We start from the raw sequence: 57,671 nt of genomic DNA, 5'->3' as shown, positions 1-57,671 counted from the left end.
AGCCGTTGTCGGCGCGGGCGCTGGCGTACCGCAGGGTCCAGAAGAGACCGGCGAGCGCCGAGATCGCGCCGGTGAGGACGAAGAGCCAGAATTTGGTCCGGGCGACCGAGATGCCGGCGAAGATCGCCGCCTGTTCGCTGTTGCCCATGGCGTACAGGCTTCGGCCGACGGGGGTGGCGTGCAGCACCAGGCCGAAGACGAGCGCCAGGCCGCCGACGACCAGGGACACCCACGGTACGGTCGTGCCAGGCAGCGCCGCGACGGCGTTGCCGGTCCAGCCGTACGGGAAGTCAGCCACCGCCCGGTCCCCGAGCACCACGTAGGCCAGTCCCCGGTACAGCGCGAGCGTGCCGATCGTCACGGCCAGCGACGGCAGGCCGAAGCCGGCGACAAAGAGGCCGTTCACCGCTCCGAGGAACGCGCCGAGGAGCACCACCAGCGGGAGGATCAGCGGCAGCGGAAGGCCGAGGAACCACAGTTGGCCCATGACCGCGCTGGAGAGGCCGAGCATGCTCGCCACCGAGAGGTCGATCTCGCCGGTGACGACCACCAGGGTCATCGGCAGCGCGATCAGCGCGATGGGAATGACGTCGAGCAGCAGGAATCCCCAGAACCGTGGGCTGGCGAATCCCTCGACCAGCACCGACGAGCCGATGATCACGGCGATCAGGACGACGATCACCAGGACGTCCCAGCTACCGAAGGCGGAGAGCCGGCCGACGGGCCGGTCCGTCTGGTCAGGCGTCACGGGCTTTCCTTCCTCGTAGCCGCCGAGCCACCCGCGCGGCGAGTGCCCGGTCCAGGCCGATCGCGGCGAGGATCAGCGCACCGACCACCGTCTGCTGCCAGAACGGCGCCACCCGCAGCACCGGCAGCGCGCCGCCGATGGTGCTGAGCAGCAGTGCGCCCAGTGCCGCGCCGTACACCGATCCGCTGCCGCCGAAGATGGCCACCCCGCCGACCACCACCGCCGCGACCACCTGCAGTTCGATGCCGGTGCCGGCGGCGGCGTCGAGGGTGCCGAACCGGGCCGCGTAGAGCACACCGGCGAGCCCGGCCAGCGCACCGCTGACCACCAGCGCGCCGAAGACCCGGCGGCCGACCGGGATGCCGTGCAGCCGGGCCGCCCCGGGATCCGACCCGATCGCATAAAGCTCCCGACCGCTCCGGTACGAGCGCAGGTAGAAGCCAGCCAGCAGCAGCACCGCCACGGCGAACAGGGCGAGCACCGGTACGGTCAGCACGGTCGCCGTACCCATGTCCTTGAAGCCGGCCGGCAGGTCGGCGGCGTTGATCTGCTGACCTGCCGCCCAGGAGAAGTCGAGCCCCCGGAAGACGTAGAGGGTGCCGAGGGTGACAACGAGCGCCGGAACCCGGGCGACCGCGATCAGCGCGCCGTTGACGATGCCGCAGAGCGCGCCCAGCGCGATCCCGGCGAGCAGCGCCAGCGCGATCGGCGCTGCTGGTACGGCCAGGAACAGCTTGCCGGTGGCGAAGGCGGCCAGGCCGAGGATCGACCCGACGGAGAGGTCGACGTTGCGGGTGATGACGACGATCGTCTGCCCGACGGCGAGGACGACCAGGATGGTCGCGCCGAGCATCAGATCCTTGCGGCTCTGCCCGGACAGGAAGCGCGGGTTCACCACGGTGGTGATCGCGATCAACAGCACCAGCGCGAGCCCGATGCCCAGTTCACGTACGGCGAACAGGCGGTTGGCCCCGCGTGCCGGGTCCCCGCCGCCGTGCGGGACCCCGCCCGTCGCCCGACTGGTGCTGACGGTCGTCGTCATCGGGCCGGCTCCGATCCGGCCGGTGCCTGACCGGTAGGCGCCTGACCGGTGGCGGCGAGCATCACGGACTCCTCGTCGGCGTCCGCGCGGGAGATCTCCCGTACCAGCCGACCCTCGTGCATGACCAGCACCCGGTCTGCCATGCCCAACACCTCCGGGAGTTCGCTGGAGACCATCACCACGGCCACACCCTCGGCGGCGAGTTGCGACATGAGCCGATGCACCTCCGCCTTGGTGCCGACGTCGATGCCCCGGGTCGGCTCGTCGACGATCAGCAGTTTCGGTGTGGTGGAGAGCCACTTGGCCAGGACCACCTTCTGCTGGTTTCCGCCGGAGAGGGTGGAGACCGGGTCGGTGGAGCGGCCGGCCTTGACCTGGAGCCGCCGCAGCCACTGCGCGGCGGCCCGCCGCTCGACGCCGGGGCCGAGCAGGCCGTAGCGGGACAGCGACCAGCGTCGGGTCAGGGTGGCGTTCCGCTCGATCGACAGCTCCATCACCAGGCCCTGCTGGCGTCGGTCCTCGGGAACCAGTGCCATCCCTGCGGCGATGGCCGCCGAGGGGCGGCCTCCCGGCACCCGTACGCCACCGACGGACACACCACCCGCGTCGTACCGGTCGACGCCGAACACCGCCCGGACCACCTCGCTGCGCCCGGCGCCGACCAGCCCGGCCAGGGCGACGATCTCGCCGGCCCGGACCTGGAAGCTGACCTCGTCGAAGACGCCGTGCCGGGTGAGGCCGCGCACGTCGAGGACAACCTCGCCGGGTGGCGATGCGATCTTCGGGAAGAGTTGGGAGATCTCCCGTCCGACCATCCGCCGGACCAGTTCCGCGACGTCGAGTTCTCCGACCGGGTCGGTGGAGACTCGACGACCGTCCCGCATCACCGTAATCCGCTGGCAGAGCGCGAACACCTCGTCGAAGCGGTGGGAGATGAACAGGATCGCGGTGCCGGAGTCGCGCAGCGATCGGACCACGCCGAACAGGCGCTCGACCTCCACCCCGGACAGTGCCGCCGTCGGCTCGTCCATCACCAGCACCCGGGCATCGAACGAGAGGGCCTTGGCGATCTCCACGAGCTGCTGGTCGGCGATGGATAGTCCGCGCGCGGGGCGGTCCGGGTCGAGGTGTACGCCGAGCCGGGCGAAGACCTCCTCCGCCTGTTGCCGCATCAACCCGCCGTCGATCCGGCCCAGCGAACGCAGGGGTTGGCGGCCCATGAAGATGTTCTCGGCCACGGAGAGGTCGGGGAAGAGCGTCGGTTCCTGGTAGATGACCGCGATGCCGGCGGTGCGCGCGTCCGCCGGGCCGCTCAGCGAGAGCCGCTCACCGTCGAGGGTGAGTACGCCCTCGTCCGGCGGGTGCACCCCGGCGAGGATCCTCACGAGGGTGGACTTTCCCGCGCCGTTCTCCCCCACCAGTGCGTGGACCTCGCCCGGGTAGAGGTTCAGCGAGACGTCCCGCAGGGCGTCGACCGCGCCGAAAGACTTGCTCGCTCCGGTCAGTGCCAGCAACGGCCGACCTGGGCGATCGTGTTCGGGCACGGCACCACCCCCACGCTGAAACGTTTCATCGACGTCTGTGAGATAGACGTTAAGCGGACGTTTCACCTGTGGTCAAGGGCTACGACGGCGCGGGCCACGGTCGAAGTACCTCGACGCGAGGCGAGTTCGGCCGGACCACGAGACTCCACGGTTGTCGATACGCTGTCGTGACGTCGGTGGGGCCGCGTGCGTCGGGCACCCGCAATCGCCGGGCCGAGGGGATCTCGATGATGCAGACCAGGATGTTCGGCAACACCGGCCTACGGGTCAGCGCGATCGGGCTGGGCGCATGGCAGCTCGGCCGGTCGGCGCAGTGGCCCGACGGACCCGACCCGGACGAAGCGGTCCAGATCGTCCACACCGCACTCGACGCGGGCGTCAACCTGATCGACACGGCTCCGGGTTACGCGGACGGGACCAGCGAACGCAACATCGGTCGGGCCCTGACCGGACGCCGCCGCGACGAGACCGTCATCTGCACCAAGGTCGGCTACCTCCCCGACGGCAGCCCCAACTGGGCCTCCGACGCCATCGAGGAGTCGATCGAACAGAGCGCCCGCCGGATGAACGTCGACCACGTCGACATCGTCGTCCTGCACAACCCGCCACCGGAGATCCTCGACGGCACCCGCAGCGACCACTACCAGGTCCTGCAGCGACTCCAGGACAAGGGCACCATCCGCGCGTACGGGACTTCGGTGGACTGGGGCGCCGACATCGACACCGTCCTGACCACGAGCGACTCGAACGCGCTCGAAGTGCGCCTCTCCGCGCTCTACCAGGAACCGTGGGCGGCGATGGGACGGGCACACGAGCGCGGCGTCGGGACGATCATCAAGGTGCCGTTGGAGTCCGGCTGGCTCTCCGGCCGGTACGACGCGCAGAGCGTCTTCACCGACGTACGGGACCGCTGGTCACGCGAGGACGTGGCACTGCGCGCGGCACTCGTCGACGAACTGCGCGCACTACTGCCCGAGGGGGTGAGCCTCTTCGAGGGCGCACTGCGCTTCCTACTCGGCTACGAGGCGGTCTCCACCGTCATCCCGGGTAGCAAGTCCGTGGCACAACTGCGGGCGAGCATCGTCGCCGCACAGGTGCCACTGCCCACCCAGACGTACGATGCGATCCGCTCCTGGTACGCCGCCCGCCTCGCCGACCGCCCCCTGGACTGGTAGCGAACCTTCTCCGCCCCTCGCCACTCGAAGATGACGTGGGGCGGAGAAGGTGCCGCACCGGGCCTGGCCGGCTCCACGCCTTCAGCCACCCGGCCGTACGCCGACCCACCGGACCCGCCTCTGTTGTAGAGGGTGCTCGGCGAGTCACGCCGACGCGGCCGGATTGGTCAACTAGAACGGTGTGGGATGAGGTATCCCGATGGTGGTGGCCACGGCAACAGCCAGACGTCAGCTATCGGTCGTACTCTCGGATCGCTCTCGTTGAGGACGCGGCACAGGAGCTGACGTGAAGATCATCAGGCGAGTCATCGTGTTCGACGCCAGCGACATCGAAGTCGAGAGCAGGTTCTGGGCCGGCCTCCTGGGCGGCACGGTGCACCGGGATGAGCACTGGCACAGCATCGTCGTCGACGGCGAGTGGGTCATCGGCGTGCAACTTGCCCCGAACCATGTGACACCGGATTGGCCGAGCGGTCCGCAGCAGCAACAGGTGCACATCGACCTGCATGTGGACGACCTGGAAACGGCGGGGCAGCTCGCCGTCCGGCTCGGAGGACGTCAACTTCAGGCCGCGATGAGGCCATCCGACAACCGCGACGGCGAGGAGATGTTCGCCGTGTACGCCAGTCCGGCTGGTCACCCACTTTGCTTCGGGGTCCACCAAGGTGTGCCTCTGGATTCGCACATCTGTGGCACAGAGTTCAGAAGTACGTGTGCAGCACGTCCACGATGGTCTGGCTGTCGCCGACGACCGGAATGGACCGCCACTTGTCGAAAGCGGTGCACGGGTGGGAAATGCCGAAGCAGACCAGGTCGCCCGGTCCCAGCTCCACATCGGACGGCACGTCGAGGAAGGTGTGGTGGTCGTTGAGCCGGGTCACCCTCATCCCACCGGCGGGGTCAAGCGCGCCGGAGGCTCGGCGGATCCGCAACGGCACCGGCAGGCCCTCGTCGTACGGCGCGTCGCGCTTGCCCATGCCGACGATCGCCAGCCCGGGTTCCGGGGTGGAGGTGACCTGCGCCCAGAGTTCGAGTGCGCCTTCGAGGCAGTCACCTTCGGGTAGCCGGTCGAACGGGGTCCGGTCGGCGTAGAAGCCGTGGTCGTGGGTGACGTAGGCGCCGCTGCGCAGGACCACCCGGAGTTGGCGGCCGGGGAGCCAGTCGCCACCGAGCCGGTCGGCCACCACGTCGAACCAGGCGCTGCCGCCGGCACTGACGATCACCTCCGTCCCGAGCAGACCCCGGCTGGCCAGTTCCAGCACGGCGGTACGAGCACGGTCCAGGTAGGTCGCGACCGCGTCGGCGGTGGAGAGGCCACCCTCGTACGCGGTGACGCCGTCGAGTCGTACCCGGGGTGCGGCTGCCGCAGCCTCCGCGACCTCGACCAACTGCTCGACGCTGCGGCAGCCTGTGCGTCCTGCGGGGTGGCCGAGTTCGACGAGGACTGGGATGGACGAGTGGCCCGGCTGGTCCTTGAGCGCTTCGGAGATCGCCTCGACCCCGGCGACCGAGTCGACAAAGATCAGTGCCTCGAAGCCCTGGTCAAGTTCGCCGGCGAGCCAGCGCAGCGGCACCGGGTCCAGCATCTGGTTGGCCACGAGGACACGCGGCACACCGAAGGCGCGGGCGACGAGTAGCTGGTTGGCGGTGGCCACCGTAATGGCCCAGGCGCCGGCGGCCAGCTGCGCGTCGAAGAGCGACGGCACCATGGTGGTCTTGCCGTGGGGCGCGAACGAGAAGCCGTGCCGGGAGCAGAAGGCAGCCATGGTCGCGATGTTGTGCGCGAGGGCGGATTCGCGGGCGACCAGCACCGGCCAGGTGACCGCACCGCCGAAGAGGTGGTGACCGGCGGCGGCGAAGTCGGTGTCCGACACCGGTGGGCCGGGCTGCCAGAAGCCCTTCGCCCGCCAGTCGAGAACATGCTCGTCGAGCCGGTCGTGGAGCATCGGCCCTCCCACGTTGGTTCGGATATGGCGCGCTGTCGGAGGCAGAGCCTTGTCGATCCCTCATCCGGGCCAACGTCTTGACGGGACCGAGTCGAAGATATCAGGCTGTCGGGACCCCCGTTCTACGGACCACTTCCGAACCTGGAGTGCCGATGGTGATCGGTCTCGTCATCCATGGCAGTCATCGTGCGGCGTTCGAGGACGCGGCACGCACGCTGGCCGGGGTGAACCTGGAGTGGGTGGTCTACGCGCACGAGGACGAGGTGGACGTACGGGTCGACGACCTGTTGGCCCGGCGACGGGTCGACGGTCTGTTGCTCGGCCCGGTGCCGTACGCGAAGTGCCGCCACCTGCTGCCGGCGGACCTGCCGGTGGCGGTCCTGCGATCGGCCGGTCTGGACTTGGCGTTGGCCCTCTTCCGGGCATCCGCACAGGGCTGGCGGCCGATCCCGGTCAGCATCGACACCTATGACGCGCAGACGGTGGACGAGGTCGTTCGGGCGCTGGACCTCGACCCGTCCCAGGTCAGTTGCCTGCCGTACGACCGGGAGCAGAGCGTGGCGGAAACCGTCGCGTTCCACCGCGAGGCGCTGGCCCGCACCGGCGGCGAGTACGTGATCAGCCTGCGTACGGCGGTCGCCGCTCAACTGCGCGACGAGACCCGGGTACTCGGCGGCCTGCCCGGCCCGGCGACGCTCCGGGCCCAGTTGCACGAGCTGGCGCTGCGGGTGCAGTCGAAGCGGGCCAGCGCGCTCCGCTTTGCCGCCGGGGTTTTCCTGGTCGGGCGGACGGCCGGACCGTCGGGGCCCCGGCTCGATCTGGACCGGGCCCGGGTGGGGCTGTTGAACCTGCTGCTGAACACACCGGAGTTCGGCGACGCGTGGATCGAGAACCGCGATCGACGTGGCGTGGTCGTCCTCGCCCACCAGGCGCTTTTCGAGCAGGCTACCGGTAGCTGGGTCGGCCTGCCGGCGCTGCGCCAGGCGCACGAGACGCTCGGCATCAAGGTGGCCGCCGGCTTCGGGGTGGGCGCCTCCGCCCGTAGCTGTGTCCATCTCGCCGAACGGGCGGCCACCCGGGCCGAGCAGGAGGAGTCGCCGAGTGCGTACCTGATCGAGGACGGTGGCGTCATCATCGGTCCGATGAGCGCCGCTGGCGCCTCGGTGGCGTTCACCTACCGGGAGCACGGCGCCGAGTTGGAGCGGCTGGCCGGGGAGGTCGGGCTGAGCGCCGCGACCCTGTCCCGGCTGGCGGCGATCGAACGGGCCCAGATGGGTCGGGCAATCTCTCCCAGCGACCTTGCCCGGCAGCTCGGCATCACCGACCCGAGTGGGCGGCGGCTGATCCGCAAGTTGGGCGACTCCGGACTGGTCGAGGTGGAGGGGAGCACGCAGGTGCATCGCCGGGGTCGCCCGGCCCGGTTGTACCGGCTGCGCATCGGCCCGGCGATCGGCCGGTCATGAACGGCTATCCGCAGGCGGTGACAGGCGATCCACCGGCCGGGACCGGAGACCCGGGGGCCACGGGGGGCGACCAGCGGACGGGAGCGTGGGATCTGCTGCTCACCGGTGGCGAGGTGTTGGACCCGGGCACCGGACGGGCCGGACGGTACGACGTCGCCGTACGGGGCGGACGGATCGCTGAGGTCGACGCGTCGCTGCCGACCGGGCACGCCACCGAGGTCGTCGACGTACGCGGCCGGCTGGTCACGCCGGGCCTGGTCGACCTGCACACGCACGTGTACGGGGGCGCGACGTACTGGGGCATCGACCCGGACCCGGTCGCCTGGCGCAGCGGGGTGACCACCTGGGTGGATGCCGGTTCAGCCGGCGCGTACTCGTTTCCCGCCTTCGCGACGGCCGCCGCCGGTTACCGGGTCCGGGTGCCGGCGTTGTTGAACATCTCCGCGGTGGGGCTGGTCGCGCCGGTGGGCGAGTCACGCGAGTTGGCCCACTGCGACGTGGATCTCGCCGTGACGACGGCGCGTGCGTACCCGGAGACGATTGTCGGCTTCAAGGTGCGGATGGACCGGCACAACGTCGGCGACCACGGCACCGAGCCACTGCGCCGGGCGGTCGAGGCGGCACGGGCGTGTGGACTGCCGGTGATGGTGCACATCGGAGCGGCACCGCCCTCGGTCGCGCAACTGCTGCCGCTGCTGCGACCGGGAGACGTCATCACGCACTGCGCGAGCGGGATAGCCGCCGGCCCGACCGGGTTCGACTCGGCCGCCCGGGAGGCATACCAGGCCGGGATCCTGTTCGACATCGGGCACGGGTCCGGCGGCTTCGCCTTCGACGTCCTCGAAGCGCAGTTGGCCGCCGGCATGCCACCGCACACCGTCTCGACCGACCTGCACAGCCGGTCGCTGCACGGTCCGGCGTTCGACCTGCCCACCACGATGGCGAAGATGCTGGCGGTCGGTATGGGCCTGCACCAGGTGGTGGCGGCGGCGACCGTCGGTCCGGCGCGGGTGCTCGGGCTGGGCGGTGGCATCGGCACGCTCGCGCCGGGCGCACCTGCGGACATCGCGGTGTTCGCCGTCGACCGTCAGCCGTTCGAGGTGGTCGACGTGCACGGGCAGCGCCGGACGTCGCCGCTGCGGCTGGTCAACGAGCGGACGTACCGGGCCGGTCGGGCGTTGCCGGCGCGTCTGGCGGCACCCGTACCACCGTGGATTCCGCTCACCGCCGCCCAGCGCGAGGCCCTGCTCCGACGTGAGCGGGCGGTACGTGACCTGCTGACCTCACCCCTGGTGGGCCCGGACGGGCTCGCCGAACAGTTTCCCCGACACGGAGGTTGACCGATGCCCAAGAAGATCATCGTCGCGGATCAGGCGGCGCCGCCCGGTGGCCCGTATTCACACGCCGTGGTCGCCGGTGACCACGCGTACCTGGCCGGTGCGTGCCCGGTGCTGCCGGACGGGACCTGGGTCACCGGCGACTTCGCCGCGCAGGCCCGCGCCGCGTTCACCAACCTGGCCCGGGTCGCCGAGGCCGCCGGCGGCGACCTCGGCAAGGCCGTACGGGTCGGCGTCTACCTGCGCGATTTCGCCGACTTCCCGGCCATGAACGAAATTTACGTGGAGTTCTTCGGCACCGAGAACCTGCCGGCCCGCACCACCCTGCCGGTGGCGTTGCCGGGGTTCGACATCGAGATCGACGCGGTGCTGTATCTGGGCGAGTAACGCCCACTCCCCCGCCGAAGCCAGCCGCCACCTGAACCGCCGGCGGTGGGCGTCGGCGTGCCCAGAAATCGGCTCTCACCTGCGGAAACGTGGCTTGACGGAACACCTTCCACAGCCCAACCTGGAGGGCATCGATACCGACCTAATTATGAACCTGGCTCGTTATTGGAGGGGAGAGAAGCTGTGCGGAAACCCCTGGCCCTCGCCGTGCTGCTCGCGCTGGCCCTGAGCGCCGGCGCCTGCGCACCGTCGACCGGCACACCCACGGAGAGCGGCGACGAGAAGACCGGCACGCTGCGGGTCTGGCTCTTCGACGAGGCGAACCGCGCCGCCAAGCAGGCGGTGGTCTCCGAAGCCGTCGCCGAGTTCTCCGCGGCCCATCCCGGGGTCAGCGTCGACGTCAGCTACCTGGCGACCGACACCCGGGCCGAGAAGTACAAGGGCGCGCTCAACGACCCGGCCAGCGCGCCGGACGTGACCGAGGTCGGCAACACCGACCTGGCGGGTTTTGTCGCCTCCAACGGCATGGCGGACGTCAGCGACGACCTCAAGAGCTGGTCGGAGGCCGGCGACCTGCCCGCCGACCTGGTGAGCACCGTGACGGTGGGCGACAAGGCGTACGGCGTACCGTGGTGGATCGGCGTACGTGCCCTCTACTACCGCACCGACGTCTTCACCGAGCTCGGCCTGCGGCCCCCCACCTCCTACGCCGAACTGGTCGCCACGGCGAAACGGATCCGGGCCGAGCGCAAGGAGATGCTCGGCATCGCGGTCGGCGGGCTGTACGTCTTCGGCGCGCTGCCGTTCGTCTGGGACGCCGGTGGCGACATCGCCACCAGCAGCGGCGCCGGCTACACCGCCAGCATCGACTCGGCCGCGTCGAAGGCTGGCATCACCGCGTACACCGATCTGTTCGGCGACGACATCTGCCCCGCTCAGCAGTGCGTCGACCTGACTGGCGGCGGCACCGTCGAGGCGTTCGCCGCCGGCCGGGCGGGGATGGGCATCCTGGGCAACTTCAACCGCTCGGCGGTGGAGGCCGGCGTGGTCAAGGGCAGGTACGCCGTCGTCCCGCTCCCCGGCGCGAAGCCGGGCTCGATCGCGCCCGCCTTCGCTGGCGGCAGCAGCCTCGGTGTCTTCCGCTCCACCAGCCACCGCGCCCTGGCGGTCGAGTTCATGCGACTGCTCGCCGGGCGGAAGTACACCCTGAAGCTGTACGACGCGATGGGCTTCGTCCCCGCGATGAAGTCCGCCCGGGCCGAGGTGATCGCCAAGGATCCGCAGCTCAAGCCCTTCATCGACACGATGGAGGCGGGCACCCGGTTCGTGCCGGTGGACAGGGCCTGGACCACCATCGACGCCGAGAAGATCCTGCCGACCCTGCTCCAGAAGGTGATCACGAAGCAGGCCACCGTGGACGCGGCGGCGGCCGAGGCGAACACCCGGATCAGCGCGGCGTTCGGCAAGTAATGACGGTCGCCGCGACGTTCCGCCGGCAGCGGCTGACCCCGCTGTGGCTGCTGCTGCCGGCGCTCGCCGTGCTGGTGCCGATGTTCGCGTACCCGCTCTACCAGCTTGGCCTGCTCTCCCTGTTCGAGTACGGACAACCGCAGGTCAGTGGTGGCGAACCGGGCCGGTTCGTGGGCTTCGGCAACTTCCGTGCCCTCTTCGACGACCCGACCTTCTGGACGGTGCTCGGCCAGACGGTGGTCTTCGCCGCCGGCTGCGTGGTCGTGACGCTCGCGGTCGGTGCCGCGCTCGCCGTTCTGCTGACCCGGATCGGCCCGGTGGCCCGGGCGGTGCTCTCGTTCGCCGCGCTGACCGCCTGGGCCGCGCCGGCGATGACCGGCTCGGTGGTCTGGGCCTTCCTGTTCGACAGCAACCTCGGCCTGGTCAACGAAGTGCTCGGGCTCGACGGCTACAACTGGTTCTACGACCGGAGCGTGGCGTTCACGCTGGTCGGCGCGGTGGTGGTCTGGCACTCGTTCCCGTTCGTCATGATCACCCTGTACGCGGGCATCCAGGCGGTGCCGACCTCGGTACGGGAGGCCGCCGCGCTGGACGGCGCGGGCGCCCTGACCACCTTCCGCCGGATCATCGCCCCGATCCTGCGACCGCTGATCATCATCGTGGTGATCCAGTCGGTCATCTGGGACTTCAAGGTGTTCACCCAGATCTACGTGATGACCGGTGGCGGTGGCATCGCCGGACAGAACCTGGTGCTCAACGTGTACGCGTACCAGAAGGCTTTCGCCTCGTCCCAGTACGGCCTCGGCTCGGCGATCGGCATCGTGATGACGGTGATCCTGCTCGTGGTCACACTCCTCTACCTGCGTGTGCTGCGCCGCACCGGGGAGGCGCTGTGATCCGCCGCCGGGTCGCCGACGCCACCGCCATCGTGGTCGCCGCCGTCACCGTCTTCCCGATCTACTGGATGGTGCTGTCGGCCCTCAAACCGACCGGCGAGATCCGGTCCGCCGATCCCCGACCCTGGACGCTGCACCCGACCCTGGAGCACTTCGGCTCGGCGCTCGGCGTCAGTGGATTCGGCCGCTACTTCCTCAACAGCGCGGTCGTCGCGCTGACCGTGGTCGCGATCAGCGCGCTGATCTCGTTCCTGGCCGCGGTCGCGCTGACCCGCTACCGGTTCCGCACCCGGACCACCCTCCTGGTGCTGTTCCTGGTCGCCCAGATGGTGCCGGTGGAGGCGCTGAGCATCCCGCTCTTCTTCCAGATCCGCGACCTTGGCCGAACCGTACCCGGGGTCGGGTTGAACACCCTCGGCTCGCTGGTGCTGGTGCAGTTGGCGTTCAGTCTGCCGTTCGCCATCTGGATGCTGCGGGGTTTCGTCGCCGCGGTGCCGCAGGAGATCGAGGAGGCGGCGACGCTCGACGGCGCAAGCCGTTTCACCATTCTGTGGCGGATCCTGTTTCCCCTGGTGTCGCCCGGGCTGGCGGCAACCGGGGTGTTCTCCTTCATCACCGCGTGGAACGATTTCCTGTTCGCCAAGACGTTCATCATCAGCGCCACCGAGAACCAGACCCTCCCCGCCGCGCTGCTGGTCTTCTTCAAACCGGACGAGAACGACTGGGGCGGCATCATGGCCGCCTCGACCCTGATGACGATCCCGGTGCTGGTCTTCTTCGTCCTGGTCCGGCACCGGCTGGTCGCCGGACTCGGCGGGGCGGTGAAGGACTGATGCTGCCGAGGCCGACCAACACCCGCCCACTCACCGGTTCGTTCACCCTCACCGAGGCGACCACGATCGGCTGGGAACCTGGGTGCGCCGGGGTCGCACGATGGCTCACCGGGGCGTTGTCGTGCCCCACCGGGTATCCGTTTCGCGCCGCGCACACCGGTCTCGGTGACATCGACCTCACCGTCGATCCCGACACGCACCCGGAGGGATACCGACTGCGGGTACGCCCGGACCGGATCACCATCACCGGTGGCTCCCCCGCCGGCGTCTTCTACGGCGCGCAGACCCTGCGGCAACTCCTGCCGCCGCAGGTGTACCGCCGGGCACCGGTCCGATCCGGCCCGTGGGTGGTGCCGGGCGTGGACATCGTCGACCAGCCCCGGTTCGGTTGGCGGGGCGCCATGCTCGACGTGGCCCGGCACTTCATGCCGGTCGCCGGTGTGCTGCGCCTGATCGACCTGATCGCCGCGCACAAGCTCAACGTGCTGCACCTGCACCTCACCGACGACCAGGGCTGGCGGCTCCAGATCCGGCGCTACCCACGGCTGACGGGGGTGGGCGCGTGGCGCCGCGAGTCGATGGTCGGCTCGCGCCAGCACGGGCGGTTCGACGGTCGGCCGCACGGCGGCTACTACACCCAGGACGACATCCGGGAGATCGTCGCGTACGCGTCCGAGCGGTTCGTCACGGTGGTGCCGGAGATCGACCTGCCCGGCCACACCCAGGCGGCCATCGCGGCGTACCCGCACCTGGGCAACGGGGTTGACGAAACGGTGGAGGTCTCCACCCGGTGGGGCGTGTCGCGGCACGTACTGAACGTCTCCGACGAGACCGTCGCCTTCTTCTCACACGTGTTGGACGAGGTGATGGAGCTCTTTCCCAGTCGGCACATTGGCATCGGCGGCGACGAGTGCCGCAAGGACGAGTGGCGGGCGAGTCCGGCCGCCCAGCGGCGGCTGCGGGAACTCGGTCTGGGTGACGAGGACGAGTTGCAGAGCTGGTTCGTCCAGCGCTTCCAGCGGCACCTGGAAGCCCACGGCCGGGTCCTGTTCGGGTGGGACGAGATCCTGGAGGGAAGCCTGCCGCCCGGGGCGACGGTGGCCGCGTGGCGTGGGCCGGCGCTGGCGGTCGCGGCGGCACGCGCCGGCCACGACGTGGTCGCCTGCTGGGACAGTGCCGCGTACCTGGACTACCGCCAGTCCGATCACCCGGACGAGCCGATCCCGGTCGGCACCGTGCTCACGGTCGCCGACGTACGCGCCTTCGAACCGGAACCGCCCGCCCTCCCGGCCGAGCTACGGCACCGGCTGCTCGGCGCCCAGTGCAACATCTGGACCGAGCACGCCGACCAGCCGCGTACGGTCGACTATCTGGCCTTTCCCCGGCTCTGCGCGTTCGCCGAGGTCGCCTGGTCGGCCCCGGACACCGCCCCCTGGCACGATTTCGAGGCCCGTCTCACCGCGCACCTGTCCCGCCTCGACGCGCTCGGTGTCGCCTACCGCCCGCCCGACGGGCCGCTGCCGTGGCAGCGGCGACCGGACGCGGCCGGCTGGCCGCGCGAGCGGGCCGACCGGGACGCCGAACTCGCCGCCCTCACCGGTAACGTGCTGGCGCCGACGGAGCCGGAGACCGGGCCGGTCGAGAGTTGACCTGAACAAACGTTGAGGTTGCATGATCCTCGGAGGCGGGTCGGAGCCCGATCGTTTCCGCGCCGCGCGACGGTGTCAGACCGTACCGTCACGATGTCGAAGGGCCGCGCATGTCCGAGGGAGGGTGATGGGTACCAGCGTCGAGGTGACCGGACCGGGCTGGCTGCGGGGGCCGCTGCGCCCGTTCCGCAGCGGGCAGTACCGGTTGCTCGCCGCCGCGGTGACCATGTCGTTGTTCGCCGGCGGGGTCTGGATGATCGCCCTGGTCTGGCAGGTCATCGCGATGGGCGGGGGCCCGACCGAGTTGTCGCTCGTCTCCGCCGCGTCGGCCGCCGGCATGCTCACCACCGCGTTGCTCGGTGGCGTACTGGCCGACCGGATTCCGCAGCGGCGGATCCTGACCGCGGTAGCCGCGCTGCGTACCCTGGCCGCCGGATCCGTGGCGGTGCTGGCCCTCACCAATCTGTTGACGTTCTGGCACCTGGCGGTGGTAGCGCTGCTCGCCGGGGCCGCGAACGGCTTCACCTACCCGGCGTACTCCGCCCTGCTCCCCTCGATCCTGCCGGCCGGTGACCTGATCGCCGCAAACGGTGTCGAGGGAATGCTCCGCCCGACCATCATGCAGGCCGCCGGACCGGCCCTGGCCAGCACGTTGATCGCCGCCTGGTCTCCCGGTGCCGCCCTGCTCGCGGTCACCCTGCTGGAGGCGGCCGGTGTGGCCTTCCTGCTGGCCGTACGACCGGTGCCGCTACGCGGGGCCCGGACCGCCACCACGGACCATCCCGTACGGGCCACGCTGATCGACCTGCGCGACGGCTTCCGCTACATGGGAAGCACGCCATGGCTGCTTGCCACCCTGCTGTACGCGTCCCTGCTGACCCTGCTGATCATGGGCCCGATCGAGGTGCTCGTCCCGTTCGTGATCAAGGACCAGGCCCATGGTGGACCGGGCGACCACGCCTTGGTGATGGCGGCCTTCGGCGTCGGCGGGGCGATCGGCGCCCTGGGGATGGCGGCGCTGCGCCTGCCCCGGCGCTACCTGACCGTCATGAACCTCTTCTGGGGGCTCGGGTGCCTGCCCCTGGCGCTGGTCGGCTTCGCGGACCAGGCATGGCTGATCGCCGTGGCGCTCTTCGTGGTCGGGATCTGCTTCTCCGCCCCGATGGTCATCTGGGGAACGCTGTTGCAGCGGCGGGTCCCGCCGCACATGCTCGGTCGGGTCTCCAGTCTCGACTTCTTCGTCTCGTTGCTGTTCGTGCCCGTGTCGATGGCGATCGCCGGGCCGGTCAGCACCGGCATCGGACTCGGTACGACGTTCGCCCTCGCCGGTCTGGTGCCGACCGTGCTCGCCGCTTCGGCGATCGTCCTGGCCAGGATGCCCCGCGACGAGCTGGCCCACCCGCTCGACGTGCTTCCGGACGCCGACCAGCCGCAGGGGCACACCGGGGCCGACGACACGACCCGGAACCACGAGAAGGTCGCGCTCGCGACCGACCGCAGCGACACCTGACCCGCCCGAGACTAAGGACCCGGGCGCCCACGGGCACCCGGGTCCTTCACGTTCCGTTGCGCGCAATGAGGCGACTACCGCTGGGCCGCCCAGAGCACGGCCCGGCCGAGCTGCGGTTGCAGGCCCTTCGGGTGGGTCCGGTACGTCGGGTCCGTACCGAAGAGCACCACGCCGTTGCCCCCGGCCGACACGCCACGGACGATACTGGCCTGGTTGGCCGCCGCCGTCGGACCGTTGGCGCCCGTCGCGTTCGGCGCCCACCAACCGGAGAGCAGCGGGTCTTCGCCGTACGACTGCTCGACCGTGACACCGGCACCGAGGTTGGTGAACCAGACGGGCTGGTTGATGAACGAGTGCGGGATCGCACCCGAGGTGACCGGGCCCTGGCTGTTGACGATGTTGACCACACCACTGGCGAGCGAGGCACCGGCGGTGGCCGTGACGCTCAGCAGCGAGGCGCCGTTGCTGAAGCTCGCGCCAGCGGTGTCCAGACCCACGACACCACCGCCACGGGCGAGGAAGGCGTTCAGTGCGGCACGGTTCTCCGCCGTCAGGTTCGCCAGGTTGAGGTTGCTGGCCACCAGGATCACGTCGACGTCGGCGGTCAGTGTGGTGGCCAGGGTCGTCGCGGTGAGCGTACGCGCCTCGAAACCGAGGTCCCGCAGCGTGTCGCGCTCCTCGACCGTACCCAGGTAACCGACGACCACCCTGTTCAGCAGCGTTCCCTGCCAGCCCGCCGGGGCGGCTTCGAAGGCAACGTCGTGCTTACGGGACTCGGCTGCGGCAAGCCTGCGGTTGGTCGTCGTGTGCGGAATGGCGACCGACCCGTCGGCCAGCCGGTAGACCTTGACCCCCTGGTCCAGCAACGCGTTGACCGCGAGCAGGTCGGCGGCGTCCTGGAGGTTCAGTCGCAGGTCGGGGGTGCCGCCCGGCACGGCGCTCTCGGCCTTGCCGTCGTAGGCCCGCTCCAGGGTCACTCCCGGCAACTGGTCCCACAGGGTGTCGACGGTCGCTCCCCAGGTCAGTCCCTGGCTCCAGGCAGCGGGGCCGGCGTAGAGGTCGTCCACCCGATCGGTGATGTCCACACCGGGTTCGAGCAGGGAGTTGACCAGGCCACGCTTGGGCTGGTGCATGTCGATCACGTACGAGCCGGCGGGGTAGCTCTTGCCGTTGGCGGTGAAGTTCTGCTTCGCCCGCCACACCCGGCCGCCGCTGCCGATCAGCAGGTCGACGAGACGGGCCGCGGCCGGTGCCGAGTGCTGGCCGGAGCCGGCCGGGATGACGTACGAGCGGGGGAAGACCGTGTGGTAGTTGTCCTCGGGACCCCAGCCCGGCACGTAGCCATCCGGGATGTCCCGCAGCGGCTCACCGGCCGCGCCACGGCGGTAGCCCTCGGCCTGGTCGAACAGCACCTCGGCCCGGTGGTCCTGGATGTACTGCAACGAGGTCCTGATCGCCACCTCGTGCACGTCGGTGTTGATGCGGGACCGACGTACCTTCTCTTCCGGAGTGAGGTTGCCACGCGGATTGAGCGGCGCCTCGATCGTGTACGGGATGCTGCTCTGCAGCATCGCGAAGGACGGCACGTAGATCGGCGGGAAGTCGTCCCACACGCCGGGCTCGTCGTCCCGGAACGGGATGCGTGCCCGCTGGGTCTCGGGGTAGCCCAGGGCACGCAGGCCCTCCTCGATCGCCAACGCGTTCGGCAGGCCGTGCTTGATGTAGAGGTCGTACTCGTTGTTGACGTTGTGCGGCGGGGTGCTCGGGTGCAGCAGCGTCGGGTTGACGTAGCCGTGCAGGTCGAGCGTGATGATCGGCCGGGTGTCGACGATCAGCTCACGGATCAGGTTGGTCTCGGGCTGCGACACGATGGTCAGGTCACGGTTGAGGTCGTAGCCCGCCGCGTTCTGACGGGTACCGGCGACCCGGCCGTCCGGATTGGAGGTGACGTTGAAGACCAGCCGGTTGCGCTGGAGAAGCTGCTCGACCTGGGGATCGGTGCTCGTCGCGAGCTGCTCGATCACCCGCAGTGCCGCGTCGGTGCCCTCCCACTCGTTGCCGTGGATGTTGGCGTTGACGAACAGCGGGGTCTTGTAACCGGCGAGCAGGCGCTGGTCCTGCTGCGCCGCCGCCGGCTCGTTCTCGATCCGACGCCGCCAGTTCTCCTGCCGCCGTGCCTCGTCCTGGGTCTCCGGCGCGGTCACGTCACCGCGTACAGGTCGTAGCCGCCGGAGGACTTGCCCGCCACCCGGGCCGAGACCCGGTTCGTCGCGGCCTGCAGGGCGTTCAGCTTCGGTGCGATCTCGTCGTACGGGATGACGCCGATCGGGATGGACGCGTCGTTGGGGTTGTCGGGCCACACCGGCAGAACGCTGCGGGTCGGGAACCCTGTGATGCCCCAGAAGTCGACACCGGACGGGGGCACCGCCGGCAGCGCCGAGGCGTTCGCCGGACCGGTCCACGCCACCGTGCCGATCAACGAGACGGCCACGGCCGCAGTCGTGAACCTAGAGAGTCTTCTGACCATGAAGAACGGATCTCCTGTCAAGAACGGACTGTGCGCGCAGGCGAACGCCACCGCAGGGCCGGAGACCTAGGGCAGGAAAGGGCGTTGGCAGCGTGCGAGAGAGGGGAGGTGCCCGGCGTCAGATGGAGCGTCGACAGGCAGCGCTGGCGACACGCAGGAGGTCGATGTGACCCCGCTTAGTCAGAAAGGCGCTCCGCACGAAATAGATCTTCGTTGAGGGTCGATGCCCTGTCAACCGACCGGGCGCTTTTCGATCATGAATGCCGTTCACCCTGACCTGTACCGATTCGCCGGGCCGCAGCGCCGCCGACATCGACGACGGAGCGTGCCCCCGCCCCATGACGCTTACGGAGCCGTGCGCTCGATGCCCAGCAGGGCGATGTCATCGGCCGGCTGCTCCGCGCCGAGCTCCGACATGATCACCGCGCAGACGTCCTCCGCGGATCCGGGGTGGGTCGCGGCCCGAAGACGGTCGAGTCCGACGTCGATGAGTTCGCCACGGCGCTCGACGAGCCCGTCGGTGTAACACACGAGGACGGCGTCGGAAGGGAACTCCACGGCGGTGGTGTGGCGTACCCGCGGGGCTCCGATGCCGAGCGGCGGATCCACCGGCAAGGTGAGTAACTCCGCCGGGCGTCCGGGACTGACCAGCACGGGCGGAAGGTGACCCGCGAGCGAGATGTGGATACGTCTGCGGTCAGGGCTGATCATGGCGTAGAGCACGGTCGCGAGGTTGCCGGTCTCGAAGTGGTGGACCTTCCGATCGAGACGGGTCAACGCGTCCGAAGGATCGTCACACTCGAGTGTGTACGCACGCAGCGCGCTACGGAGGCGGCCCATGACGACCGCCGCCGCCAGACCGTGTCCAGAGACGTCGCCCACGACTATGCCGAGCCACCCGGTGGGCAGGACGAAGACGTCGTACCAGTCACCACCGATGCCGGCCTGGTGGCCGGGCACGTACCTGGCGGCGAGCCCGACGCCGGGCACCTGTGGCAGCCGGGTGGGTAGCAGGCTTCGCTGCAGGGCCAGTGCCGCGACCCGATCGATGCTGGCCAGACGCGCCTGACTCACCAGTGCGGCCCGGTCCGCCACGAGTTGCAGCAGTTGGATGTCGTCCTGGGTGAACTGCCGCGGGTCACGGGAACCGACATGCAGCACCCCGACGAGTTCCTTGCCCGCCAGCATCGGCACACCGAGCAGGGAGCGGACACCGGCGTCCCGCAGTACCGGGCTGGCCACGTCGTTCGCGCCGACGTTCTCGATCAGGACCGGCTGCCTGGTCGCGGCGACCCGTCCGGCGAAGCCCTGACCGACCGGAAGGCGGAAGCTGCGCCGTACCTCTTCTTCCAGCCCTTTCGAGGCTGTCGACACGAGCTGCTGGGAGTGGGGGTCGAGCAGGAGGATCGCCGCGGTGTGAACCCGCATCAGGTCGCGGACACGGTCGAGCAACTCGTCGAGCAGGTCCTCCGCCTCAAGTCGGGACAGCGCCGCGTCGGTCACGGCCTCGATACGGCGCAGGCGCTCGGCGCTACCGGTGTCCTCTGCCTCGATCACGGAAGCAGCCTAGCCCTCACCTGGCCCGGCGTGGCCGGCGGCAACCCGTTCACCAGCGCCGATAACATATATTCCACTCACGCGTAGCGAGCAGGCGATTCCCCGAACGCACCAGCCGCCGATCGTCCGCGCCCTGACCGACTCGGCCCGCGGACACTCGGCAGTGACACGGTTCCGATCCGCCCCCGGGGTAGGTTCCAGGGATCCACGACGTGCAGAAAGGGCGGCTGACGTGTCCGGGCACCTCCCGAATCAGGCACCACCCGCCGAAGTGGACCGCTTACTCTTGGTAATCGAATTCGACGCGGAGAACTTCACCGAGGTACGACACGAGGTCGACGCCCACACCCGGCAATGCCGGATACCCCCGGAGAAGGCCGCCGACTTTGTCGCCGCCGTCAACGAAGTCATGATCAACGCTGTACGCCACGGCGGCGGCCAGGGTGTGTTGCGCCTGTGGCGGGACGTCCACCTCCAGTGCGAGGTTCGGGACCACGGCCCGGGGTTCGTCGCCGAGCGGTACCTCAATCGTGACCGGCGGCCCAGCCCCAGCGCGGAGGGCGGGATGGGACTGTGGATCGTCCAGCACACGACCGACCTGCTCTCCATCGTCAGCGGCGCGACCGGCACCACCGTGGTCGTCGGCACCGCACTTCCGTCGCCGACGGCACCCGGGAAGACCCGCTAGACGTGTCCAGGCCGACGGGAAGGCCAGCCCCCAACCACCTCCGCTACGGCACCTTCGTGCCACCGAAGCACGAGCAGGGACGGCTCCGGGTGTCCAAGACGCGGCGTAGGCCGCCCTGGAGGATCCCAGGTCCGGCTCGATCCATTCGGACGTACCCGTTCAGCGGGGTCTCTCGGTCGACTGGGGTTTAAGAACGGGTCACTTCGGGCACTTCGCCTGGGCGTCGCTCGATCGCCCTGGCGTCGCCCTGCCGTCGAGCCAGCCGAGAGACCTGGGAGCGATTCGATGTCCGAGGCGTCCGAGCCGCAACAGCAACCCCCCGGTGTCCTGGAGACGATGCGTCAGAAGCCCGATCACGGCGAGAGTTCCTACCGGGGATCTGGTCGTCTCGAGGGCAAGAAGGCGGTCATCACCGGTGGCGACAGCGGCATCGGTCGGGCGGTGGCGATCGCGTTCGCCCGTGAGGGTGCCGACGTACTGATCTCCTATCTCAGCGAGCACGACGACGCCAAGGACACGGCGAAACTGGTCGAGCAGGCGGGGCGCCGGGCGGTGCTGGTCGCGGGCGATCTGGCCGACGCCGCGCACTGTCGCACGGTGGTCGAACGGGCCGTGGAGGAGTTCGGACGGATCGACGTGCTCGTGAACAACGCCGCGTACCAGATGACTCACAAGACCATCGAGGAGATCACCGACGACGAGTGGCAGCACACCTTCGATGTCAACATCACCGCTATGTTCCGGCTCGTCCAGGCAGCGTCACCACATCTCGGCACGGGAGCGTCGATCATCAACACCAGCTCGATCAACTCCGACATGCCCCGTCCCACCCTGCTGCCCTACGCGACCACCAAAGGGGCGATCGCGAACTTCACCGCCGGGCTCGCCCAGATGCTCGGCGGGCGGGGCATCCGGGTCAACAGCGTCGCACCGGGCCCGATCTGGACCCCGCTGACTTCCTCCACGATGCCGCCCGAGCAGGTCGAAGAGTTCGGCAAGAGCACCCCGCTGGGTCGACCCGGCCAGCCGAAGGAGGTCGCTCCCGCCTACGTGCTACTCGCCTCCGACGAGGCCGGTTACATCTCCGGGGCGATCCTCCCCGTCACCGGCGGCAAGCCGATCCTCTAGCCCGTCGACCGGCCGGGACCGCCGTCGCGGGCCACCCAGGTCATCTGCCTCACCTCCGCCGCCACTGGCAACCCTCCCTGAGAGGCCCGGAGTTTCTAGGCACGTGAAAGTTGCTCATGATTCTGGGTCGGCAGCCGGGCACCGGCACGCGCAACCGCCCCGCACCGCCCGGTCCGCGCCCCGACCCCTCTCTCGTTCCCGGCACCAACGCACGAGCATGGTGCTCGCTGCCGTGTCGATCGTCGTCGGCGGGGTTCTGTTGGTGCCGGGCGCCCATGCCCGGCTGAACCCGGCAGTTCCGTCGACTGCCACTGCCGGTGCCACTGGCAGTCCCCGTCCCAGTTTCAGCGTCCAGGCGTCGCCTTCGGTGCCGCCGCCGAAGGCGACACCGGGTCGGACGAAGCCGTCGCCGAAGTCGCAGCGGCGGACGCTGGCGGCCGGACGGGTCTCGGTGAAGATCGAGAGAGGCTTCTTCTCCTACGCGCTGCTCGACCGCCGAAGCGGCAAGGTCTCCGGTGCGAACCTGGGCGCGACCAGCTCCACCGAGTCGATGATCAAAGTCTGGATCGTCTCCGACTATCTGCGACGGCTCGGCGCCGAGGAAGCCCCGTCCGACCGGCTGGCCCAGGCGAGCAGTGCGATCCGGGACAGCGACGACGCCGCGGCGCAGTCACTGTTCATCGCCGGCGGGAGCGCGGCGGTGATCAATCGACTGGCCCGGACGTGCCGCCTGCGCCAGACGAGACCGGTCGTGCCGCCCGGCGCCGACGTGGTCTGGTGGAGCTACACCGAGATGTCGGCCAAAGACGCGGTCCGGATGGGCGAGTGCGTCAAGAACGGCACCGCGGCCGGACCGAGGTGGACCGAGTGGGTACTGGGCCAGATGGCCGAGGTCCGGGGCACCACCGCCGCCCGGGACCAACGGCCGACCAGCGGCGGCGGCCGGTGGGGAATCATCGACGGGCTGCCCGAGGACATCCTCGACCAGAGTCCCGTCGGGATCAAGAACGGGTGGACCCTGCGCCGGGACGACGGCCTCTGGCACGTCAACTGCCTCGCCATCACGGACGACTGGGTGCTCGCCGTGTTGTTGCGCTACCCCGGCGACCAGGACCTCGACCGAGGTGCCGCGATCTGTGCCAGCGTGGCCAAGCAGTTGGTCACCCCCTACCAGAAGGCGGGCTGAGAGGCACGCGAGACCCGAACCGGACCGCCTGGGCAGCCGGAACGGCGACCACTCAGAAGGAGGCCGCGGCCTTGTCCGGGGTCCTGAGGTTTCCTTCGGCGGCGAGGCGTTCAGCCTCGAAGGTGGGGACCCGGCTGGCGGTGGCGTCCTCCGCCGCGAACTGCCGGCTGCGGCCGCGCCAGCCGAGATAGGCCACCAGGACCACGAACACAGCCGCGCCGAGCGCGAGCATCGTCCCTACCACCGTCATGGCCGAAGGGTACAACCACGACCGTTGTTCCTCTGAGGACGATCCACTCGACCGGTCACCACAGCGATCAGGCGCTCTGCCGGCGGACCAGGGTCGAGGGAAAGACCACGTTCGGCGGACCCGGCGTCTGGTTGAGCACGGCGGTGGCCGCCGCTCCGACGATCCGGCTCACCGGATGACTCGCGGTGGTCAACGCGGGGGCGCTCAGCGCGGCGAACGGAATGTCGTCGAATCCCGCCACCGCCACGTCGTCGGGCACCTTGCGACCTTCCTCGCGCAGAGCGGCCAGCGCGCCGAGCGCCGTGGCATCGTTGATGGCGAACACGGCGTCCGTGTCCGGCCAGCGGCGGAGCACCCTGCGCATCGCACGGTGACCGGTACCGGCGGAGAAGTCTCCGGCGACCAGGCGCGCCGGAAGTCCGGCAGAGCGCATCAGCCCCTGGTAGGACTCGACGGAACGCCACGCGCACGGCATCCACTGCGGCCCGGTCACCATGGCGATCCGGCGCCGACCGGTGGCGTAGAGATGTCGCAGGACGGCACCCGCTCCCCCGCCGTTGTCGACGTCGAAGGACGGCACCCACCGGGACCCGATCCCAATGGAGGCGACCCGTCCCCGCAGTGACATCGGTACCGCCGCGAGCGCGGCCTCGGTCGTGTTGAGCAGCACCACGCCACGCACACTGCGGTCCTCGGCAAGCCGGTCCAACCGGGGCGCCTGTCGGGGCAGCCACTGCAGGGAGGCGCCCACACCGTACGGGGCACCGGCCTGGGCCGCCGCGGCCACGGCGCGGTCGACGTACGGGTCCTCGAGCACCTGGGCGGTCGTACCGACGACCGCGACGACGAGCCGGAAGCCGGACCCGCCGGCGAGTGCACGGGCCACCGGGTCGGGGCGGTAGTCGAGCCGCCTCGCCGCCTCGCGGACCCGGTCCCGTGTGGCGGCGGAGACCGGACCCGATCCGGCCATCACCCTGGAGACGGTCGTACGCGAGACTCCCGCCTCCTTGGCGACGTCCTCCAGCCTCATCTGCCGTACCGGCCCTGCCGTCATGGGTACCTCCACTCGGAACCGTGCCGCACCGGGGCGGCTGGTGCCGGGCGGGCCGGACGGCCCCGGTTCGTTCTTCGTCATCCAGGTTACGCTTGCGCTGAGAGCGCTCTCAGGGGTGCGATTTCGGAACGTTGGCGACCCCACGCCGCCAATGCGGAAGGAGCCCACCCGTGAGCCCGATCAAGGCATCTCCGCCCGCGCGCGTCGCGGCGCCGACCCGGCAGATCCTCGCCGCGCGTACCGCCGTCGCCTTCGTCTTCGGACTCAACGGCCTGGCCGTGGCGACCTGGTTCGCCCGGGTACCGGCCGCCCGCGAGGGACTCGAACTCAGCGCCGGACAACTGGGCCTGCTCCTGCTCGCGATGTCGTGCGGCGCCATCCTCGCCATGGTGACCGCCGGAGCGGTGGTGCACCGCGCCGGTTCACCGCGCACTGCCGCCGGGTCGACCGCACTCATCACCGTCGGCCTGCTGCTGGTCGGCGTCGGCATCGGGGTGTGGTCGTCGGTCCCGCTGGTGGCGGTCGGACTCGCCGCGATCGGGTACGGTTCCGGCCTCACCGACGTCGCCATGAACGTGGAGGCGGCGCTGGTGGAACGACGACTCGGGCGGACGATCATGCCGCGCTTCCACGCCGCCTGGAGTCTCGGCACCGTCTCTGGCGCCGTCCTCGGCGCCGGCAGCGCCCAGATCGGCGTGCCCGTCCTGGCCCACCTGACGATCGTCGCCCTCGTCGTGCTGCTCGGCACGCTGTTGTCGGTCCGCTCCTTCCTGACCTCCAGGACCGGGCCGGTGGGCCAGCCCGGACGGGCCGAGGAGACCCCGGCCACCGCCGGCCCGGCCCGGGGCAGCGGCGTCCTCCGGGCGTGGCGCGAACCGCGTACGCTCCTCGTCGGTCTGCTGGTGCTGGTCGTGGCGTTCACCGAGGGGACCGCCAACGACTGGGTCGCGGTCGCGTTCATCGACGGACACGACATCAGCGAGGCGGCCGGCGCCGCCGTCTTCGGCATCTTCGTCGCCGCCATGACGGTGGGTCGGACCACCGGAACTGTCGCGCTGGACCGGTGGGGCCGGGTACCGGTGCTCTTCGCCACGCTCGGGCTGGCCATCGTCGGCGTGACGATCGCCGTACTCGCACCCTCCCAGCCGGTGGCACTGGCCGGGGTGGCGCTCTGGGGACTCGGCGCGTCGCTGGGCTTCCCGGTGGGAATGAGTGCCGCCGCCGACGACGAGGACCGCGCGCCGGCCCGGGTGAGCGTCGTCGCGACGATCGGCTACACCGCGTTCCTCGCCGGGCCACCGGCCGTCGGTTTCCTCGGTGACCATGTGGGCACCCTGCGGTCCCTGCTGATCGTGCCGATCCTGCTGGTGCCGGCACTGGCGCTGGTGCCGGTGACCCGGCCGCCGGCAGGTACCCGGCAAACGGATCCGGCGGCGCTCGCCGGCGACCCGGCACCACTGTGACCAGTCAGGACGCCTCCCAGCCCCACGGACACGGCCGGGCGCGCACCATCCGGGGACGGCACGCGCCCGGCCGCCGCGAACGCGGTCCGGTTCGTCCTGTCAGTCGACGACCGGTGGTGCGGTCCTGGCCGCCGCCTTCAGTGCCGCCGCCTCGCTGGCGTACGGGTTGTAGGTGTACGCGCGGGACGGGCTGCCGGGCACGGTGAAGTACTCGACGGAGAGCTTCGCCGGGTCGGTGGCGATCTCGCCCCGGCCGGGTACGTCGTCGCCGTCGTCCCAGCCCCACGGCGCGTTCGCCGAGTTGGTCGAGCAGTCCCAGGTGCCGGCACCACAGTTGTCGGTGTCGTCGCCCGCGAAGGTGCCGAGGTTGGCGAAGAGGCTCGCGTTGGCACGCTGCGCCCACAGGCCGCCCGAAGCGAAGACGTCGATCAACTGGTAGCGCACGTCCCGGTCGTCGCCGTTGCTCGGCGTCTCCGCCACGGTCGACGGGTAGTACACGATGCCGTCACCGTTGATGGTGTACTGCGGGTACGCCTTCAGTCCGTGCCCCTGCGCCTCCTGGGCGGTGACCGGGTGCGAGAACGAGTCGTGCGGCGACGACTGGAACTGCAACGTGCCGTCGACGTTCTCCCGACCACCCGACCAGGTGCTGCCCGCCGGGGTGTAGGAGTAGAAACTGGTGTGTGCCACGGTGACGGCGGAGCGGAGCACCCCGTACGTGGACCCGTCCCGCTCGATCGCGAACAGCACACCCTCGCCGTCGTTCTCGTGTTCGGTCTCGAAGAACGGGTGATCGGTCCAGTCGCGGGGGTGGAAGAACAGGTACGTGATGTACCAGTGGGTGCTGGTCTCCACGACGGAGTAGTAGCCGGCCGCGGCGAGCGAGACACCAGCCGCTCCGGTACGGTCCCAGTTGTTGCGGCCGTTGAGATCGCCGTCGAAGTCGACCCGGGTGATGTAGTCGGACCGGCCGCCGAGCGCGTGACTTCCGGTGGCGTCGACGTCCTGGTAGTGGATCGGCGCCCAGCGCAACGCCAACTCCGCCCGGCTGACCGCGGCGACCGCCGGTGTGGGCACCGCGAGTCCCACCGTCACGAGTGCCGCGGCCAGCGTGGCCGCGACGAGGGATCTCCCGGCGAACCTGCTTCTGTCGAACATCTCTACTCCCCATCCGGTCTGGATGAACCGCAGGGAATCCTTCTGGCCCACGGCGCCCGGGACGTGTCCGGCGGGCGAAGAGAGAATAGATGTACGTCAACGGATTATGTGCCCCCTGACGGGTGGTGCGGGGCGGTTCAGCGTGATCGAGTCAGCCCATTCGAGCGGGGAAGGTCCAGTCCCGCCGCCCCGAGCACCTCGTCGACTTCGACCTCGGCCGCCGTGAGTGTGCCGCGCCGGCCGCCGGGGAGCCCAAAGGCGACGAGCGCGGCACCGAGGGCGGCCCCGACGGCGGCGATCGTCAGGATGATCACGTACTGCGACTCGTGCGGAAGCGGGACCGGGGTGCCGCCGATGAGGTTTCGAGTCAGCAGGGTCACCACCAGGGCGCTGGCCACCGAGCCACCGATCGAGCGGGCGATCGAGTTGACGCTGTTGGCGATGCCGGTCTCGGCGAGTCCCACGTGCTCGACCAGGAGCGCCGGCAGGGCGGCGTAGCCGAAGGTGACGGCGGTGTTGACGGCGAAGGAGCCGACGATCACCTGCCAGCTCGCGGAGTGCAGCACGACGAGGGTGAGGAACCCGAGCGCTGCCAGCAACAGCGAGATGACCAACGTGGTTCGGGCGCCGTACCGGGCAACGAGTCGGCCACCGAGCGGAGCGGTGACGATGCCGGCGGCGGCGCCCGGCAGCAGGTAGACCACGCTCGCGGCGAGCACGGTGGATCCGAAGCCGTACCCGGCCAGCGCGGGCGGTGCCTGGACGAAGCTGGAGACGGTGAGGAAGACGACGAAGAGGGAGATGCCCAGGAACAGGCCGGCGAGGTTCGCGACGACCAACGGCCGGTGGGTGAGCATTCGGATGCTCACCAGCGGGTACGTGAGCCGACGTTCGAACAGCACGAAGATCGTGAACGCCAGGACGGCACCGACCAGCGAGCCGATCACCCGGGCCGAGCCCCAACCCCAGTTGTTGCCCTGCGCCAGGGGCAGGAGCAGGAGCACCAGGGCAAGACCGAGGATGCCCGCGCCGGCCCAGTCGGTGCTGCCGACGGCGGCCGGCCGACGGCGCGGTACGGCGAACAGGACACCGACGATCCCGACCACACTGAGCACGGTGGCGAGCCAGAAGACCCGGTGGTAGTCGGCACCGTCACGGGTGAGCAGTCCGGTGGCGACGAGTCCGAATCCGGCCCCGATGGCGAGCGTGCCGCTGACGATCGCCATTGCGCCGGTGAGGCGCCGCGGTGGCAGTTCGTCGCGGAGCACGCCGATGCCCAGCGGGAAGAGAGCGAACGACGAGCCCTGGAGGACCCGGGCGAGCAGGAGCAGCGGCAGGTTGTCGGTGGTGGCGGCGAGCACCGAGCCGGCCAGGACCACGGCGAGTACGGCGAGCAGCACCGGCCGGCGGCCACGCAGGTCGCCGAGCCGGCCGAGGATCGGGGTGAGCACGGCGGCGGCCAGCAGGTTGGCGGTCACCACCCAACTGGTGGCGTTGGCGGTGGAGTGCAGCGACGCGGTGATGTTGGCGAGCACCGGCACGACCAGGGACTGCAGGGCGGCGACCAGAAGTACGCCGTACGCGACGACGGGTAGTACGAAACGGGGAAAGCGTGAGCCGTCGGAGGCGGTCATCATGTCGAGCTCTCTTTCAGCTGCGGGAGGCACCGAACGTAGACCCGACGATCCTCGGTTTTCAACACGGTGTCGATTTTTCTCGTCGTGACGTCGATCACCACCGACGGTGGGTATAGTGGCGGCATGCCAGCTTCCGGGAGCCGTCGTGGGCCGACCAAAGGTGATCAACGCGAACGGGCCCTGCTCGACGCGGCGCAGATCGTGCTGCGGCAGAAGCCACTCGCACAGGTGACGATTGACGAACTCGCCGCCGCGGCCGGCATCGCCCGCTCCGGCTTCTACTTCTACTTCGAGTCGAAGCAGGCCCTGCTCGCCGCGCTCTGCGAGAGCACGCTCGGCAAGAGCGAGGAGGAGCTTGCCGAGTGGGTCGAGGCGGACGACATCGACCGGGACGCGTTACGCCGCGGATTGACGCGCGCCCTCGCGCGTTGGCGGGTCGACGGCCGGTGGCTGTGCGAGGCGTTCGTCAACCCGTTCCCCGGGCCGGAGATCCTCCAGGTTCGGGAGCGGGTCACCGCCAATGGCTGCACCGCGGTCAACCGCCGCATCGAGCGCGACATCCGGGCCGGTGTCACCGTGGTGGGCGACCCCACCCTGCTCTCCCTGATGGTGGTGAAGCTGCGGCTGGTCATGTTCGCGCACGCCTTCACCAACCCCGAAGAACAGACCGACGACGCCCTGCTGGACTCGCTCGCCGACGCCACCCTGCGGTTGCTCTACGGCACCCTGCCGGCGGGGGCGGAATCGGCCGCACCCACTCCCTCGACCGCCTCGGCCTGAGACCGGCCACGAGCGCCCCGGCGGGCCGCCTCTGCCCCCGGTCGAGAGGCACGGAGGTCAGAGGGCGCAGGCCAGTGCCGTGACGACGTCCCGGGCCGGGCCGGCGGGCGCTCGCCGGTAACCGGTGCCGGCCCAGAGATGGGCGCGGTCGGTGTCCCCGGCCGCCACGGCCGCCGCTCGCAGGGGTCGGGTCAGGTGATGCACCGCCGGATAGCCGAACGGGGCCCAGGCCTGGTGACGTTCGACGAACCCGTTGCGCAGCGCCCGGGCCGGGCGGCCGGTGAAGGCGTGGGTCATCACGGTCTCGGTGAACGCCGGGTCGACGAGCGCGTCCTTGTGTGGCTGGCTCGCCCCACTCTCGTCCGTACGCAGGAGCAGGGTCCCGACCATGACCGCGCTCGCTCCCGCACTGATCAGATCGCGCACCTGCCGAGCTTCGGTCACTCCCCCGGCCACCACCACCGGCAGCCCGGTCGCCCGACCGACCTGAGCGGTCAGGCGCTCCAGCGTCACCGGTGTCGCCGGCTCCCCTGGCGTGTGCGTGCCGCTGTGCCCTCCGGCGTCGGCCCCCTGGGCCACGAGCCCGTCGACGCCCTGTTCCCGCGCCGCCCGCGCCTCGGCCTCGTTGGTCACCGTGACGAGAACCCGGGTGCCGGCCCGTCGCAGGGCGGAGACCACCGCCTTGCCTGGCAGACCGAAGGTGAAGCTCACCACCGGTACGGGATCCTGGAGCAACAGGTCGATCTTGTCGTTCCAGTGGTCGTCGTCGACGACCGGGTCAGCGGAGAGGTCGATGCCGTAGGGCCGGGCCTCGACGGCCAGGTCCCGGGCGTAGCGACGGAACGCGTCCACGTCGACCGGCACGGCGTTCGGCACGAAGACGTTCATTCCGAAGGGGATTCCGTCCCGACGGAGTTGCTCCATCTCGGTCCGCATCGCCTCGGGAGTCTTGTAGCCGGCCGCCAGGAAGGCAAAGCCGCCGGCGCTCGTGACGGCCGCCACCAGTGCCGGCACACCCGGGCCCCCGGCCATCGGCGCCGCGACGACCGGCAGTTCGCTGCCGAGTAGCTCACCCCAGACGCTGGTCATGACGGTCATTCTGCCGTGACCCCGACTGTCGGATCCGGCCCGGGTCCACCGCTCGCCGAAGCAGGACGTCGCGACCGGGACCTCCTTGGGGCGGGAACCCCACCTCGCTCGGTGTTTTGAATGTCGACAATAGTCCCGAATTACACGACAAAGCTACGCTTGAATATTGACAGATTTCTGCAATAACATGACCGAGTCTAGCTCTGTTTCGAGCCTGTGAACTCAGCGTGACGATCCTGGAGCCACCCGGGGGACGCTCCGCCTTCGAGCGTCGGCACTCGTCACCGTCCCGAGAGAAACGAGTCATTCGATGTCACGGAGCATCATCGAAGTCACGGCGAGGCGGGCCACGCGGGCGGCACGCTGGGTCGCCACGGGGACCGCGTTGACCCTCACCCTCCTCGTCGGCGGGGGCGCCGGCACGGCGTACGCCGCCACGAAGACCTCACCCGGCCCAGCCCCGGTGGTGACCCGCGCCGGCCTCGACCCGTCGCTCGTCACCGGCCGTGGGGCGGCCGTCGACTTCCTGGAACAGGAGGCGGAGAACGCCCGCACGAACGGGACGGTGATCGGGCCGGACCGGGCGGCGTACACGTTGCCGTCCGAGGCCTCCGGCCGTAGGGCGGTCAAACTGGCACCCGGCCAGTACGTCGAGTTCACGCTCCCCAGGGCGGCGAACGCGATCACGGTCCGCTACAGCATCCCGGACGCACCGAACGGCGGTGGCATCACCGCCCCGCTCCACGTCACGGTCAACGGCGGGTCGAAGAAAACCATGACCCTCACCTCACAGTACGCCTGGCTGTACAACCAGTACCCGTTCACCAACGACCCGAACGCCGACCTGCTGCACCCCGACTGGTGGATCACCGAGTGCGCCTGCGTACCGGCGGCAACCACGCCCACCCCGACGATCAGCAAGCCGTTCCGCCCCATGCACTTCTACGACGAGCAACGCCTCCTGCTCGGTCAGACCTACCGCGCGGGTGACAGGGTACGGCTCAGCGTCCCGCACGGCAGCAACGCCGCGTGGACCGTCGTCGACCTGCTCGACTCGCAGCTCGTGGCCCCGCCGCAGGTGCGGCTCATCGCGGCGAACGTCCTGGCCTTCGGGGCGGATCCGACCGGCCGCCGCGACTCCGCCGCCGCGTTCGACAAGGCGATCGCCTTCGCCAAGCTCACCCGCCTCAAGGTCTACGTGCCGCCGGGCACCTACCAGGTGAACCGCCACATCATCGTGGACGACGTGACGATCGAGGGCGCCGGAAACTGGTACACGATCATCAAGGGCCGCCAGGTGGCCCTCGACCCGCCGGCTCCGGACGGGTCGGTGCACACCGGCGTCGGCTTCTACGGCAAGGACGCCTCGGCCGGAGGCAGCGACAACGTCCACCTCTCCGGCTTCGCGATCGAGGGTGACGTCCGCGAGCGGATCGACACCGACCAGGTGAACGGCGTCGGCGGCGCGATGAGCAACTCGTCCATCGACGGCCTGCACATCCGCCACACCAAGGTCGGCCTCTGGTTCGACGGACCCATGACCAACGTCCGGGTGACGAACAACGTCATCGTCGACCAGATCGCGGACGCGCTCAACTTCCACATCGGCGTCACGAACTCGGTGGTCTCGAACAACTTCGTCCGCAACACCGGTGACGACGGCCTCGCCATGTGGTCCGAGACGACCTCGAACGCCAACAACACGTTCGACCACAACACCGTACAGACGCCGACGCTCGCGAACGGCATCGCGATCTACGGCGGCAGGGACAACACCGTCTCGAACAACCTCGTCGCCGACCCGATCCGCGAGGGCAGCGGCATCCACGCCGGGTCCCGTTTCGGTGCGGAGGCGTTCACCGGATATCTGCGGATCACGAACAACACCGTGGTCCGGGCCGGCACGTACGAGCTGAACTGGAACATCGGTCTGGGCGCCATCTGGATCTACGCCCTGGACAAGAGCATCGAGGCGGACATCCAGGTCGTCGGGGACCACTATCTCGACAGCACGTACAACGCGATCATGATGGTCAGCGAGTGGTCCGTGAAGGACCTGTACTCGATCAGCGGCGTCCACTTCAAGGACATCCGCGTCGACGGTACGGGCACCTCGGTGCTGAGCGCCCGGGTCGCGGGCTCCGCCTCCTTCGAGAACGTCGACGCCCGCAACGTCGGCGCGGTCGGCATCAACAACTGCGGGTCGTTCCACTTCACACCGGCCGGCTCGGAGTTCTCCGTGACCGACCTCGGCGGCAACGACGGCGGCGGCACCACCGGACCCTGGCTCGCCGCGTGGGAGTTGCCGAACACGATCACCTGCGACGACCGACCGCCGGTTGTCGTACCGCCGGCACCGGCACCGTGGTGACCTCTAGGGTCCCGGGGCGCTGATTCGCCTGGACGACGGAGGCCGGGCCCGACCGGACCGCGAACCCGCGGGCCCGGGGTGGTCCGGCCTCCGCCCATATCACCACCTGATCCGGTCAGACAGTCCAATCCGGACGGGACTGCCACGAGGAGACGATAGGGAGAGCGCGGCGGCCCTCTTCGCTACCGGAAACCGAAGTGGGACGGGAGCGGCCTGCCTTCGAACAGCCGCAGCGGGACCGCGTCAGCCAGCGCCCGGTAACCGGTCGGATTCAGATGCAGATGGTCGCCGTCGTCGTACGCGCCCAGCAGCCGGCGGGCGTCACCGGGATCCCGGACCGCCCGGTCGAAGTCGAGGACCTCGTCGAACCTGCCGCTGCTGCGGATCCAGTCGTTGACCCGCTGGCGAGCCCGCTCGCGCAGACCGGCCGGGTCGTCGTAGTCACCGTTGCCACCGAACGGCAGGAGTGTCGCGCCGTAGGCCCGGATGCCGTGCGCGTGGGCCCGGACGACAAGCTGGTCGTACGCGGTGACGAGGTCGTCTGCCACCCGCCTCTGCGTCGCCTCGGTTGCCCCGGCGGTGCCGATGTCGTTGACGCCCTCGAACACGATCAGCCATCGGACTCCGCTCTGTGCCAGTACGTCGCGATCGAACCGGGCCAGGGCGTTGGGCCCGAGCCCGTCGTTGAGCACTCGGTTACCTCCGGCGGCCTGGTTCAGGACCGCGACCGCGGAACCGCCGCTACTGGATCGGAGCCGGCGGAGCAACTGGTCGGGCCAGCGGTTGTTCATGTTCGTGGTGGAGCCCCGGCCGTCGGTGAGGGAGTCACCCAGCAGAACCGCCGCCGCGGTCGCGTGGCCGGTCCACACCTCGACGCCGCTGAGCAGGTACCAGTGGTCCGTCGGCGTGGCCACCGGCAGGTCGGCGGCGGTGACGTGGTTGCCGGCGAGGAGGTAGGAGGTGGTTCGGGAGCCGGGATGTGAGGTGATCTGGTTCGTCGCCTGACCCTCGCCCAGGTAGGCGGTAATCGTCAGGTTGGTCCACGGCGCCAGGTCGAAGCTCAGCGGGTCGGAGACGACCTGCGCCCCGACCGGCACCACCACGGACGGCCGACCGGAGAACGTCACCGGTCGGGATGTCATCGCCTGGATCCCGCTGACACCCGCTCGCCCACCAGTCGGTAGTGCGACCGAGACCGCGGTGATCGGCAGCGCCGCCCCGCCGAAGGCGTTGGAGAGGCGTACGCGCAGGTGGCGCCCGCCCACCGAGACGAACACGGTCTGCCGCAGGGTGGTGTCGGCGAGGACCACGTCGTCCCGGGTGAACGGCGCGGGTGGCAGGTTCTCCGGTTCCGCCCGCTGCGGCATCGACACCCAGGTGTGCACCCAGTGGCCGGTCATTCTCTGCGCCAACGGATCGATCCCGGTCGCCCCGGTGCGGGAGGCGAACCCTTCCGCACCGGGGCTCGGGGTTCAGCTCGCGGTGCAGCTGGGCGTCATGCCCGTCGCGCTGCCCGTGCCCTGGAAGCCGAACTCGGTGGTCTGTCCGGCGGTGAGCCGGCCGTTGTAGCTCACGTTGCGGAACTGGACGTTGCCACTGTTTCCGCTGGCCGTCGCGTTCCATGTGTTGGTGACCGTCGCACCCGCCGGCAGGGTGGTGGTCACCGTCCAGCCGTTCGTACCCGAGGAGCCGGCCGTCACCCGGATCGTCGCGACGAACCCGCCGGTCCACGAGTTGAGCGAGACCGAGGCGGAGCAGCCGGCGCCGCCGGGGGGCGGAGTGGTGGTCGGCGGCGGAGGGGTGGTGGTCGGCGGGGTCGGCGGCGTGGTGATCGGGTTGCCGCCGCTGTTGAGGGCGTTCAGGGTCGAGGTGTACGCGGCCTTCTTGTTGCCGCTGCCGTCGAAGAGCAGTGGGGTGCCGCTGGCCCGCCACGAGTCGGTGTCGCGGATGCCCCAGACCGTGATGCCGGTGCACCGGGTGATGGCGAGGCATGCCTGCACCACTCGACCGAAGTTGTTGGCCTGGGTGGTGCCGGAACCCTCGATGTCCAGCTCGGTGATCTGTACGTCGACGCCGAGGTTCGCGAACCGCTGCAGGTTGGCCTGGTAGTCGTTGGGAACCGGGCTCTGGGCGTTGAAGTGGGACTGGAACCCGACGCAGTCGATCGGTACGCCGCGCGCCTTGAAGTCCTGGACCATCGCGTAGACGGCGTTGCTCTTCGCGTTCTGGCCGTCGGTGTTGTAGTCGTTGTAGCAGAGCTTCGCGCCCGGGTCGGCGGTCCGAGCGGCGCGGAACGCCGCCTCGATCCAGTCGTTCCCGGTGCGCTGCAGGTTCGAGTCACGTCGGCCGCCACCGCCGCCGTCGGCGAACGCCTCGTTCACCACGTCCCAGGCGGAGATCTTGCCCCGGTAGTAGGTCGCCACCTGGGTCACGTGGTTGAGCATCGCGTTGCGCAGCGCGGTGCCGCTCATGTTCTGGGCCCAGCCGGGCTGTTGCGAGTGCCAGGCCAAGGCGTGGCCGCGTACCTGCTGGCCGTTGGCTCGCGCGCTGTTGACGATGCGGTCCGCGTTGGCGTAGTTGAACTGGTTCTGCGACGGTTCGGTCGCGTCCCACTTCATCTCGTTCTCGGCCGTGACGCTGTTGAACTCGCGGTTCAGGATGCCCACATAGGTGGAGTCGGAGAGCTTGTTCGCCGCGACGGCGGTGCCGAAGTAGCGTCCCTTCTCCGCGGCCGACGCGCCGAGCGTCGTACCGGCGCTGGCGTTCGGCGTGAAGGCGATCATCGTGCCGACGACGAGGGATCCCGCCGCGGCGAGCACCAGCGCCAGGCGCGGCCATGACCTCGCTCGGGGCGGTTGACCGGGGTGAGCCGAGTTGTCGCTCATCTCTGTTGCCTCTCGGACGGTTTGGGGAAGGAGATGGTTGTCGAAGGCCGAAGGCATCGGCACTGAGCGCGACGGGTCGACAGGGGGACGGAATCGAGATCGCCGGCCCTGCCCAGCTCGTAGCGGTGCCCACGCCCGGAGAGGCGACCGACTACGGCGTTGACCTGGCGTCTCCCTGAACCGCCCAGAAACACGACCCGCACAGGCAGCGCCACCCGCCTGGCACATCACCTTCTGGATCTTGTACAACAATTTGCGCAGGTCGATGTTAGCGGAAAGTTTCCGGAAGTATCAATGGCGGAACGCCGACGACCATCACGGGCAGGCGCGGAGCCCTCACCCACGTCACCGCTGCAAGCGGCCATGAGCTGGCACGAGGAGCGACTACGGTGGCCATCCGGGCACCCGGCTACCACCACAGACATGGTCCGATCAGAAGGCTCAGCCTTCCAAGACGTTACCGGTAACTTCCGGCATCGATGGTTGGCGGCCGGCAGCCGTGACCGGCGTACGGCCACCGCTCGGTGTGGAGCGGTCAGGCGGACTCGCGTACGACCAGCTCGGTCGGGAGCACCCGGGAAGAGGCGGGCTCGCGGCGGATCAGCCGGAGCAGGACGTCGACCATGTCCCGGGAGACCCGTTCCAACGGCTGTCGGATCGTGGTCAACGCGGGGTCGGTCTCACGGGCGATCCGGGAGTCGTCGAAGCCGCCCACGGCGACGTCGTCCGGCACCCGACGGCCGGCCCGCCGCAGCTCGGCGATGGCACCGGCGGCGAGCATGTCGGAGGCGGCGAAGACCGCGTCGATGTCGGGGCTCACCGCGAGCAGCCTGCGCATCGCCGCCGCACCCGCCGCATGGCTGTAGTTGTCGGCGTCGACCACCAGACGACGCAGCGCCTTGCGACCCAGCACCTCGCGGTAGCCCTCCAGGCGTTCGGGCCCACCGACGATCTCCGGACAGGCGATCATCCCGATCCGCTTGCGCCCCTGGCCCATCAGGTAACGGGTCATCTGCCGGGCGCCCTCGCGGTCCTCGGCGGCGACGTACGGAATGTTCGCCCCGATACCGCCGGGCTTGCCGCAGGCGACGGCGGGCACGACTCCCCGGGCGAGGTCGGCGATGAGCGGATCACCGGAGTGCGCGGAGATCAGCAGTACGCCGTCGACGTGACCGCTACGCACGTACCGCAGCACCCGGTCCCGCTCGTCCTCACTCGACTCCAGCATCAGGATCAGGCTGAAGTCATGCTCGGCCAACGCCTGGGTGCAGGCCCGGAGCAGCACGCTGAAGTTCGGGTCCTCGAAGAGGCGCTCCTGCGGTTCGGACAGGACGAAGGCGACCGCGTTGGACTGCTTCGTGACCAGGCTGCGGGCGCTCTGGTTGACCGTGTAGCCGGTCGCCCGCATGGCCCGCTCGACCGCCTTGAGCGCGGCCGGGCTGACGTAGCGGGCGCCGTTGAGCACCCGGGAGACCGTGCCCCGGGAGACGCCCGCGAGTTCGGCGACGTCGTCGATGGTCGGTCCACGCCGCATCGCCCGGCGGGCCGCGCCACGGGACTTCGGGTGGGGCGTCGGCTCGTCGGTTCCCGCGTTCGTGCTGCCCGTGTTCGTAGCCTCGGACACAACGACCCCTCTTGCTGTACGTGGTGCGACGAGGCGCCCCTGCGGTCCGGGCGGTCGTCGTACCGCCCAGTCTTCCATGCGTGACCGGGCGGCTCCCGTACGCCGTGCTCAGCGTGGCGGCACCGCGTTGGTACGGGCCACCCCGCCGAGCCAACGGGCGCTGGTCTTCGGCACCCTGCGCTGGTCGGCGTAGTCCACGTGGACGAGGCCGAACCGCTTGGCGTACCCCTCCGCCCACTCGAAGTTGTCGATCAGAGTCCAGGCGAAATAGCCACGTACGTCGACGCCGGCGCTGATCGCCGCGTGCAGGGCGAGCAGGTGCCGGTGCAGGTAGTCGACCCGGTCCGGATCGTGCACCGTGCCGTCGGCGTCGATCTGGTCCGGATAGGCGGCGCCGTTCTCGGTCAGGTAGACCGGGGGCAGCCCGGGGTGTTCCGCCCGGAGTCCGACCAGCAGCTCGCGCAGCCCGTCGGGCTCCACCGGCCACCCGACGGCGGTGACCGGCACCCCTTCGGGAAGGACGACCTCGGCCCGTAGGTGTCCGCTCGGGCTGGCCCGGACCAGCATCCGGCGGTAGTAGTTGACGCCGAGGAAGTCGATCGGCGCACCGACCAGTTCCAGGTCGCCGGGGCGGACCAGGTCGGCGGCGGGATCGGTGAACGGTGCCCCGGCCTCCCGGGGATAGGCACCGCGCAGCACCGGATCCAGGAAGAGTCGGTGACTGTCGACGTCGATGCGCCGGCTGGCGGCGCGGTCGTCCGGGGAGTCGCTGGCCGGCGAGACCGGGCTGAGGTCGAGCGTGATACCGACCTGCTGCCCGGCGCCGTGCCCGGCGGCCCGCAGCGCCTGGAGGCCGAGGCCGTGCGCGAGCAGCAGGTGGTGCACGGCCCGATCGCGCTGGTCGAGGTCGCGGATACCCGGGGCGTGAATGCCGCTGCCATAACCGGCGTGGCTGGCGACCTTCGGCTCGTTGAGCGTGATCCAGTGCCGCACGGTGTCGCCGAGCGCGGCGTGCACGATCGCGACGTAGTCCGCGAAACGGTAGGCGGTGTCCCGGGCGGGCCAGCCTCCCCGGTCCTGGAGCGCCTGTGGCAGGTCCCAGTGGTAGAGCGTGACGTAGGGGACGATGTCGTGTTCCAGTAGCCGGTCGACGACCCGCCGGTAGTGGTCCAGCCCCTGCTGGTTCACACTCCCCCGCCCGTCGGGTTGGACTCGGGGCCAGGCGATGGAGAAGCGGTAGGCGCCGAGCCCCAGCTCCGCCATCAGGGCGATGTCCTGCGGGTAGCGGTGGTAGTGGTCGCAGGCGACCGCGCCGGTGTCGCCGCCCGCGACGGCACCGGGCACCTCGCAGAAGGTGTCCCAGATGGAGCGCCCCCGCCCGTCGATGTCCACGGCCCCCTCGACCTGGTACGACGCGGTGGCCGAGCCCCAGACGAAACCCTCGGGAAAGGGCAGGTGTGGGTCACTCATGGTGGTCCTTCCGATCGGAGTGGAGATCCGCTCAGCCCTTCACGCCGCCGCTGACCAGGTCCAGCCGCCAGTAGCGCTGGAGGAAGAGGAAGAGCGCGATGAGCGGCAGGATCGAGAGGAGAACGCCCGTGATCACGAGCGAGTAGAGCGCGGGCTGGCTCGCGCCCTGGTTGAGCATGGAGAAGAGCCCGACGGTCATCGGGAAACGCTCGTCGTCGGAGATCATGATGTACGGCAGCAGGAAGTTGTTCCAGATCGCGATGAACTGCAACAGCAGCACGGTGACCATGCCGGGCACCATCGGCGGCAGCCCCACGGACCAGGCGAGCCGGTACTCGCCGGCACCGTCGATCCGGCCCGCCTCAAGCATGTCGTCGGAGACGACGGCCGAGGCGTAGATCCGCGACAGGTAGATGCCGTACGGGCTGATGATGCTCGGCAGCAGCACCGCCCAGTAGGAGTTGACCAGCCCCAGCTTGGAGATGAGCAGGTACTGCGGCACGGCGAGGGTGATCTGCGGGACGAGCACGCCGGCAAGGATCGTCCCGAAGAGCACCTCCCGACCGGCGAAACGGTACTTGGCCAGGGCGTACCCGGCGAGAGTGGAGACGATGACGGAGAGCACCGCCCCCACTCCGGCGTAGAGCAGGCTGTTGAGCGCCCAGCGCAGGAACACCCCGTCACGGAAGCCGAGCAGGTGGCTGACGTTGTACGAGAACCCACCGTTGAAGCTCGGCCAGAACGAGAACGTGGTGAAGAGTTCGTCCGGGCCCTTGGTGGCGGCGATCGCCACCCAGAGCACCGGCGCCACGCAGTAGGCGGCACCGAGCAGGAGCAGCGCGGTGGGGACGATTCGGGTGCCCGGTCGCTTCGGCGTACGGGCTGGTCGGGCGGGAACCTCGATGTCGGGCGACCGGGCCGGCCGCTGGTCGGTCCGGCTCACTTGTCCCTCCCGAAGGCGCGTTTCTGCAGGAAGCTGAGCACCCCGAGCGAGACGACCAGGGTGCCGAGCGCCAGCACGACCGAGGCCGCGGCGGCGGTGTGGATGTCGTTGTTGACGAAGGCGTCGCGGTAGATCGTCATCAGCGGCACCCAGGACGAGGGGATGGAGTCGGTGAGCGGTTGCAGGGTCGCCGGCTCGCTGAAGACCTGGAGGGTGGCGATGACGCTGAACACGCCGGTCATCACGAGCGCGGGGGCGATCAGCGGAATCTTCACCCGGAGCGCGATCTGGATCTCCGAGGCGCCGTCGATCCGGGCCGCGTCGTACATCTCCCGGGGGATGCCCCGCAACGCGGTGTAGAGCACGATCATGTTGAACCCCACGCCGCCCCAGACACCGATGTTCGCCACCGAGAAGAGCACCGAGCCGGGGGCGAGGAAGTCGGGCGCGGGTAGGCCGATCGCGGTGACGGCGTCTCGGATCGGGCTGACGTTCGGCAGGTAGAGAAAGCCCCAGAGCAGGCTGGCGATGACCCCTGGCACGGCGTACGGCAGGAAGATGCCGATCCGTGAGGCGGCGCCGAGCCGGACCCGGGGTGTGTCCAGCAGCAGCGCGAAGAGCAGGGCCAACCCGAGCATGGTGGGGACGACGATAACGCCGTAACCGAGCATCCGCAGGATGCCCTGGGCGTAACCGTCGTCGGTGAGTACGCCGACGTAGTTCTCCAGGCCGACGAACTGCTCGACCCGCAGGCCCAGCCCGCCGCCGGTGACCCGGGAGGCGCGCAGGCTCAGCCAGACGGTGTACCCGATCGGGACGAGCAGGAACAGCGCGAGCAACACGACGGCCGGGGCGACCAGGACGTACGGCGTGGGCCCCGCTCCGGCACGGGGCCGGCGCGCGACGGTGGTGGGACGGGCACCGGGCATCTGCTCTCCTCCTTTCCGGCCGCCTACTTGACCTGGAAGCCCTGCTTCTTCAGGTCGGCTACGGAGGCTTCCTGGAGGCGGTCCACGGCGGCGCCGAAGTCGGACTTGTCCTGGATCGCCTTGGCAAGGATGTCGCTGTACTGGCTGTAGGTCACATTGACGTTGGGGGCCCAGGAGAAACCGCGCGCGGTCTTGGCGATCGCGGCGGCGTCGGCGAAGAATGCCGGCTGATTCGGCATCATCAGCGGGGCCTTGCTCAGTGCGGGTGTGGACTGGCCGGTGGTCGCGGCCGGGTAGATGCCGCCCTGGGCGACCAGGGCGTCGACGGCCTCCGGGTCGGTGTTGAGCCACTTGACGAACTTCTCCGCCTGCGCCCGCTGGGTCGACTTGGCGGAGATCGCGGTGGCCGAGCCACCCCAGTAGCCGGCGACCTGGTTGCCGGTGCCCCATTGCGGCAGCGGGGCCATCCGCCACTTGCCCTTGGTGCTCGGAGCGACGCCCTCCAGCACCCCGGCCCCCCAGACCGCGCTGGGCCAGGCGAGCAGGGTTCCGTCGCTCATCGCCTTGTTCCACTCGGGGGTGTACATCGGTTTGCCGGAAAGGGTGCCGTCGTTGACCAGTCCGCCCCAGAACGCGGCCATCCGCTTGGTCGGCTCGTCGTTGATGGAGACGGTCCAGGTGCCGTTGTCGTTGACCCACCAGTTCGCGCCGGCCTGCTCGGCGAGGCCGGCGAACCAGCCGGGGTCGCCGGAGGAGAAGGTGGCGAGATAGCGGTTCGGGTCTTTCTGCCGGACCTGACGCGCTACCGTCGCGAACTCGTCCCAGGTCTTCGGCACGGTCAACCCGAACTGCTGGAACAGGTCCTCGCGGTAGTAGAGCATCATCGGTCCGACATCCTGCGGGATCGCGTACGTCTTGCCGCCGAACGAGGTCAGGTTCCAGGTGCCCTCGGTGAACGAGGACTTCACCTCGCCGGCCAGTGACGTGAGGTCGGCGATCGCCCCGTTGGTGATCAGTACGGGCAGGGCCTGGTATTCGGCGTGGACGAGGTCGGGCGCGTTGCCGGCCCGGTGCGCGGTGATGATCTTGGTTAGCAGTTCCTCGCCCTGGGCCTGCCGGCTCACCGTGACCTTCTGTTGCGGGTTCTTCGCGTTCCAGATGTCGACGACCTTCTCCACGTTGGTGGTCCAGGTCCAGAACGTCAGGTTCGCCGGGTCGTCGGGGTTGCCCCTGGGGGGCGGCGCGTCCTCGTCCGCGCCACTGCCGCAGGCGGCGAGCAGGGCGGGTAGGGCCGCGGCGGCACCGATACCGGCGACCCCCTTGAGAAATCCTCGCCGCCCGAGCGGGCCGTTCGGCAGGGAGTTCATCGGGAAGCGACCGAAGCCGGTCGTGAGGCGGGACATGTGCCCTCCTGAGGTCCGCTGAAGGGAAGGACGTTCTCTGTGAGCGATCACAGAGTCTTCGCCGAACCGATCCGCTGTCAAGGCTCTGTTGCAAATTTGTTTCCGGGCGGTACACCAGCCTGTCTCGGGCTTCACGGGTAACCGCACGCTGACCCTGGCGATTCTGTGAGCGGTCACGTAACGTCCGCCGTACGACCAGAGGGGAAAGCCGTGACGACGAGTGCTGGCGTGAACCGCCCGACCACAGCGCCGGACCACCGGTCCGCGCCCGAACCAGGCACCGGGGCGCCCCGGGCCGGACTGCACCGGGTGCTGATCGGCGCCCGCGACCTGGGCCGCTCGGCCGACTTCTACCGGGGCGTACTCGGTTTCGAGGAGGTGCCGGTGCCCACCCCGGGAGCCCGACCGGCCCGCTGTTTCGCCAGCGGCCCGGTGCTCGTCGAGGTGACCGAGGTCGCGCCCGACGCGGACAACGGCGACTGGGTCGACGACGACCTACAGGGCGGCATCCGGCACTTCGGCATGAAGGTCGGCGACGTCGACGAACGGGTACGGCGGCTGGAGGCCGCCGGGGTGACCGTACTGTCGCCGCCCCGGGACGTGCTCGGCGACGTACGCATCGCCTTCTTCCTCGACCCCGACGGCACCCGCTGGGAGTTCATCCAGGGCAACCTCGCCTACCAGCACGTCCACTCCCCCGCCCTCGCCGCCGCCGAGGCGGCGAACCGGCTCGGCCCGCAGGACCCGCCCCGCTTCGACCACGTCGCGATCACCGTCGACGACCTGCCGTCCGCCCTGCGGTTCTGGCACGACCGGTTCGGCTTCCAGGTGATCGGCGACATCCGCCACCACGACGACCCACGAGGATTCCTGATGACGTACCTCCAGGCCGGTCCGGCCGTGCTCGAGGTGTTCAGCTTCGACGTGCCGGTCACCCCGCATCCGGTGCCGACCGCACCCGGAACGCTGTCGGGCCTGCACGCGATCGGGCTGATCACCGACCAGCCGACGACACCGGTCACCGTCCAGGACCCGGCCGGCGTACCGGTGCTGATCGGCGGGGTCCGATGAGCCACATCCTGGTCACCGGATCAACCGCCGGAATCGGCGCCGAGATCGCCGCCGAACTCACCCGTCAGGGACACCGGGTGGTCCGGCACGCGCGCGACGAGAGCCGCGCGGCGCGGACCCGTGCGGCGTACGGCGGTGAGGTCGTCGTCGGCGACCTCGCCAGCCTCGACTCCACCCGCGCGATGGCCGACGCCCTGCGCGGCCTCGACCCGTTCGACGTCGTCGTGCACAACGCCGGTTGGAGCAGCCGGGACAGCACCCGCCCGGTGACCGTCGACGGGCTGGAGCGGACCTTCCAGGTCAACGCCCTCTCCGCCTACCTCCTGACCGCGCTGCTGCCACTGCCGGCACGGCTGGTCTACGTCAGCTCCGACTCCATCACCCGCGCCACCCTCCGACTCGACGACCTCCAGCACGAAAGGTCGTGGACCGCTGACGCGGCGTACGCCGACAGCAAGCTCGCCCTCACCGCCCTCGCGTTCGCCGTCTCCCGCCGCTATCCCAAGCTGCTCTGCAACGCCGTGCACCCCGGGTGGGTACGCACCCAGATGAGCGGCGACGAGGCACCGCTGGACGTCGCCGAAGGTGCCGCCACCCCGGTCTGGCTCGCCACCTCGACCGCACCGGACGCCATGGTCACCGGCGCCTTCTTCCACGACCGCCGACAGGTGCGGCTCAACCCGCAGGCGTACGACCACCAGCTCCAGGACGCGCTGGTGGAGCGCTGCGCAGCGCTCAGCGGCGTACCGCTGCCCCCGGCGGACGCCTGAGAGCAAGCCAACCGCGAAAGGAACCGTCATGGCACCTGAGGACCCGTCCCCGCCAGCCGTCCCGTCCGCCTCGGACGCGCCCGGACGTTCCGACGACCCGCACCGGCTGTCCCGACGTACGCTGCTCGCCGCCACCGGTGCCGGCGCCGGCCTCGTCCCCCTGCTCGCGGTCGGCGCGCCCGCCGCCGCCGCACCGGGCAGCGCCGGGCAACCGGGTGGGCCTCGCACCTCGGCACCCTCGATCCGGGGCGCGGACATCTCCTTCACCCGGCAGACCGAGGCCGCCGGAATCCGCTACCAGCGCGACGGCGAGCGCGGCCCCCTCGAACGACTGCTCCGCGCGGCCGGGGCCAACTGGGTACGGCTGCGCGTCTGGGTCGATCCGCCGGCCGGCTACAGCGACCTGGCCGGGGCGCTGCGCCTCGCCGACCGGGCCCACCAGGCCGGGCTCAAGGTCCTGCTCGACCTGCACTACTCGGATTTCTGGGCCGACCCCGGCCACCAGGACATCCCGGCCGCATGGCTGGGTCAGGACCTCACGACCCTGGCCCGCACGGTGCGGACGTACACCGCCGACACGATCACCGCGTTCGCCCGCCAGGGCAGCCCGGTCGACATGGTGCAGATCGGCAACGAGGTGACGGCCGGCATGCTCTGGCCGGTCGGCCAGATCTACACCGACGCCGGGGAACGGTGGCCGGAGTTCGCCACCCTGGTCAAGGCCGGCCTCGCCGGTGCCCGCGCCGCCAACCCGCGCGGCCACCGGTTACGCACCATGCTCCACATCGACCGGGGCGGCGACAACGGCGGCTCCCGTTGGTTCTTCGACCGGGTTCTCGCCCAGGGTGTCGAGTTCGACGTGATCGGGCAGTCGTACTACCCGTTCTGGCACGGATCGCTGGCGGATCTCACCGCCAACCTGCACGACCTCGCGGAGCGGTACGGCAAGCCGCTGGTGGTCACGGAGACCTCCTACCCGTGGACCATGGCGAACGGCGACAGCTTGGCCAACCTGCTCACCGACCCGACCGCCCTACCCGACGGCGCGACGTACCCAGCGACCCCGGCCGGGCAGGCGGCGTACTTCGCGGCCCTCCGGCGGGTGCTGGCGGGCGTACCACACGGGCTCGGCACCGGGTTCTTCGCCTGGGAGCCGGGTTGGCTACCCGGCGTGGGTTGGGAACCGGGGGCCGGCAACCCGAACGACAACCTCACCCTCTTCGACTGGTCCGGGCGTGCCCTGCCCGCCTTCGACGTCGCGTACTCCGCCGCGCCGACCCGGGCGGCCTGACCCCTTCGGTGTGGCGCCGGGTCGCGGTGGACGACACCACCGCGACCCGGCGTCTCGTCACAGTGTCCGGAGTTCGAGATCGAGCCGGACCGACGCCGCCGACAACAGGTAGGCCGGGAGGACACCGGGCCCGCAGGAGGCCGAACCGATGCCGTGGTGCCCGGCGTCGAGTGTCAACCAGGTCTGCCCGTCCGGCGTCAGGTCGGTCGGGTGTGCCGCCCGTTCCAACGCCTCGGTGGTCCACGGGCGAACGGTCAGGCCAAACGACGAGTTCCCCTGTACCCGCAGGCCGCGGCCGTCACCGTCGACCACGGTCGCCCAGCGTACGTCGGCACGCCGTCCGTTCTCCTGGGGGAAGAGGTACGGGGTCTGGAGGTCGTCGACGGTGCGGTAGAACCGGCCGACCCGGTTCGCCAGCCCGGTGTCCGGGTACGTTTCGCCCGGCCCGCGCCCGTACCACTCCACCGCGTCGAGGTCGCCGGGGAGCGCCAGCACCACCCCGAGCATCGGCACCGGTCCGGGCCACACACCGTCCGGGTCGATGTCGACGACCAGTCGGACCCGATCCCGGTCAAGACCGGTCCAGGTGTAGGTCGCCCAGAACCCCAGGTCGGTCGCGGCGGCCCCGACCCGGGTGCGGACCACGAACCGGTCGACCTCCACCCGTACCTCGTCGACGCGGTGGCGCATCCGGTCCAGCCCCAGCGCCCGCCAGCCCGGTTCCATCGCCTCCCCGTGCGGGGCCCGGTCGTTGTCGGTGGGCGCCCGCCACACCTGCAACGCCGGTCCGCTGACCGCCAGTTCACCGAGCCGGACCAGCCGCCCGGTCCGCTCGTCGAAGAGCGCCGGACCGACCTCTACCTGTCCTGCCTTGCGGCGGGGCGGCAGCGGTGCCCCCGCCGCCGGCTGGGCGGTCCAGGTCGTCACCGGTGCCGGGGTCGGCTCGACCGGCAACTGGCTCCAGGCGACCTCGTGTCCGGCCTTGGCCCAGGGCGTCTCCGTCGCCAGGACCGCCCGGACGGTCAGGTACGCGTCCGCGCTGGTCACCGGCAACTCGGGCAACCGCACGGTCAACTCCCCGCCCGGTGCCACCTGCCCGACGTCGAGACTGCCCCGGGCCACCTCCTCGCCCTCGGAGTCGAGGGACCAGTGGAAGTCCAGGTGTGACAGGTCGACGAAGTCGTGGCGGTTGGCGATCCGCAGTGCCCCGCCGTCGCGGCTGATCCGTACCGGCTCCACGACCTTCTTGAGGTCGAGCAGACCCGGCGAGGGCGTACGGTCAGGAAAGAGCAGGCCGTCGGCGACGAAGTTGCCGTCGTGCAGCACCTCGCCGTAGTCCCCGCCGTAGGCGAAGAACTCGCGCCCCTGCTCCGTACGGGCCCGCAGGCCGTGGTCGATCCACTCCCAGACGAAGCCGCCCTGGCACCGTGGGTAGGTCTCGTACAGTTCCTGGTACTCGGCGAGCCCGCCGGGGCCGTTCCCCATCGCGTGCGCGTACTCGACGTGGATGAACGGCATCGACCGGCGCCGGGCGTCCAGCGCGGGATCGTCCAGCGGCGGTTCGGCCCCCCGACCGATCGCCTCGACCTCGTTGACGGTCAGGTACATCCGGCTGTAGACGTCGACGTCGCGGCAGGACCAGTCGCGCTCGTAGAGCAGCGGCCGGCTCGGGTCGTGCTGCCGGGTCCACCGCGCCATCGCGGCCAGGTTCCGTCCGCTGTCGCTCTCGTTGCCCAGGGACCAGAGCACGATGCTCGGGTGGTTCTTGTCCCGCTCGACCATCCGCCGCATCCGGTCGACCAGCATCTCCTCGAAACGCTGGTCGTCGGCCGGGTTGCCCCGCCAGTCGACCTCCCAGTAGCCGTGGGTCTCCAGGTCGCACTCGTCGACCACCCAGAGGCCGTACTCGTCGCAGAGTTCCAGGAACCGGGGGTGCGGCGGGTAGTGGCTGGTCCGTACGGCGTTGATGTTGTGCTGCTTCATCAACAGCACGTCGGCGAGCATGTCCTCCTCGGTGAGCGCCCGACCCCGGTCCGGGTGGAACTCGTGCCGGTTCACGCCCCGGAACAGCACCCGCCGACCGTTCACGGTGAGTACGCCGTCGACGATGGCGACGCTGCGGAAGCCGACCCGCAGTGTCACGGTCTCGGCGTCGGTGCTCACCGTCAGGTCGTAGAGGCGCGGCTGCTCCGCCGACCACGGTTCGACGCGCGGCAGCCGTACGGTGTCGCCGGAGCGGGCCTCGACGCCGAGTTCCGGCAGGCTGATCCTGGCCGGTACGTCGGCGGTGACGTGCAGCGTGCCGGAGCCGGTGCGGTGGTCGTAGTCGGCCCGCACGGTCACGTCGTCGATGGCGCCGACCTCGGGGCGGGACAGCACCTCGACGCTGCGGAAGATGCCGGAGAGCCACCACATGTCCTGGTCTTCCAGGTAGCTGCCGCTGCTCCACTGGACCACCCGTACGGCGAGCACGTTCTCCGTGTCGGGGCGGATCGCGTCGGTGACGTCGAACTCGGTGGGGAGCCGGCTGCCGGTGGTGTGGCCGATCTCGATTCCGTTGAGCCAGATCCGGGCGCTGGAGTCGACACCGCCGAAGCGCAGCACGGTACGTCCGGCCGGCCAGTCGTCGGGCAGTCGGAACGTACGCCGGTAGTCGCCGGTGGGATTCTCGTCCGGAACCCTCGGCGCGTCGAGCGGGAAGGGGTAGCTGATGTTGGTGTAGGCGGGTGCGCCGTATCCGTGTAGCTGCCAGTGCGAGGGGACCGGCAGCTCGGCCCAGCCGGTGTCGTCGAAGGCCGGGGCGGTGAACTCCAGCGGCCCGTCCGCCCGCTGCGCGTAGTGGAACCGCCAGGGCCCGTCCAGCGAGAGCCGGCTGGCGTCGCTGGCGTACCAGGCACGGGCGGGGCGGGCGGACGGCGGAGGGGTGAAGGATTCGTACCAGGCGCGCACCATCATGGGTGCACCTTACTGTGAGCGCTCACAGTAGCCAACCCTCCCCGCGCCCGCGCCCGACGGCGCATCCTGGCTCACCGATCCCCCTCCCACCTACCCACAGCCCCTGACCTGGGGATACGGTCTGGTCATGCACATCCCCGCCATCTTGCGCGGCGGCCCCGGGGACAGTCAGTCCGTGGTGTCCGCCGGACGCCAGGTGGTCTGGCGATCATGCCTCTACGAGATGACGTCCGATCGGGTCATGCGCGGCGGCGTCGAACGACGGGTGTACGAGCACCGCCCGGACTGCTGCGAACCGTTCGGACGGGGCGCAGAGGACAGATGCGAATAACGGACCGTTCCGTCACCTGCGACCGGGCTCCGAAAGCCGCTCTTGACGGCTCCCGGAGCCCGGTCGCCCCAACCTCAGTAGCGGTAGTGGTCGGGCTTGTAGGGGCCCTCGATGTCGAGTCCGAGATACTCGGCCTGCTTCTTGGTCAGGGTCGTGAGGCGTACGCCGAGCGCGTCCAGGTGCAGCCGGGCGACCTTCTCGTCCAGGTGCTTCGGCAACGTGTAGACCTCGTTGCGGTACTCGTCGGGCTTGGTGAACAACTCGATCTGGGCCATCGCCTGGTTGGTGAAGGAGTTAGACATGACAAAGCTCGGGTGGCCGGTGGCGTTACCGAGGTTCATCAGCCGCCCTTCGGAGAGCACGATGACCGAGTGCCCGTCGGGGAAGCGCCACTCGTGCACCTGCGGCTTGATCTCGACCCGCTCGATCCCCGGGAACCGGGCCAGTCCGGCCATGTCGATCTCGGTGTCGAAGTGGCCGACGTTGCCGACGATCGCGTTGTGCTTCATCCTCGCCATCTGCTCGGCCATGATGATGTCCGGGCCGCCGGTCGTGGTGATGAAGATGTCACCGGTCGAGACGACGTCTTCCAGCTCGACCACCTGGAGGCCCTCCATCGCCGCCTGTAGTGCGCAGATCGGGTCGATCTCGGTGACCACCACCCGGGCGCCCTGGCCGCGCAGTGAGTCCACGGCCCCCTTGCCCACGTCGCCGTATCCGCAGACGACGGCGAGCTTGCCGCCGAGCATCACGTCGGTGGCGCGGTTCAGGCCGTCGGCGAGCGAGTGCCGAATCCCGTACTTGTTGTCGAACTTGCTCTTGGTCACCGAATCGTTGACGTTGATCGCAGGGAAGAGCAGCTTGCCCTCACGGGCGAACCGGTAGAGGCGGTTCACGCCGGCGGTGGTCTCCTCGGTCACGCCCCGCAACTGCTTGGCGACCCGGGTGAAGCGCTGACCGTCGGCGGCGAGGCTCTCGGCGAGCGTACGCAGGATGATCTGGTACTCCTCGTGGTCGTCCTCGTCGGGCTGCGGTACGGCACCAACCTTCTCGTACTCCACGCCCTTGTGTACGAGCAGCGTGGCGTCGCCACCGTCGTCGACAATCATGTTCGGGCCCTGGCCGTCGCCGAACTCGAACAGGCGCATGGTGCACCACCAGTACTCCTCCAGCGTCTCGCCCTTCCAGGCGAAGACCGGCGTACCGCTGGGCCGTTCGACCGTGCCGTTCGGGCCGACGACGACCGCGGCGGCGGCCTCGTCCTGGGTGGAGAAGATGTTGCACGAGACCCAGCGGACCTGGGCGCCGAGCGCGACCAGGGTCTCGATCAGCACCGCGGTCTGGACCGTCATGTGCAGGGATCCCGCGACCCGTGCGCCACGCAGGGGCTGGGCGTCGGCGAACTCGCGCCGGATCGCCATCAGGCCCGGCATCTCGTGTTCGGCCAGGCGCATCTGGTGTCGTCCCGCCGCGGCGAGCGACAGGTCCGCGACCGCGAAGTCGACACCGTTGATCTCTTGCAGTCGTGCGTTCATGGATTCCTCTTCCGTACTGCCCGGAGTGCATGGGTTCTCGGTCGGGTGAAATCCGACCGGTACGGCGCCGCGGTGGGTGTGGTCCACGGCGCGGCAAGAGGTGACCTGAAAAAGGGCACCTCCTGCTCGGAGGCGCCCTTGTCACTGGCCCCAGATCGAGCGTGGCGGATGGGATCCGTCGCAGCGCCTCTCGAACCGGGCCGCGCCCCGAGGGACGCACCGGCAGCATAGCGCGCGTGGCCCCGGCACGCACCCTGGCGGGTCGGCCCCACCACCGCCGCCGCCGTGGGACTCGGACAATCGTTTGGGGCACATTCACGGGCCAGGTCGGAAAGGCCGCTCGCACGGTTTACTGTCACCAGTTTCATTCGTTCGTTGCCCTTTGGCCGGCGCCGGTACATCAATTATTCGGCACTGGTACATCGGGGCGGAACGCCCGCGACAGGGCCGACTCGGCTACACCGCCCACGACAGGCGGTGGTGGTCATGGCAATGACCTCGACGGGAGACGGACTGGAGCCGAAAGCAGTTCGGCCCCGGGAGGGAATCGGCGCGGTCCTCGCCTACAAACAATGTTGCGGAACGCCTATACCCTGCAGCCCGCATTATTGTCTGACGCTCTCTTGACAAGGACAACGGGCCATGTTCCTGTTCATGATGATCGCGACCTGCTACGGCGTGTTCCAGCTCGCCGTACTGGGTTCGCTGACCCGATCGGTACGGATGGCCAACCTGTTACTGGCCGTCACGGTGGGGCTCTACGGTTGCGGCGCCGTCGCGGTCGTCCTGCAGATCCTGTACACCCGAGGCGTCGCGGCACTCACCGGCGTGTCGGTCGACGAAGCCGTCCGTACCGCCAGCTACACGGTCGATCCGATCATCGAAGAAGTCGTGAAGGTGCTGCCGCTGCTGGCACTCGTGCTCTTCCGACGGATCCGTACGCAGTGGAGTCTCACCGACTATCTGCTGCTCGGCGCCAGCACCGGGGCCGGCTTCGCGCTCGTCGAGGCGACCATGCGGTGGAGCCATCAGGCCAGCCGCGCCGTCGGCGATCTGAGCCACGGGTGGACGATCGGGGCCGGCATCTTCGGCGGCGGCCAGCACGTCCCCGGCCCGTTCGACATCGTTGCGGCGTGGCTACCAGCCCCGGTCGGGGCCGCCGACACCTTCCTGTCCGCCGGCTCGCCGACGACGAATCTGCACCTGGTCTGGAGCGCGCTCACCGGCTTCGGCCTCGGCCTGCTGGTGCGCGGCCGAGGGTGGCAACGCTGGCTCGGCCTGGCACCATGGCTGTACTCCACCTTCGCGCACATGGTGTACAACCACGACCTGGTCCGGCCTGGCGAGGGCGGCGGGATCTGGTTCTTCTCCGGAGCGGTACGAGCGGTTGACCACGTACTGTGGCTGCTCCCACTGGCGCTACTCGTGGTCGCCGGTGTACTGGACCGGCGGGAGATCCGGGACGGCAAGGTCACGTGGCCGGATGTGCTGCTGCCGGCCGAGCGCACCGGGCGGCAGGGCATCGCCGTCCTCGGACGGTTCGCGACCGTCGGCCTGCCGTGGACGCCGTTCATCGCGATGCGGTTCGCACTGGTGCGCCGGTCGCTGATGTACGCCCGAACCCGCGACGGCGCGGCCGTGGACCAACTGCACGAGCAGGTGCGCTCGGTGCGGGAGCAGATCGAACGGGCCAGCGATCCGACGGTCTGGCGGGCACTGTCCGCACGCCGGGCGCAGGCCGCGCCGGTACGGCCCCGGGACGGCTGGATGCGCCGGCACTGGCAACTGGTGGTGTCGCTCATCCTGCTGCTGCCATCCCTGCTGTTCCTCGTCGTGGGCGGATTCCCATCGACCTCGGGCATCCAGCGTCTGTTCGCCACACCGGCCGTGTTCTTCATCCTGACGGTGTTCGCGGTCGCCACTCTGGTGATGGTGGCGTGGAGTTTCATTCGTACGGTACGCGGGATTCCCCGCGCGTTTCGCGAGGCGTACTCCGATCCGGCGGTGAGCGTGACGTTCCGGTCCGGGATCGGGGTGGGCGCCCTGGGCGTTGGCGCACTGTCGCTCGCACAGGTGTTGGGCGGCGCCGGAGCCAACACGCCAACCGTTTCCAACGCGCACATCCTCGACGCGATCAGCCAGATGACGAACCTCCTGGGACTTGGTCTCCTGGCCCTGTCACTGCTGGCTCTGTTCGCCGCGTTCATGGGCGGTACCGGCGGGTTCGGTGGCGTCCTGGTGGCGGCCATGCTCCGGGTCAGCATGCAACTCCTGTTGCAGAGGATCGCCATCGCCGGCATCGGCATAATCGGGGCGCTCGGCCTGATTCTCGCGATGGCGTCCCTGGGCGGCGGCTCCGGCGGCGGCCGGGGCAGTGGCGATGGTGACGGCCCCGGCGAAAGCGAGGGCAAGAGCGGTGAATCCAGCAAACCGGAGCCGCCGAAATCCCAGGAGCCCGGAAAGCTCACGGACGACCTCGCGGCCGGCGAGAACATGAGTCCCGATCAGGCCAGCTACCAGGAGCAGGTCACCGGCCAGCCAGCCAACAAGACCTACCACGTCAACGGCCGATCCTTCGACGGCTACGAACCGGGTACGGGCGGTAAACCCGGCACGCTGGTGGAGGCCAAACACCTAGGGAACGAAGGACGCTTCGCAAGGGCCTACGAGAACATGAAGAACGGCAATTTCAGCGACGCTCGACACCTGTTCGACAGAGGCGAAAGCCTCCTCGATCAGGCCCGAGCCCAGGTACGCGCAGCAGAGGGAACAGGCGCGCGGATTGAGTGGCGGGTGTCAGGTGAGAGTGCCACCGAGGCGCTGGACATGCTGTTCTCCCACGAGCCGGAGCTCGCCGGAAAAATCGACGTGGTCCATGTACCGATGAACTGACGTTCGAGCGGTACGGCGGCATGGTCGATTCGGCCGGTGCCGTCGCGGTAGCAGCCGGATGCTGCGGTCAGGCTGCCTCAGCGACCCGCTCGACGTCCTGGGGCAGCCAGTCCGGCAACGCTTCCCGGCGGCGCAGCCACGTCCGTGGTATCCCGTTCGCCTCGCTGCCGGTGTAGGCGGCGACGATGCCACCGACGATCGCGGCGGTGGTGTCGACGTCCCCACCAGCCTCGACGCAGGCGGCGATCGCCGCCGGGTAGTCGTGCAGGTGGGTCGCGGCAACCCAGAGCGTGAACGGCACGGTGTCCTGAGCCAGCACCCGCGCGCCGTTGCCAAGGTCGTAGGCCGCCTCCGCCACGCTCCGCCCGAGCAGTGTCCGCGCCCGTTCGACACCGCGTCGAACTTCGCTCTCGACGAGGTAGTCGAGGACCGAGTCGAGCAGTTTCCGGGGCTCGGGACGGGCTCGTACCGTCCGGGCCCACCCCGCCTCGGCGGCGGCGACCGCGACCGCCACCGCGCCGAGCACGGCCTCGGCGTGTGCGTGGGTGACCTCCGCCGAATGCATCGCCTCCAGCGCGGCGGTGCGTGAATCGCCCGCGTGGAACGCGCCCAACGGCGCCACCCGCATCGCGGCGCCGTTGCCCATCGACCCCTGCCCGTGGAAGGCGGACCGGGCCACGTCGCGCCAGGCTGCGCCCTCGCGAATCTGGCGCAGGATCACCACGGCTCCCCCGCCGTAGCCTCGGTACGGCTCGAACCGCTCGGCGAACGCCGTCGCCAGCCGGTCCTGATCAATCCGGCCGTGCGCCCGAAGCTGCTCCGCGATCGAGCAGGCCATCTCGGTGTCGTCGGTCCACGGCCACGGTCCATCGGGTACGTGGCCGGCGGCGAAATCCCCGGCGGAGACACCGGGTACGAAGAACTGGGCGCCCAGAGCGTCGCCCACGGACAGCCCGTCCAGGCTGTCGAAGCAGAGTCGCAACGTTGTCATGTTGCGTCCGATCCTGCCACGGAACCCGGTGCCGCCCCATTCGGAGGGATCTGGTGCCGGCCTACCCGCGCCGGTTCGGACCGCCACGGAGCAGGGCGGTATGGTCGGCGTCGCGCCCCCCCGGGACGCGACCCGAAAGGCGAGCCCATGATCATCCCTGCGCGTTTCAACGGACCACCCGGCTCTGGCAATGGCGGCTATTCGGCCGGGGTCTTCGCCGAGGGTGCCGCGTGCGAGGTGACGCTGCGGGTCCCGCCGCCCCTGGAGACACCGCTGTCGCGGGTGGACGGGCTGGTCCAGGGACCCGACGGCGCCGTCGTGGCCGAGGTCGTGCCGGCCGCCGAGGTCGACACGGTGGTGCCGCCCGTCGGGTACGCCGAGGCCGTCGAAGCCTCCCGCGCGTACGCCGGCTTCACCAACCACCCGTTCCCCACCTGCTACGTCTGCGGACCGGAACGCGGCGACGGCCTGCGCATCTTCCCCGGACGGACGGGCGACGACCGGACTGCCGCACCCTGGACGGTCCCGGCGGAGGTGTCGCCCGCAACGGTGTGGGCGGCGCTGGACTGCCCCGGTGGCTGGGCGGTCATCGCGGCCGGACGCCCGATCGTGCTGGGCCGGATCGCCGTCGTGCTCGACCGGATGCCACTGCCGGACGATCGTTGTGTCGTGGTCGGCGCCCTGGCTCGCGCCGAAGGACGCAAGGCCCTGGTGCACACCACCCTGTACGCCCCGGACGGCGACGCGCTGGCCCGTGCCCGGGCCACGTGGATCGCGATCGGCTGACCGGCAGGAGTCCTCCGGCGACATGGACAACGCTCTGACGTTTGTCAATGTTGGCGCGACGGGCGGGCCGGGACCTGTCGCCCCCTCCGCCGGGTAGCTCACCACCCGCCGGTCGTCGTGGGCCGACCCGGGGCCGCGACGATCTGTGGTGACCAGCCCCGACGTGTCGACCACTGGGCGATGATTACTTCCAGTAATCATCGCCCAATCGACAGCGGACCCGGGGAGCAGGTGACGCGGTTGCCCAGGGTCGTCCACCTCCTGCGGCTGCGCGGGACCGGACCCGCCGCACAGGAGGGTGAGCGACACGCAACCTGGCTGGAGCTCTTCTTCGACCTGGTGTTCGTGCTCGCGCTCTCGTCCGTCACGACGGGACTGGGAGACAACGCGTCACCTACCAGCTCGAAGATCCTGGTCGCGGTCGCGCTGTACCTGCTCGTGCAGTGGGCCTGGGTCAGCCAGTCCTTCTACGACACCCGGTACGACCCGGACGACGGGCTCCACCGAGTCCTCGTGTTCGTGGCGACCGCCGGTGCCGGCGGCATCGCGATCGGCGTACGCCACCTGCCCGAGGACCTGTTGCTGCCGGCCGGCTACCTCCTGGTACGCGGCGCGCTGATCCTGATGTACCTGCGGGTCCTGCTCACCAGTCGGGCGGCGCGACCGGTGGCGATGGTCTACCTCAGCGGGTTCGGGGTCGGCTGGTTTCTCTGGCTCGCGTCACTCGCCGTCGACACGTCGACCCGCCCGGTCCTCTGGGTGATCGCGGTCGTGATCGAACTGAGCACCCCCGCATGGGGATACCGCTGGCTGCGGCACCACCCGGTCAACACCTCGCACCTGCCCGAGCGGCTCGGCCAGTTCACCATCATTCTGCTCGGCGCCACGCTGGCCGACCTGCTCAACGCCGTGCCGCTGGGCCGCCGCCCCGGGGAACTGGTCGGCGCGGTGGTGCTGGCGTTCGTGGTGCCGGTCTCGATCTGGTGGATCTACACCACCTTCCTGACCAGCCGGCTCGCCATACCCCGGTTACGCAACGGGTCGTGGTACGCGTTCCTGCACCTACCGTTCGGCACCTCGCTCCTCTTTCTCGGGTGGACGCTGGGCGCGGTCGTCCAGGAGATCGCCCACGGAGTGCCGCGGCTACCCGACACGCTCCGCGTGCTGCTCGGCGGCTCGATCGTGATCTGGATGCTGTCGGGGCTGCTGTTGCAGTGGGTCTCGCTCGGCTCGCTCCTGCTGAAACGGATCGTCATCGCGGGCGTGGGGATAACGGCGGTGATCGTGACGGCCGCCGTGGTCAGCAATCCGCTGCTCACGCTGGTCCTGACGGCCGCGTCCATGTCCGGCTACTCCGCCCTCGTCAGCTCCGAGATCTACCGAGTCCGCTCGGCCCAGTCGAGTCCCTGACAGAACCCGATCCCGCGACCCGCGACGACGTCCGGCCGAGTCCCGGCGGGGCAACGGGGCGACAGCCGGTGCGGCATACTTCCGGCCGTGCGGGGGAGGTCGAGGTACGCGACGGCATGGTCGGCGTGTCCTTGCGAGCCGCGCAGTACGACTGCCTCCTGGCCCGGGTCACCACAAAGGGACCCACGCTCTGGCGGCCGTCGCACACCCAACTGGCCCCGGGCGAGCTGCCCTGCTCGGCTGGGGTCACAGTGAGCAGCGAGTTCGGGAAATACCCGCACTGACCTGCCCGAAGTCATAGCGTGACCGGGATGCGGATACTCGTCACGGGCGCGGCCGGATTCGTCGGATCCCACGTCGCCGACCTCCTCGCCGACCAGGGGCACGAGGTGGTCGCGCTGGACGCGCTGCTGCCCCAGGCCCACGGCGAGTCGGCACCTCCCTGGTCACGCCGCCACGAATTGATCATCGGAGACGTACGGAACGCCGACCTGCTGGCTGGTGTACTGCCGACGGTCGACGCGGTATGTCACCAGGCGGCCATGGTCGGCCACGGACTGGACCCCTCCGACGCTCCGGCGTACGCCGGCCACAACGACCTCGGCACTGCCAGCCTGCTGGCGGCGATGCACCGGGCGGGCGTACGGCGTCTGGTGCTGGCCAGTTCGATGGTGGTCTACGGCGAGGGGCGGTACGCGTGCGCCCGGCACGGCGTCGTACGACCGACCGAACGGACGCCAGCCGATCTCGACGCCGGCCGGTTCGAGCCGACCTGCCCGGAGTGCTGTGATCCGCTCACTCCCGGGCTGGTGCCGGAGGACGCGCCGCTGGAGCCGCGCAGCACGTACGCCGCCACCAAGCTGGCTCAGGAGCACCTGGCCGGGGCGTGGGCACGACAGACGGGTTGCGGCGTCTGGGCCCTGCGCTACCACAACGTGTACGGGCCGAGAATGCCCCGGGACACCCCGTACGCCGGGGTGGCGTCGATCTTCCGGTCGGCGCTGGCCGCCGGGCGGGCGCCCACGGTGCTGGAGGACGGGCGGCAGCGACGCGACTTCGTCCACGTCTCCGACGTCGCACGGGCGAATCTGCTGGCCCTGACCACGGCACCGCCGAACGGACTGGTACCGCTGAACGTCTGTTCCGGTCAGCCGCGCACAGTCGGGGATCTGGCGCGCGAGTTGGCCGCGGCGATGGGTGGGCCGAAGCCCGAGGTCGTCGGCGGCGGCCGGCCCGCCGACGTGCGGCATGTGGTCGCGGATCCGGCCGCCGCCGCTCGGGTTCTCGGATTCCGCGCCCGGACCGGGTTCGCCGAGGGCGTCGCCGCCTTCGCCACCGACGAGCTGAGGGTTCCGGCGGCGGTCAGCGCTCCGGCCCCGAGGGGCTGACCGGCGAACCCGGGGTACGCGAAGAGCCGGGCCCCGTTTCCGGGGCCCGGCTCTTGTTCGCTGTGCTGGTGGTGTCGTTGTGCTGGTTGCTTACTTGGTCCAGACGTCC

47 protein-coding genes and 1 pseudogene (1 of these 48 running past the window's edge) are annotated in these 57,671 nt (G+C 70.0%); 25 read left to right on the top strand and 23 right to left on the bottom strand.

What is annotated here, in order from left to right:
* The 3 genes in view from ACIBF5_RS17120 to ACIBF5_RS17110 are tightly spaced (each overlapping or abutting the next) and all read right to left on the bottom strand, a layout consistent with a single transcriptional unit that may run on beyond the window.
* Positions 1-748, bottom strand: the 5' portion of a protein-coding gene (locus ACIBF5_RS17120) for an ABC transporter permease (protein ID WP_396812579.1). Its footprint begins 269 nt before the window's first position; 748 of the gene's 1,017 nt are visible here — the first part of the coding sequence; its start codon is at positions 746-748; its stop codon lies beyond the left edge, outside the window.
* Positions 738-1,790 (bottom strand): ABC transporter permease, encoded by a 1,053-nt coding sequence (locus ACIBF5_RS17115; RefSeq protein WP_396812576.1) that lies wholly within the window; start codon positions 1,788-1,790, stop codon positions 738-740. Before ACIBF5_RS17115 ends, ACIBF5_RS17120 begins: the two co-directional genes overlap by 11 nt.
* The gene (locus ACIBF5_RS17110) at positions 1,787-3,334 is read right to left on the bottom strand and encodes a sugar ABC transporter ATP-binding protein (RefSeq protein ID WP_396812574.1); all 1,548 of its coding nucleotides are present in this window, start codon (positions 3,332-3,334) and stop codon (positions 1,787-1,789) included. The genes ACIBF5_RS17115 and ACIBF5_RS17110 overlap by 4 nt, the downstream gene beginning before the upstream one ends.
* Before the next feature lie 227 nt (positions 3,335-3,561).
* Here ACIBF5_RS17110 and ACIBF5_RS17105 point away from each other — a divergent pair, with 227 nt between their 5' ends.
* Positions 3,562-4,509, top strand: a complete 948-nt coding sequence (locus tag ACIBF5_RS17105; protein WP_396812572.1) for an aldo/keto reductase — start codon at positions 3,562-3,564, stop codon at positions 4,507-4,509.
* A gap of 286 nt (positions 4,510-4,795) precedes the next feature.
* Positions 4,796-5,149: pseudogene (locus ACIBF5_RS17100) on the top strand (VOC family protein); the annotation flags it as partial.
* 61 nt (positions 5,150-5,210) lie between these two features.
* Here the strand turns inward: ACIBF5_RS17100 and ACIBF5_RS17095 are convergent.
* Positions 5,211-6,455 (bottom strand): alanine racemase, encoded by a 1,245-nt coding sequence (locus tag ACIBF5_RS17095; RefSeq protein WP_396812570.1) that lies wholly within the window; start codon positions 6,453-6,455, stop codon positions 5,211-5,213.
* Between the two features lie 152 nt (positions 6,456-6,607).
* On the opposite strand from ACIBF5_RS17095, the gene ACIBF5_RS17090 reads away from it, so the two are divergent.
* The 8 genes from ACIBF5_RS17090 to ACIBF5_RS17055 all read left to right on the top strand — a co-directional run bounded on the left by ACIBF5_RS17090 (position 6,608) and on the right by ACIBF5_RS17055 (position 16,000).
* Positions 6,608-7,918 carry a transcriptional regulator gene (locus tag ACIBF5_RS17090; protein WP_396812568.1) on the top strand — a complete coding sequence of 437 codons (1,311 nt, stop codon included), beginning with the start codon at positions 6,608-6,610 and terminating at the stop codon, positions 7,916-7,918.
* 17 nt (positions 7,919-7,935) lie between these two features.
* Positions 7,936-9,258 carry an amidohydrolase/deacetylase family metallohydrolase gene (locus tag ACIBF5_RS17085; protein WP_396812566.1) on the top strand — a complete coding sequence of 441 codons (1,323 nt, stop codon included), beginning with the start codon at positions 7,936-7,938 and terminating at the stop codon, positions 9,256-9,258.
* A 3-nt stretch (positions 9,259-9,261) separates the two neighbouring features.
* Positions 9,262-9,642 carry a RidA family protein gene (locus tag ACIBF5_RS17080; RefSeq protein WP_396812564.1) on the top strand — a complete coding sequence of 127 codons (381 nt, stop codon included), beginning with the start codon at positions 9,262-9,264 and terminating at the stop codon, positions 9,640-9,642.
* Positions 9,643-9,825: 183 nt separating this feature from the next.
* Positions 9,826-11,112, top strand: a complete 1,287-nt coding sequence (locus ACIBF5_RS17075; protein ID WP_396812562.1) for an extracellular solute-binding protein — start codon at positions 9,826-9,828, stop codon at positions 11,110-11,112.
* A complete protein-coding gene (locus ACIBF5_RS17070) occupies positions 11,112-12,008 on the top strand; it encodes a carbohydrate ABC transporter permease (RefSeq protein WP_396812560.1) in 897 nt (298 codons plus the stop codon). The genes ACIBF5_RS17075 and ACIBF5_RS17070 overlap by 1 nt, the downstream gene beginning before the upstream one ends.
* A complete protein-coding gene (locus ACIBF5_RS17065; protein ID WP_396812859.1) occupies positions 12,008-12,841 on the top strand; it encodes a carbohydrate ABC transporter permease in 834 nt (277 codons plus the stop codon). The genes ACIBF5_RS17070 and ACIBF5_RS17065 overlap by 1 nt, the downstream gene beginning before the upstream one ends.
* Positions 12,841-14,490, top strand: a complete 1,650-nt coding sequence (locus tag ACIBF5_RS17060; protein WP_396812558.1) for a beta-N-acetylhexosaminidase — start codon at positions 12,841-12,843, stop codon at positions 14,488-14,490. Before ACIBF5_RS17065 ends, ACIBF5_RS17060 begins: the two co-directional genes overlap by 1 nt.
* A gap of 127 nt (positions 14,491-14,617) precedes the next feature.
* Positions 14,618-16,000: an MFS transporter gene (locus tag ACIBF5_RS17055; protein WP_396812557.1), complete on the top strand. Its 1,383-nt coding sequence runs from the start codon at positions 14,618-14,620 to the stop codon at positions 15,998-16,000.
* 74 nt (positions 16,001-16,074) lie between these two features.
* Here ACIBF5_RS17055 and ACIBF5_RS17050 read toward each other — a convergent pair whose 3' ends face one another.
* The 4 genes from ACIBF5_RS17050 to ACIBF5_RS17035 all read right to left on the bottom strand — a co-directional run bounded on the left by ACIBF5_RS17050 (position 16,075) and on the right by ACIBF5_RS17035 (position 20,084).
* Positions 16,075-18,204 carry a M14 family zinc carboxypeptidase gene (locus ACIBF5_RS17050; RefSeq protein WP_396812555.1) on the bottom strand — a complete coding sequence of 710 codons (2,130 nt, stop codon included), beginning with the start codon at positions 18,202-18,204 and terminating at the stop codon, positions 16,075-16,077.
* Positions 18,201-18,491: a hypothetical protein gene (locus tag ACIBF5_RS17045; RefSeq protein ID WP_396812553.1), complete on the bottom strand. Its 291-nt coding sequence runs from the start codon at positions 18,489-18,491 to the stop codon at positions 18,201-18,203. Before ACIBF5_RS17045 ends, ACIBF5_RS17050 begins: the two co-directional genes overlap by 4 nt.
* A gap of 154 nt (positions 18,492-18,645) precedes the next feature.
* Complete coding sequence (locus tag ACIBF5_RS17040) at positions 18,646-18,840, bottom strand: putative leader peptide (RefSeq protein WP_396812551.1); 195 nt, start codon at positions 18,838-18,840, stop codon at positions 18,646-18,648.
* A gap of 32 nt (positions 18,841-18,872) precedes the next feature.
* Positions 18,873-20,084, bottom strand: a complete 1,212-nt coding sequence (locus ACIBF5_RS17035; protein ID WP_396812549.1) for a PP2C family protein-serine/threonine phosphatase — start codon at positions 20,082-20,084, stop codon at positions 18,873-18,875.
* A 271-nt stretch (positions 20,085-20,355) separates the two neighbouring features.
* Between ACIBF5_RS17035 and ACIBF5_RS17030 the strand changes: the two genes are divergently transcribed.
* The 3 genes from ACIBF5_RS17030 (at position 20,356) to ACIBF5_RS17020 (ending at position 23,086) form a co-directional block, all read left to right on the top strand.
* Positions 20,356-20,772: an ATP-binding protein gene (locus tag ACIBF5_RS17030; RefSeq protein ID WP_396812547.1), complete on the top strand. Its 417-nt coding sequence runs from the start codon at positions 20,356-20,358 to the stop codon at positions 20,770-20,772.
* Positions 20,773-21,057: 285 nt separating this feature from the next.
* Positions 21,058-21,900 carry a glucose 1-dehydrogenase gene (locus ACIBF5_RS17025; RefSeq protein WP_396812545.1) on the top strand — a complete coding sequence of 281 codons (843 nt, stop codon included), beginning with the start codon at positions 21,058-21,060 and terminating at the stop codon, positions 21,898-21,900.
* A gap of 217 nt (positions 21,901-22,117) precedes the next feature.
* Positions 22,118-23,086 carry a hypothetical protein gene (locus ACIBF5_RS17020; protein WP_396812543.1) on the top strand — a complete coding sequence of 323 codons (969 nt, stop codon included), beginning with the start codon at positions 22,118-22,120 and terminating at the stop codon, positions 23,084-23,086.
* A gap of 52 nt (positions 23,087-23,138) precedes the next feature.
* On the opposite strand, the gene ACIBF5_RS17015 is transcribed toward ACIBF5_RS17020, so the two are convergent.
* Positions 23,139-23,336: a hypothetical protein gene (locus ACIBF5_RS17015; RefSeq protein WP_396812542.1), complete on the bottom strand. Its 198-nt coding sequence runs from the start codon at positions 23,334-23,336 to the stop codon at positions 23,139-23,141.
* A 67-nt stretch (positions 23,337-23,403) separates the two neighbouring features.
* On the bottom strand, positions 23,404-24,390 hold the full coding sequence (locus ACIBF5_RS17010) for a LacI family DNA-binding transcriptional regulator (protein WP_396812857.1): 987 nt from the start codon (positions 24,388-24,390) through the stop codon (positions 23,404-23,406).
* A 170-nt stretch (positions 24,391-24,560) separates the two neighbouring features.
* Here ACIBF5_RS17010 and ACIBF5_RS17005 point away from each other — a divergent pair, with 170 nt between their 5' ends.
* The gene (locus ACIBF5_RS17005) at positions 24,561-25,853 is read left to right on the top strand and encodes an MFS transporter (RefSeq protein WP_396812539.1); all 1,293 of its coding nucleotides are present in this window, start codon (positions 24,561-24,563) and stop codon (positions 25,851-25,853) included.
* A gap of 99 nt (positions 25,854-25,952) precedes the next feature.
* Here the strand turns inward: ACIBF5_RS17005 and ACIBF5_RS17000 are convergent, their stop codons facing one another.
* Together ACIBF5_RS17000 and ACIBF5_RS16995 are read right to left on the bottom strand one after the other, a co-directional pair.
* On the bottom strand, positions 25,953-27,011 hold the full coding sequence (locus ACIBF5_RS17000; RefSeq protein WP_396812537.1) for a hypothetical protein: 1,059 nt from the start codon (positions 27,009-27,011) through the stop codon (positions 25,953-25,955).
* A 137-nt stretch (positions 27,012-27,148) separates the two neighbouring features.
* A complete protein-coding gene (locus tag ACIBF5_RS16995; RefSeq protein ID WP_396812535.1) occupies positions 27,149-28,648 on the bottom strand; it encodes an MFS transporter in 1,500 nt (499 codons plus the stop codon).
* Between the two features lie 123 nt (positions 28,649-28,771).
* Here ACIBF5_RS16995 and ACIBF5_RS16990 point away from each other — a divergent pair, with 123 nt between their 5' ends.
* Positions 28,772-29,428, top strand: a complete 657-nt coding sequence (locus ACIBF5_RS16990; RefSeq protein ID WP_396812534.1) for a TetR/AcrR family transcriptional regulator — start codon at positions 28,772-28,774, stop codon at positions 29,426-29,428.
* Between the two features lie 57 nt (positions 29,429-29,485).
* On the opposite strand, the gene ACIBF5_RS16985 is transcribed toward ACIBF5_RS16990, so the two are convergent.
* Positions 29,486-30,517: an NAD(P)H-dependent flavin oxidoreductase gene (locus ACIBF5_RS16985; protein WP_396812531.1), complete on the bottom strand. Its 1,032-nt coding sequence runs from the start codon at positions 30,515-30,517 to the stop codon at positions 29,486-29,488.
* A 310-nt stretch (positions 30,518-30,827) separates the two neighbouring features.
* Between ACIBF5_RS16985 and ACIBF5_RS16980 the strand changes: the two genes are divergently transcribed.
* Positions 30,828-32,888, top strand: coding sequence for a glycosyl hydrolase family 28-related protein (locus ACIBF5_RS16980; RefSeq protein WP_396812529.1), 2,061 nt, complete (start codon positions 30,828-30,830; stop codon positions 32,886-32,888).
* Positions 32,889-33,070: 182 nt separating this feature from the next.
* Here ACIBF5_RS16980 and ACIBF5_RS16975 read toward each other — a convergent pair whose 3' ends face one another.
* The 7 genes from ACIBF5_RS16975 to ACIBF5_RS16945 form a co-directional block, all read right to left on the bottom strand.
* A complete protein-coding gene (locus ACIBF5_RS16975) occupies positions 33,071-34,288 on the bottom strand; it encodes an SGNH/GDSL hydrolase family protein (protein WP_396812527.1) in 1,218 nt (405 codons plus the stop codon).
* A gap of 72 nt (positions 34,289-34,360) precedes the next feature.
* A complete protein-coding gene (locus ACIBF5_RS16970) occupies positions 34,361-35,773 on the bottom strand; it encodes an endo-1,4-beta-xylanase (protein ID WP_396812525.1) in 1,413 nt (470 codons plus the stop codon).
* A gap of 535 nt (positions 35,774-36,308) precedes the next feature.
* Positions 36,309-37,397, bottom strand: a complete 1,089-nt coding sequence (locus ACIBF5_RS16965) for a LacI family DNA-binding transcriptional regulator (protein WP_396812523.1) — start codon at positions 37,395-37,397, stop codon at positions 36,309-36,311.
* A gap of 108 nt (positions 37,398-37,505) precedes the next feature.
* Positions 37,506-38,867, bottom strand: coding sequence for a GH1 family beta-glucosidase (locus ACIBF5_RS16960; protein WP_396812521.1), 1,362 nt, complete (start codon positions 38,865-38,867; stop codon positions 37,506-37,508).
* A gap of 31 nt (positions 38,868-38,898) precedes the next feature.
* Positions 38,899-39,810, bottom strand: a complete 912-nt coding sequence (locus ACIBF5_RS16955) for a carbohydrate ABC transporter permease (protein ID WP_396812520.1) — start codon at positions 39,808-39,810, stop codon at positions 38,899-38,901.
* Positions 39,807-40,739, bottom strand: a complete 933-nt coding sequence (locus tag ACIBF5_RS16950; RefSeq protein ID WP_396812518.1) for a carbohydrate ABC transporter permease — start codon at positions 40,737-40,739, stop codon at positions 39,807-39,809. Before ACIBF5_RS16950 ends, ACIBF5_RS16955 begins: the two co-directional genes overlap by 4 nt.
* 23 nt (positions 40,740-40,762) lie before the next feature.
* Complete coding sequence (locus ACIBF5_RS16945; protein ID WP_396812516.1) at positions 40,763-42,142, bottom strand: ABC transporter substrate-binding protein; 1,380 nt, start codon at positions 42,140-42,142, stop codon at positions 40,763-40,765.
* 210 nt (positions 42,143-42,352) lie between these two features.
* Between ACIBF5_RS16945 and ACIBF5_RS16940 the strand changes: the two genes are divergently transcribed.
* From ACIBF5_RS16940 to ACIBF5_RS16930, 3 genes are read left to right on the top strand one after another with little or no spacing between them, the layout of a single operon-like run.
* Positions 42,353-43,213, top strand: coding sequence for a VOC family protein (locus ACIBF5_RS16940; RefSeq protein WP_396812514.1), 861 nt, complete (start codon positions 42,353-42,355; stop codon positions 43,211-43,213).
* Positions 43,210-43,983 (top strand): SDR family NAD(P)-dependent oxidoreductase, encoded by a 774-nt coding sequence (locus tag ACIBF5_RS16935; protein WP_396812512.1) that lies wholly within the window; start codon positions 43,210-43,212, stop codon positions 43,981-43,983. Before ACIBF5_RS16940 ends, ACIBF5_RS16935 begins: the two co-directional genes overlap by 4 nt.
* A 28-nt stretch (positions 43,984-44,011) precedes the next feature.
* Positions 44,012-45,274: an arabinogalactan endo-beta-1,4-galactanase gene (locus ACIBF5_RS16930; protein WP_396812509.1), complete on the top strand. Its 1,263-nt coding sequence runs from the start codon at positions 44,012-44,014 to the stop codon at positions 45,272-45,274.
* 57 nt (positions 45,275-45,331) lie between these two features.
* On the opposite strand, the gene ACIBF5_RS16925 is transcribed toward ACIBF5_RS16930, so the two are convergent.
* Positions 45,332-48,229 (bottom strand): glycoside hydrolase family 2 TIM barrel-domain containing protein, encoded by a 2,898-nt coding sequence (locus ACIBF5_RS16925; RefSeq protein ID WP_396812506.1) that lies wholly within the window; start codon positions 48,227-48,229, stop codon positions 45,332-45,334.
* Between the two features lie 133 nt (positions 48,230-48,362).
* Between ACIBF5_RS16925 and ACIBF5_RS16920 the strand changes: the two genes are divergently transcribed.
* Positions 48,363-48,560, top strand: coding sequence for a hypothetical protein (locus ACIBF5_RS16920; RefSeq protein ID WP_396812855.1), 198 nt, complete (start codon positions 48,363-48,365; stop codon positions 48,558-48,560).
* A 74-nt stretch (positions 48,561-48,634) separates the two neighbouring features.
* Here ACIBF5_RS16920 and ahcY read toward each other — a convergent pair whose 3' ends face one another.
* Positions 48,635-50,095 (bottom strand): adenosylhomocysteinase, encoded by a 1,461-nt coding sequence (gene ahcY / locus ACIBF5_RS16915; protein WP_396812504.1) that lies wholly within the window; start codon positions 50,093-50,095, stop codon positions 48,635-48,637.
* Positions 50,096-50,737: 642 nt separating this feature from the next.
* On the opposite strand from ahcY, the gene ACIBF5_RS16910 reads away from it, so the two are divergent.
* Positions 50,738-52,987, top strand: coding sequence for a hypothetical protein (locus tag ACIBF5_RS16910; protein ID WP_396812502.1), 2,250 nt, complete (start codon positions 50,738-50,740; stop codon positions 52,985-52,987).
* A 67-nt stretch (positions 52,988-53,054) separates the two neighbouring features.
* On the opposite strand, the gene ACIBF5_RS16905 is transcribed toward ACIBF5_RS16910, so the two are convergent.
* Positions 53,055-53,978 (bottom strand): ADP-ribosylglycohydrolase family protein, encoded by a 924-nt coding sequence (locus ACIBF5_RS16905; RefSeq protein ID WP_396812499.1) that lies wholly within the window; start codon positions 53,976-53,978, stop codon positions 53,055-53,057.
* Between the two features lie 147 nt (positions 53,979-54,125).
* On the opposite strand from ACIBF5_RS16905, the gene ACIBF5_RS16900 reads away from it, so the two are divergent.
* From ACIBF5_RS16900 to ACIBF5_RS16885, 4 genes are all read left to right on the top strand, one after another.
* Positions 54,126-54,764, top strand: a complete 639-nt coding sequence (locus ACIBF5_RS16900; protein WP_396812497.1) for a hypothetical protein — start codon at positions 54,126-54,128, stop codon at positions 54,762-54,764.
* A gap of 240 nt (positions 54,765-55,004) precedes the next feature.
* The gene (locus ACIBF5_RS16895) at positions 55,005-56,174 is read left to right on the top strand and encodes a low temperature requirement protein A (protein WP_396812495.1); all 1,170 of its coding nucleotides are present in this window, start codon (positions 55,005-55,007) and stop codon (positions 56,172-56,174) included.
* A 68-nt stretch (positions 56,175-56,242) separates the two neighbouring features.
* Positions 56,243-56,458 carry a hypothetical protein gene (locus ACIBF5_RS16890; protein ID WP_396812494.1) on the top strand — a complete coding sequence of 72 codons (216 nt, stop codon included), beginning with the start codon at positions 56,243-56,245 and terminating at the stop codon, positions 56,456-56,458.
* Between the two features lie 27 nt (positions 56,459-56,485).
* On the top strand, positions 56,486-57,562 hold the full coding sequence (locus ACIBF5_RS16885) for an NAD-dependent epimerase/dehydratase family protein (protein ID WP_396812492.1): 1,077 nt from the start codon (positions 56,486-56,488) through the stop codon (positions 57,560-57,562).
* Positions 57,563-57,671: the final 109 nt, after the last annotated feature.

Source organism: Micromonospora sp. NPDC050417 (genome assembly GCF_044458865.1).
Classification (GTDB): domain Bacteria; phylum Actinomycetota; class Actinomycetes; order Mycobacteriales; family Micromonosporaceae; genus Micromonospora_G.
This window is presented reverse-complemented; position numbering and strand designations above follow the sequence as displayed.

Bases quoted from the DNA above. Each gene is read 5' to 3' on its own strand.
- ACIBF5_RS16950 (WP_396812518.1), bottom strand. From the start codon at position 40,739: ATGCCCGGTGCCCGTCCCACCACCGTCGCGCGCCGGCCCCGTGCCGGA.
- ACIBF5_RS16960 (WP_396812521.1), bottom strand. From the start codon at position 38,867: ATGAGTGACCCACACCTGCCCTTTCCCGAGGGTTTCGTCTGGGGCTCG.
- ACIBF5_RS16910 (WP_396812502.1), top strand. From the start codon at position 50,738: ATGTTCCTGTTCATGATGATCGCGACCTGCTACGGCGTGTTCCAGCTC.
- ACIBF5_RS17095 (WP_396812570.1), bottom strand. From the start codon at position 6,455: ATGCTCCACGACCGGCTCGACGAGCATGTTCTCGACTGGCGGGCGAAG.
- ACIBF5_RS17000 (WP_396812537.1), bottom strand. From the start codon at position 27,011: ATGTTCGACAGAAGCAGGTTCGCCGGGAGATCCCTCGTCGCGGCCACG.
- ACIBF5_RS17040 (WP_396812551.1), bottom strand. From the start codon at position 18,840: ATGTCGGCGGCGCTGCGGCCCGGCGAATCGGTACAGGTCAGGGTGAAC.
- ACIBF5_RS17015 (WP_396812542.1), bottom strand. From the start codon at position 23,336: ATGACGGTGGTAGGGACGATGCTCGCGCTCGGCGCGGCTGTGTTCGTG.
- ACIBF5_RS16885 (WP_396812492.1), top strand. From the start codon at position 56,486: ATGCGGATACTCGTCACGGGCGCGGCCGGATTCGTCGGATCCCACGTC.
- ACIBF5_RS16900 (WP_396812497.1), top strand. From the start codon at position 54,126: ATGATCATCCCTGCGCGTTTCAACGGACCACCCGGCTCTGGCAATGGC.
- ACIBF5_RS17060 (WP_396812558.1), top strand. From the start codon at position 12,841: ATGCTGCCGAGGCCGACCAACACCCGCCCACTCACCGGTTCGTTCACC.
- ACIBF5_RS17025 (WP_396812545.1), top strand. From the start codon at position 21,058: ATGTCCGAGGCGTCCGAGCCGCAACAGCAACCCCCCGGTGTCCTGGAG.
- ACIBF5_RS17080 (WP_396812564.1), top strand. From the start codon at position 9,262: ATGCCCAAGAAGATCATCGTCGCGGATCAGGCGGCGCCGCCCGGTGGC.
- ACIBF5_RS16945 (WP_396812516.1), bottom strand. From the start codon at position 42,142: ATGTCCCGCCTCACGACCGGCTTCGGTCGCTTCCCGATGAACTCCCTG.
- ahcY (WP_396812504.1), bottom strand. From the start codon at position 50,095: ATGAACGCACGACTGCAAGAGATCAACGGTGTCGACTTCGCGGTCGCG.
- ACIBF5_RS16925 (WP_396812506.1), bottom strand. From the start codon at position 48,229: ATGATGGTGCGCGCCTGGTACGAATCCTTCACCCCTCCGCCGTCCGCC.
- ACIBF5_RS16980 (WP_396812529.1), top strand. From the start codon at position 30,828: ATGTCACGGAGCATCATCGAAGTCACGGCGAGGCGGGCCACGCGGGCG.
- ACIBF5_RS17090 (WP_396812568.1), top strand. From the start codon at position 6,608: ATGGTGATCGGTCTCGTCATCCATGGCAGTCATCGTGCGGCGTTCGAG.
- ACIBF5_RS16990 (WP_396812534.1), top strand. From the start codon at position 28,772: ATGCCAGCTTCCGGGAGCCGTCGTGGGCCGACCAAAGGTGATCAACGC.
- ACIBF5_RS16985 (WP_396812531.1), bottom strand. From the start codon at position 30,517: ATGACCAGCGTCTGGGGTGAGCTACTCGGCAGCGAACTGCCGGTCGTC.
- ACIBF5_RS17070 (WP_396812560.1), top strand. From the start codon at position 11,112: ATGACGGTCGCCGCGACGTTCCGCCGGCAGCGGCTGACCCCGCTGTGG.
- ACIBF5_RS17115 (WP_396812576.1), bottom strand. From the start codon at position 1,790: ATGACGACGACCGTCAGCACCAGTCGGGCGACGGGCGGGGTCCCGCAC.
- ACIBF5_RS16905 (WP_396812499.1), bottom strand. From the start codon at position 53,978: ATGACAACGTTGCGACTCTGCTTCGACAGCCTGGACGGGCTGTCCGTG.
- ACIBF5_RS17010 (WP_396812857.1), bottom strand. From the start codon at position 24,390: ATGACGGCAGGGCCGGTACGGCAGATGAGGCTGGAGGACGTCGCCAAG.
- ACIBF5_RS16935 (WP_396812512.1), top strand. From the start codon at position 43,210: ATGAGCCACATCCTGGTCACCGGATCAACCGCCGGAATCGGCGCCGAG.
- ACIBF5_RS17105 (WP_396812572.1), top strand. From the start codon at position 3,562: ATGATGCAGACCAGGATGTTCGGCAACACCGGCCTACGGGTCAGCGCG.
- ACIBF5_RS17020 (WP_396812543.1), top strand. From the start codon at position 22,118: ATGGTGCTCGCTGCCGTGTCGATCGTCGTCGGCGGGGTTCTGTTGGTG.
- ACIBF5_RS16975 (WP_396812527.1), bottom strand. From the start codon at position 34,288: ATGACCGGCCACTGGGTGCACACCTGGGTGTCGATGCCGCAGCGGGCG.
- ACIBF5_RS16930 (WP_396812509.1), top strand. From the start codon at position 44,012: ATGGCACCTGAGGACCCGTCCCCGCCAGCCGTCCCGTCCGCCTCGGAC.
- ACIBF5_RS16970 (WP_396812525.1), bottom strand. From the start codon at position 35,773: ATGAGCGACAACTCGGCTCACCCCGGTCAACCGCCCCGAGCGAGGTCA.
- ACIBF5_RS17055 (WP_396812557.1), top strand. From the start codon at position 14,618: ATGGGTACCAGCGTCGAGGTGACCGGACCGGGCTGGCTGCGGGGGCCG.
- ACIBF5_RS16995 (WP_396812535.1), bottom strand. From the start codon at position 28,648: ATGATGACCGCCTCCGACGGCTCACGCTTTCCCCGTTTCGTACTACCC.